Source organism: Vibrio sp. 070316B, assembly GCF_013114115.1.
Taxonomy (GTDB): domain Bacteria; phylum Pseudomonadota; class Gammaproteobacteria; order Enterobacterales; family Vibrionaceae; genus Vibrio; species Vibrio chagasii_B.
The window spans coordinates 1-57671 of the sequence record NZ_VTYC01000031.1; the positions used below are offsets into that span (position 1 = coordinate 1).

The 57671-nt window shown below is 43.8% G+C and carries 52 protein-coding genes (1 of these 52 running past the window's edge); 20 read left to right on the forward strand and 32 right to left on the reverse strand.

Going from position 1 to position 57671, the window contains the following annotated elements; translation table 11 throughout:
• The 3 genes from F0251_RS19255 to F0251_RS19265 all read left to right on the forward strand — a co-directional run.
• Nucleotides 1-120: transposase (locus F0251_RS19255; RefSeq protein WP_137408763.1), on the forward strand; the 120-nt coding region annotated here is incomplete at its 5' end.
• A gap of 287 nt (nt 121-407) precedes the next feature.
• The gene (locus F0251_RS19260; RefSeq protein WP_171731617.1) at nt 408-983 is read left to right on the forward strand and encodes a nucleoside 2-deoxyribosyltransferase; all 576 of its coding nucleotides are present in this window, start codon (nt 408-410) and stop codon (nt 981-983) included.
• A 125-nt stretch (nt 984-1108) separates the two neighbouring features.
• Nucleotides 1109-1462 (forward strand): hypothetical protein, encoded by a 354-nt coding sequence (locus tag F0251_RS19265; protein ID WP_239961572.1) that lies wholly within the window; start codon nt 1109-1111, stop codon nt 1460-1462.
• 201 nt (nt 1463-1663) lie between these two features.
• Here F0251_RS19265 and F0251_RS19270 read toward each other — a convergent pair whose 3' ends face one another.
• Together F0251_RS19270 and F0251_RS19275 are read right to left on the reverse strand one after the other, a co-directional pair.
• The gene (locus F0251_RS19270; RefSeq protein ID WP_061032766.1) at nt 1664-2521 is read right to left on the reverse strand and encodes an EAL domain-containing protein; all 858 of its coding nucleotides are present in this window, start codon (nt 2519-2521) and stop codon (nt 1664-1666) included.
• 9 nt (nt 2522-2530) lie between these two features.
• On the reverse strand, nt 2531-2821 hold the full coding sequence (locus F0251_RS19275; RefSeq protein WP_105057321.1) for a hypothetical protein: 291 nt from the start codon (nt 2819-2821) through the stop codon (nt 2531-2533).
• Nucleotides 2822-3081: 260 nt separating this feature from the next.
• Between F0251_RS19275 and F0251_RS19280 the strand changes: the two genes are divergently transcribed.
• From F0251_RS19280 to F0251_RS19290, 3 genes are all read left to right on the forward strand, one after another.
• On the forward strand, nt 3082-4005 hold the full coding sequence (locus F0251_RS19280; RefSeq protein ID WP_171731618.1) for a transcriptional regulator: 924 nt from the start codon (nt 3082-3084) through the stop codon (nt 4003-4005).
• Nucleotides 4006-4158: 153 nt separating this feature from the next.
• Nucleotides 4159-4776: a peroxiredoxin gene (locus F0251_RS19285; RefSeq protein ID WP_061032769.1), complete on the forward strand. Its 618-nt coding sequence runs from the start codon at nt 4159-4161 to the stop codon at nt 4774-4776.
• 197 nt (nt 4777-4973) lie between these two features.
• Complete coding sequence (locus F0251_RS19290; RefSeq protein ID WP_171731619.1) at nt 4974-6536, forward strand: hypothetical protein; 1563 nt, start codon at nt 4974-4976, stop codon at nt 6534-6536.
• 123 nt (nt 6537-6659) lie between these two features.
• On the opposite strand, the gene F0251_RS19295 is transcribed toward F0251_RS19290, so the two are convergent.
• From F0251_RS19295 to F0251_RS19335, 9 genes are all read right to left on the reverse strand, one after another.
• Nucleotides 6660-8543 (reverse strand): methyl-accepting chemotaxis protein, encoded by a 1884-nt coding sequence (locus tag F0251_RS19295; RefSeq protein WP_008224272.1) that lies wholly within the window; start codon nt 8541-8543, stop codon nt 6660-6662.
• A 345-nt stretch (nt 8544-8888) separates the two neighbouring features.
• Nucleotides 8889-10460 (reverse strand): BCCT family transporter, encoded by a 1572-nt coding sequence (locus F0251_RS19300; protein WP_008224276.1) that lies wholly within the window; start codon nt 10458-10460, stop codon nt 8889-8891.
• A gap of 256 nt (nt 10461-10716) precedes the next feature.
• Complete coding sequence (locus tag F0251_RS19305) at nt 10717-12315, reverse strand: BCCT family transporter (RefSeq protein ID WP_171731620.1); 1599 nt, start codon at nt 12313-12315, stop codon at nt 10717-10719.
• A 170-nt stretch (nt 12316-12485) separates the two neighbouring features.
• The gene (locus F0251_RS19310; protein WP_116871889.1) at nt 12486-13124 is read right to left on the reverse strand and encodes a response regulator transcription factor; all 639 of its coding nucleotides are present in this window, start codon (nt 13122-13124) and stop codon (nt 12486-12488) included.
• Nucleotides 13117-14472, reverse strand: coding sequence for a cache domain-containing protein (locus F0251_RS19315; protein ID WP_061032773.1), 1356 nt, complete (start codon nt 14470-14472; stop codon nt 13117-13119). The genes F0251_RS19310 and F0251_RS19315 overlap by 8 nt, the downstream gene beginning before the upstream one ends.
• 104 nt (nt 14473-14576) lie before the next feature.
• Nucleotides 14577-15860: a TRAP transporter large permease subunit gene (locus F0251_RS19320; protein ID WP_008224281.1), complete on the reverse strand. Its 1284-nt coding sequence runs from the start codon at nt 15858-15860 to the stop codon at nt 14577-14579.
• 9 nt (nt 15861-15869) lie between these two features.
• A complete protein-coding gene (locus F0251_RS19325) occupies nt 15870-16400 on the reverse strand; it encodes a TRAP transporter small permease subunit (protein WP_008224282.1) in 531 nt (176 codons plus the stop codon).
• A gap of 177 nt (nt 16401-16577) precedes the next feature.
• Nucleotides 16578-17672 carry a TRAP transporter substrate-binding protein gene (locus F0251_RS19330; protein WP_050052955.1) on the reverse strand — a complete coding sequence of 365 codons (1095 nt, stop codon included), beginning with the start codon at nt 17670-17672 and terminating at the stop codon, nt 16578-16580.
• Between the two features lie 508 nt (nt 17673-18180).
• Complete coding sequence (locus tag F0251_RS19335; RefSeq protein ID WP_004740184.1) at nt 18181-18573, reverse strand: hypothetical protein; 393 nt, start codon at nt 18571-18573, stop codon at nt 18181-18183.
• A 220-nt stretch (nt 18574-18793) separates the two neighbouring features.
• Here F0251_RS19335 and F0251_RS19340 point away from each other — a divergent pair, with 220 nt between their 5' ends.
• Nucleotides 18794-19594 carry a DUF2982 domain-containing protein gene (locus F0251_RS19340; protein ID WP_171731621.1) on the forward strand — a complete coding sequence of 267 codons (801 nt, stop codon included), beginning with the start codon at nt 18794-18796 and terminating at the stop codon, nt 19592-19594.
• A 118-nt stretch (nt 19595-19712) separates the two neighbouring features.
• Here F0251_RS19340 and F0251_RS19345 read toward each other — a convergent pair whose 3' ends face one another.
• The 15 genes from F0251_RS19345 to nrfB all read right to left on the reverse strand — a co-directional run bounded on the left by F0251_RS19345 (nt 19713) and on the right by nrfB (nt 34501).
• A complete protein-coding gene (locus tag F0251_RS19345; protein WP_105057328.1) occupies nt 19713-20366 on the reverse strand; it encodes an MBL fold metallo-hydrolase in 654 nt (217 codons plus the stop codon).
• A gap of 100 nt (nt 20367-20466) precedes the next feature.
• Entirely contained in the window at nt 20467-21015 is a 549-nt protein-coding gene (locus F0251_RS19350) for a YcbK family protein (RefSeq protein WP_171731622.1), read from the reverse strand.
• Between the two features lie 198 nt (nt 21016-21213).
• The gene (locus F0251_RS19355) at nt 21214-22752 is read right to left on the reverse strand and encodes a murein L,D-transpeptidase (protein WP_061032776.1); all 1539 of its coding nucleotides are present in this window, start codon (nt 22750-22752) and stop codon (nt 21214-21216) included.
• Nucleotides 22753-22833: 81 nt separating this feature from the next.
• Nucleotides 22834-23919, reverse strand: a complete 1086-nt coding sequence (locus F0251_RS19360) for a DUF1513 domain-containing protein (protein ID WP_029405353.1) — start codon at nt 23917-23919, stop codon at nt 22834-22836.
• Complete coding sequence (locus F0251_RS19365) at nt 23909-24970, reverse strand: imelysin family protein (RefSeq protein WP_171731623.1); 1062 nt, start codon at nt 24968-24970, stop codon at nt 23909-23911. The genes F0251_RS19360 and F0251_RS19365 overlap by 11 nt, the downstream gene beginning before the upstream one ends.
• A 160-nt stretch (nt 24971-25130) precedes the next feature.
• Nucleotides 25131-26519, reverse strand: coding sequence for a di-heme oxidoredictase family protein (locus F0251_RS19370; protein ID WP_171731624.1), 1389 nt, complete (start codon nt 26517-26519; stop codon nt 25131-25133).
• Nucleotides 26520-26630: 111 nt separating this feature from the next.
• Nucleotides 26631-27890, reverse strand: a complete 1260-nt coding sequence (locus F0251_RS19375) for an imelysin family protein (protein WP_171731625.1) — start codon at nt 27888-27890, stop codon at nt 26631-26633.
• A gap of 175 nt (nt 27891-28065) precedes the next feature.
• On the reverse strand, nt 28066-28701 hold the full coding sequence (gene ribA, locus F0251_RS19380) for a GTP cyclohydrolase II (RefSeq protein ID WP_345775983.1): 636 nt from the start codon (nt 28699-28701) through the stop codon (nt 28066-28068).
• A gap of 209 nt (nt 28702-28910) precedes the next feature.
• Entirely contained in the window at nt 28911-29087 is a 177-nt protein-coding gene (locus F0251_RS19385; RefSeq protein ID WP_008222025.1) for a hypothetical protein, read from the reverse strand.
• Nucleotides 29088-29175: 88 nt separating this feature from the next.
• Nucleotides 29176-29616: a cytochrome c-type biogenesis protein CcmH gene (locus tag F0251_RS19390; RefSeq protein WP_061032782.1), complete on the reverse strand. Its 441-nt coding sequence runs from the start codon at nt 29614-29616 to the stop codon at nt 29176-29178.
• Nucleotides 29613-30167: a DsbE family thiol:disulfide interchange protein gene (locus tag F0251_RS19395; RefSeq protein ID WP_171731627.1), complete on the reverse strand. Its 555-nt coding sequence runs from the start codon at nt 30165-30167 to the stop codon at nt 29613-29615. The genes F0251_RS19390 and F0251_RS19395 overlap by 4 nt, the downstream gene beginning before the upstream one ends.
• Nucleotides 30148-32064 (reverse strand): heme lyase CcmF/NrfE family subunit, encoded by a 1917-nt coding sequence (locus tag F0251_RS19400; protein ID WP_171731628.1) that lies wholly within the window; start codon nt 32062-32064, stop codon nt 30148-30150. Before F0251_RS19400 ends, F0251_RS19395 begins: the two co-directional genes overlap by 20 nt.
• 185 nt (nt 32065-32249) lie before the next feature.
• Nucleotides 32250-33224, reverse strand: coding sequence for a cytochrome c nitrite reductase subunit NrfD (nrfD, locus tag F0251_RS19405; protein ID WP_171731629.1), 975 nt, complete (start codon nt 33222-33224; stop codon nt 32250-32252).
• A gap of 2 nt (nt 33225-33226) precedes the next feature.
• A complete protein-coding gene (nrfC, locus tag F0251_RS19410; RefSeq protein ID WP_061032786.1) occupies nt 33227-33913 on the reverse strand; it encodes a cytochrome c nitrite reductase Fe-S protein in 687 nt (228 codons plus the stop codon).
• A 3-nt stretch (nt 33914-33916) separates the two neighbouring features.
• Nucleotides 33917-34501: a cytochrome c nitrite reductase pentaheme subunit gene (gene nrfB / locus F0251_RS19415; protein ID WP_171731630.1), complete on the reverse strand. Its 585-nt coding sequence runs from the start codon at nt 34499-34501 to the stop codon at nt 33917-33919.
• 482 nt (nt 34502-34983) lie between these two features.
• Between nrfB and nrfA the strand changes: the two genes are divergently transcribed.
• Together nrfA and F0251_RS19425 are read left to right on the forward strand one after the other, a co-directional pair.
• Complete coding sequence (gene nrfA, locus F0251_RS19420) at nt 34984-36414, forward strand: ammonia-forming nitrite reductase cytochrome c552 subunit (RefSeq protein WP_171731631.1); 1431 nt, start codon at nt 34984-34986, stop codon at nt 36412-36414.
• A 125-nt stretch (nt 36415-36539) separates the two neighbouring features.
• The gene (locus tag F0251_RS19425) at nt 36540-36884 is read left to right on the forward strand and encodes a rhodanese-like domain-containing protein (RefSeq protein WP_061032788.1); all 345 of its coding nucleotides are present in this window, start codon (nt 36540-36542) and stop codon (nt 36882-36884) included.
• A 25-nt stretch (nt 36885-36909) separates the two neighbouring features.
• Here F0251_RS19425 and F0251_RS19430 read toward each other — a convergent pair whose 3' ends face one another.
• Both F0251_RS19430 and gyrA read right to left on the reverse strand, forming a co-directional pair.
• Nucleotides 36910-37539: a tetratricopeptide repeat protein gene (locus F0251_RS19430; RefSeq protein WP_061032789.1), complete on the reverse strand. Its 630-nt coding sequence runs from the start codon at nt 37537-37539 to the stop codon at nt 36910-36912.
• Between the two features lie 169 nt (nt 37540-37708).
• The gene (gene gyrA / locus F0251_RS19435) at nt 37709-40351 is read right to left on the reverse strand and encodes a DNA topoisomerase (ATP-hydrolyzing) subunit A (RefSeq protein ID WP_061032790.1); all 2643 of its coding nucleotides are present in this window, start codon (nt 40349-40351) and stop codon (nt 37709-37711) included.
• Between the two features lie 258 nt (nt 40352-40609).
• Between gyrA and ubiG the strand changes: the two genes are divergently transcribed.
• The 4 genes from ubiG (at nt 40610) to yfaE (ending at nt 45659) form a co-directional block, all read left to right on the forward strand.
• Nucleotides 40610-41353 carry a bifunctional 2-polyprenyl-6-hydroxyphenol methylase/3-demethylubiquinol 3-O-methyltransferase UbiG gene (gene ubiG / locus F0251_RS19440; RefSeq protein ID WP_171731632.1) on the forward strand — a complete coding sequence of 248 codons (744 nt, stop codon included), beginning with the start codon at nt 40610-40612 and terminating at the stop codon, nt 41351-41353.
• A 509-nt stretch (nt 41354-41862) separates the two neighbouring features.
• Nucleotides 41863-44145, forward strand: coding sequence for a class 1a ribonucleoside-diphosphate reductase subunit alpha (gene nrdA, locus F0251_RS19445; RefSeq protein ID WP_008222047.1), 2283 nt, complete (start codon nt 41863-41865; stop codon nt 44143-44145).
• Nucleotides 44146-44247: 102 nt separating this feature from the next.
• Nucleotides 44248-45381 (forward strand): class Ia ribonucleoside-diphosphate reductase subunit beta, encoded by a 1134-nt coding sequence (nrdB, locus tag F0251_RS19450; protein WP_061032791.1) that lies wholly within the window; start codon nt 44248-44250, stop codon nt 45379-45381.
• Nucleotides 45381-45659: a class I ribonucleotide reductase maintenance protein YfaE gene (gene yfaE / locus F0251_RS19455; RefSeq protein WP_008222053.1), complete on the forward strand. Its 279-nt coding sequence runs from the start codon at nt 45381-45383 to the stop codon at nt 45657-45659. Before nrdB ends, yfaE begins: the two co-directional genes overlap by 1 nt.
• 155 nt (nt 45660-45814) lie before the next feature.
• Here yfaE and napF read toward each other — a convergent pair whose 3' ends face one another.
• Both napF and F0251_RS19465 read right to left on the reverse strand, forming a co-directional pair.
• Nucleotides 45815-46330, reverse strand: coding sequence for a ferredoxin-type protein NapF (gene napF, locus F0251_RS19460; protein ID WP_171731633.1), 516 nt, complete (start codon nt 46328-46330; stop codon nt 45815-45817).
• Nucleotides 46330-46896 carry a molecular chaperone gene (locus tag F0251_RS19465; RefSeq protein WP_061032793.1) on the reverse strand — a complete coding sequence of 189 codons (567 nt, stop codon included), beginning with the start codon at nt 46894-46896 and terminating at the stop codon, nt 46330-46332. The genes napF and F0251_RS19465 overlap by 1 nt, the downstream gene beginning before the upstream one ends.
• A gap of 198 nt (nt 46897-47094) precedes the next feature.
• Here F0251_RS19465 and F0251_RS19470 point away from each other — a divergent pair, with 198 nt between their 5' ends.
• From F0251_RS19470 to F0251_RS19480, 3 genes are read left to right on the forward strand one after another with little or no spacing between them, the layout of a single operon-like run.
• Entirely contained in the window at nt 47095-49533 is a 2439-nt protein-coding gene (locus F0251_RS19470; protein ID WP_061032794.1) for a DmsA/YnfE/YnfF family dimethyl sulfoxide reductase, read from the forward strand.
• An 11-nt stretch (nt 49534-49544) separates the two neighbouring features.
• The gene (locus F0251_RS19475) at nt 49545-50165 is read left to right on the forward strand and encodes a DMSO/selenate family reductase complex B subunit (protein WP_061032795.1); all 621 of its coding nucleotides are present in this window, start codon (nt 49545-49547) and stop codon (nt 50163-50165) included.
• 1 nt (nt 50166) lies between these two features.
• Nucleotides 50167-51012: a DmsC/YnfH family molybdoenzyme membrane anchor subunit gene (locus F0251_RS19480; protein ID WP_061032796.1), complete on the forward strand. Its 846-nt coding sequence runs from the start codon at nt 50167-50169 to the stop codon at nt 51010-51012.
• Between the two features lie 179 nt (nt 51013-51191).
• Here F0251_RS19480 and F0251_RS19485 read toward each other — a convergent pair whose 3' ends face one another.
• Nucleotides 51192-52430, reverse strand: coding sequence for a CinA family nicotinamide mononucleotide deamidase-related protein (locus F0251_RS19485; RefSeq protein WP_061032797.1), 1239 nt, complete (start codon nt 52428-52430; stop codon nt 51192-51194).
• Nucleotides 52431-52640: 210 nt separating this feature from the next.
• Between F0251_RS19485 and F0251_RS19490 the strand changes: the two genes are divergently transcribed.
• The 4 genes from F0251_RS19490 (at nt 52641) to F0251_RS19505 (ending at nt 56649) form a co-directional block, all read left to right on the forward strand.
• Nucleotides 52641-53549 (forward strand): DUF3943 domain-containing protein, encoded by a 909-nt coding sequence (locus F0251_RS19490; RefSeq protein WP_171731634.1) that lies wholly within the window; start codon nt 52641-52643, stop codon nt 53547-53549.
• Between the two features lie 234 nt (nt 53550-53783).
• Nucleotides 53784-54296 carry a glycine cleavage system protein R gene (locus F0251_RS19495; protein ID WP_061032798.1) on the forward strand — a complete coding sequence of 171 codons (513 nt, stop codon included), beginning with the start codon at nt 53784-53786 and terminating at the stop codon, nt 54294-54296.
• Nucleotides 54297-54478: 182 nt separating this feature from the next.
• A complete protein-coding gene (locus tag F0251_RS19500) occupies nt 54479-56107 on the forward strand; it encodes a DUF1566 domain-containing protein (RefSeq protein WP_061032799.1) in 1629 nt (542 codons plus the stop codon).
• Entirely contained in the window at nt 56107-56649 is a 543-nt protein-coding gene (locus tag F0251_RS19505; protein WP_061032800.1) for a DUF1566 domain-containing protein, read from the forward strand. Before F0251_RS19500 ends, F0251_RS19505 begins: the two co-directional genes overlap by 1 nt.
• 73 nt (nt 56650-56722) lie before the next feature.
• Here the strand turns inward: F0251_RS19505 and nspC are convergent, their stop codons facing one another.
• Nucleotides 56723-57671, reverse strand: the 3' portion of a protein-coding gene (gene nspC / locus F0251_RS19510; RefSeq protein WP_061032801.1) for a carboxynorspermidine decarboxylase. The gene runs 185 nt beyond the window's last position; 949 of the gene's 1134 nt are visible here — the last part of the coding sequence; its start codon lies beyond the right edge, outside the window; it ends in the stop codon at nt 56723-56725.

Genomic DNA, 57671 nt, shown 5'->3' on the forward strand with positions numbered 1-57671 from the left:
TGCACATTGGAAGGGATAAACAACAAGATAAAGCTAATCAAGCGAATGGGATATGGGTATCGAGATACAGATTACTTCTTCTTGAAGATAAAAGCGGCTTTCCCTGGAAAGCCGCGATGAACCTTTTTTATTGCCTATCGATTTTTCTGCATCTCAAGCAGGTCACCTTCCCTTTAGACTCTCAGCCATATTCTCGCCTTAAACGAACACAAAGCATCCTCAAAGTGATATTCAAATCATGAGCTTAAGCAAAACAGCACTAATGATTCACTTTTTAAACCATAAAGCTAAAAACACACCAAATCCACACGTTAGCAAACCGTGTAGTTTCGGTTATTACTTAAACAATCCAATAGATAAAAATATCAGCACAAACACAAGCACTGTTGCTAATCAGGAGTTAACCGTTGAAACGTATTTATCTAGCAGGACCAGAAGTATTTCTAAGTGACGCTGTCTCTATCGGTGATCAAAAGAAGAAGATTTGTGAAGCTTATGGCTTCGAGGGTATTTTCCCACTCGACAATATTCTAGAGTTGAATGAACCTAGCCCTCAGCAAAATGGCTTGAAGATTGGCCGTGCTAATGAAGAGCTGATTGAGAGCTGTGATATCGTCATCGCCAACATGACGCCTTTCAGAGGCGCGAGCTGCGATGTGGGTACAGCCTATGAAATGGGCTTTGGTAAAGCGCTAGGTAAAACGGTACTTGCCTACAGCAATAACTCGGATCTTTTCTTAAAACGAAACCTAGACCAACTGCCGAATGCTAAGCAAGTAGACGATCAAACCTATGTGGATGGCATTGGTATGACGCTAGAAAACTTTGGCTTGATTGATAACCTAATGCTAGATAACGCGGTATCAGGCCCGATAGAGTTAGAAAACGTTGCCGTGTTTTATGACCAAACTGATGTATATCGAAACCTACGTGCTTTCATACGCTGTCTAGAACAGCTAAAGAGCGACGCTAAGGCTGCGTAAATCGCTATCTAAACTGAATGACATTGATTCTCCCAGCATCCTCACAATGCTGGGAGACTTTCTATTGACGATAAGGTATTAACGATAAGGCATAAATAGAGAGGAAAACTATGAGCGAGATTTGCATGATGTCTCTTACCAGAGACGAAGTAGCGGAACGTAAAGACTATGATGCAATCAAAGCATCATTTGATGATTTATGGTCTTCGATTAACTCAAACGAAAACGCCAACGTTAGTATTTGTACCAGTGAAGGGACTTGTCTTTTTGTGGATAGAGAGCAGCAGCTTTACAACATTAAGCTTGGTGTTGATCAGAAGGAAGGGTATGTATCGTGCAGAGTGAATCAAGTTGAAATTGAAGAGGTTGAGAGATTTCTTCATGCCTATTGCACTTACAGTAAAAGCGGATTGATTCAGTTAATCCAAGAAAGTAATTCAAAAAGTAATCCAGAAAGAAATTCAGAAAACGAACTGTAATCCTCATTAGAATACTGATAGCCCTCCCCAGCGTCTAAACCGTTCAATCCAAAGTAATTCAAATTCAACTCACTCATATCGATGTCACTAGCCAAAAAGCTAACCTCCCACACGAGAGGTTAGTGAACCGAAGAGTAGTAGTTCAGATAAGGGAAATCGACAAATTGATTATTTGGAGCGCGGGTTCAGTCACTTGGTGAGTTAAGCGCTTTTACTCGTTATTCTGGTTTTCTTATTGAGATAAGTGTTTAGCCTGAATTTTTCATCTGGCGTGGCAACACCTTGGTCTAGCATGTTTACAGGATAAGATTTAGGGAAATCTATGTGGTAACCCTGATAATAATCAGCCCCATACTGGGCAGCAGAACGTAAGTTATCCACGTTCTCAATCCCCTCAAAAATCACCTTAATACCTTGTATCGTCGTAATGGTGTTCAGTTCTTCCAAAAGGTTGTCGTCTTGAGAACCACTCATAGCAAACTCGATCAACATATCACGGCTCACTTTGAGGTAGTCAGGCTTCACGACTGCCATGCGGCTATAACCCGCCCAACCAGAGCCAAAGTCATCCAGTGCGAAGGAAATACCTATGTTTCTGAGGTACTCAGTACCTCGATGTAAACTCTCTATGTCAGCTAAAGGGCAATAGTCCTCGACAATTTCGACGACGATTTGACTCAAGTCTACCCGCTCCTCCTTGATTAACGGGAGATATAAGCTGTTTAAGTCGTTCCCGTATGAAAAGTACTTAAAAAAGCATGGGGTAACATTGAGAAACAGCTTTAGATCACGACCGTAGATGCTCGAGTTCCGAAAGTTTCTCAAGTGCATAATGTTCAAGAAAAACTTAAATCTAAACTCAGACTTCTCACCGAAGTCCTCAAGAATTTTATAGAAGCGTTTAACGTTTACCTTTGCACCTTGCATCTCTACTCGGCATATCGCCTCATAGCCAAACACATTTTGGTCTGCGTCATTAATCGACTGAAACACACTATGCACTTTAAATCCAAGAACCGACATCTCATATCGACGGTGTTCAGAGTTCCACTCAAGCATCAGTTAGCCTCACTTGGATTGTGCTAGATTGCATAGCGGGCTAACAGAGTCCATTAATATCGCTTCAGCTTCTTCCAGCTCCATTTTTTGGGCAAAGACTAGCTCTTCGGATATCAAATCTTTGATGTGGTCCACTAAAACTTGGCGATCGTCTTCTGAGATCTTCTTGCTCTGAAGGTGACATAAGCGAATCAGTAAACTAATGACGTCTAAGCCTTTGGATTCAACACAAGCTACCTGTTTATATTCTTCAATGCTGCCTAAAACGCGTGTAACACTTTCTTTTGATACAACTTTCATCTTCACTCCCAAAAACAAACAACCTTATTAATAATCCCTATATCTGTTGATGTTCTATCCGTGAATTATGCGTCTATCGTACTTGCGCACAACCTAAACCACATCATTCAAAACTAACTAAAAACACACCAAATATACATTCCACACATTTTTCAAACGAACTTGATTTTTGATAGCCAAAGCGATGAAAAAAAATAGAATCGACGACAAGTTGGTCTAGGCGTAATAACAATAAAAATAATTAATTTGAGAGAAGTAGAATGATTAATGATAATTCACTTGTAATTAATGATGAGTTACATATAAACCTGAGCGATCGTTCGATAATGAATATCGAAAATAAAACCTTAATCAAACTAAGGCCAAAACCATTCCGTGTTTTACTCTATTTGCATAACCATAATGGTCGATGTGTGAGTAAAGATGAGCTTTTTAGTGAATGTTGGAACGGTGCCATTGTCTCTGATCAATCTCTAACCAATACGATCAGTACGTTAAGAAAGTCGCTCAAAACGATTGGTATTAAAAATACAAAGCTCACCACTGTGAGTAAAGCTGGCTATTTGCTTGAGAAAATATCCAATGAAGAGTCATCAGAAGCCCATCTACCTACTGAAAGCCATTCACCTACTGAAAGCCATTCACCTACTGAAACCAGTCTAACTTCCGAAACCCAGGAGGACGACACAGTAGCCGCTGCTGCCATAGATGGAGCAACAAGCGAAGTCTCAGTACCTGTCGAAGTAATCGACAACCAAGAGCCGTCGAATAAACCTCGCGAAACTCTGGTTTATCTTAAAAAGCTATTCATGTTAATGCTGGCTATTTCCTCCTTGTCACTCATTAGAGGTTGCTATAACACAAATAATATCAACAAAAATATGACCCAGCGTTTGGTGTCCACAGAAAACATCTCATATAACCTTGTTGATCATACGGGGATGCTAGACCTTGATAGTATGGAGGGAATAATCCGAGTAAGCTCATATAAGGACTGTAGAGCTAGGCATATTGATATAACAGTAACTAAAAATGGCGAAGGTGTTTTTGAGACCGATTTTTCGATAGTTTATAAGAATAAAGCCCATAACTACTTGCATTCATACAAAATAAAAAATGACAGTTCTGAAGTTAGAATAATACAGATTTCTAAGATACTCAGTTTATGTAAACTCTCACTTTAAATAGGGTCTTATTCTATTAGTCATTGATATTTTATAATAAAGTTGAACGATGTGATTTTCATTATCTGTTGGTTTGAACAAACCCCATGTTGTTTAGCTAGAGTTTGCCCCGCTTGAAACTGAGCTTAACTAATATAATTCAAGAGACTCAACATGAAAAAAACGTTAATCACGCTGGCGGCACTGATTTTAACCACAACGGCAGGTGCTGCGGACTACTTAACAACCAGTGAAACGGCTCCAACAGGAAAAGACAATACGCTGACTTTATACTACGAGACAACGTTCAACCTTGTCGGTAATAGCTTGGCTGTTGGTGATTACCTGCCTTCAGTAACATTGATGACAAACAAAAACCAGCCGTACGATACCACAGCAAAAACAGACAAAGTGCGTATCTTTAGTGTACTGGCTTCGATTGACACACCAGTATGTAACCAACAAGCTCAGGATCTTTCTAACTTTGTAAAAGCAAACCCTGAACTGACAGATAACATTGAATTCATCGGCCTAAGTGCAGACACAACTTTCGCACTGGATCGATTCAAGAATGAGAAAGGTATTACAGACAACCTAACTTTGCTTTCAGATGCCAAAGACCACGTTTTTGGTTTTGAATCAGGCACACAAATCAACGAACTTGGTTTACTGGCTCGTAGCACATTCGTTGTCGATAAAGACAACAAAATCGTTCATATTCAGCGAGTTCCAGAGCTGACTATGATTCCAGATTTGGACAAAGCTGTTGAGGTAGCGAAAAAATACTTCTAAGCAAAGTAAACCAGTGGGCAAGTTAGGCTTGCCCACTTTGATTACCCTTCTTACTTCCCGCAAATTGATAGCTCAAATACATAACTTAAAGGTCATTTGTAAGCCCTATCAATACATAACTTACAAAAGCTTACCAAGAGAAAATACCATTTCTTGTAACATGCGAGCTTTATTGCTTGCAGATAATTTGGTTCTCTATGATAAATAAACTCATTATTCCTTCTCTTGTTGTTACAACAATGCTTACTGCATGTGGCGGCGGAAGCGGTGGCGGTAACAATAACAGTACTAATGTTACGAATTCTGGATTTACCTTGCCGCGTGAATCGAACGTGATTACAAATTACAATATCGATGGCGCTTTTAATACGGTCTTCCCACGTAACTATCAGATCGCAAAGGATGCGGGCTTTGATTACTTTATTAAAATACCGTTGCGTTCAGATCCAAGTATTAGTATTACCATTCTTGCGACAAAAGGTAGTGATGAGGACCTTCGTCAAGCGATAGGTGTATGGACCTCTCTTTTGTCTAATAATGGAGCGAACACGGAACTAAGCAAAGTAGATATCTTTAAAACGATAAGTCAACGACAAGGTACTCTACTTATGGCTTCGTCGGAGGGTGACCTTGGGACAATTCAACAGGAATTGCTTAGGTTGTTGAAAGTTCGTGAGCCTAAAATGGCTTCTGCAACTGAAGACAATTTCCTCCAAAAAATAGCTTCAGATAATTATTTGTTCAAAAAGTATGGCTGGTTTGTTCACAGCCAAGCTCTTGGTTATAACGAAACGACATACGTTGGTGAACCAGAGTATTTTTCCGGCTATAACTCAAAAACTGGGGCTGGCTCAAGAGACGCTTCGATTGAAGAGATTCTTCATATCACTCAGGCCCAAGGAATCGCGCCTTTAACTGGAGAGGGCGATAAAGGTGGTCTACAGAAGAGAATAACCGAACATAGCCTGAGTATCTTTAAAGATTATAAGTATGACAACGTATCAGGCCTATATGTTTACGATGACAAAGATACGACTAAAGACTACGTTGCTGGGAGCTCAATCTGGAGCCCACAAGCTGATGGTGCGACCCTTGATGAAAAACGTGAAGAACAATGGGATGGAGATTGGGGCGGAGACGATATAGGTAAAAACCTAGGGCTTCCAGAACAGTATAAAATGGGACAAACCTTTTCTCACGAATACTTTGCTGCATTAGCAGACACGTATTATGGAATGTATGGTGGGTTTAATACTGAGTTTGGAGGAATGGATAACTACCGATATGTTACACGCGAAACTTTGCCTAGTGATGGAGAAGGCTTTGCTATGGTCAAAGAATTCTTACCTGAATATCATCAATATACTGCAAGGATTGACAGTGAAAAGATTAATCAATATTTAAAGGGACACCCAAGCTTAAATAATACATTTAAAATACAGTTTTCTTCTAATAGTGATGAAAAGTACACCTTTAAATCTCAGTATATTAAAAACTTGAAAGTTATAGGCTCTGAGCCTTTGATTGTACTTGGGAATGCTCAGGATAACTATTTTGAAGGGAATTCGTCTAACAACAGTTTTGATGGCTCCGATGGTATCGATGTCTTGAAGGTAGATGGTAATAAAGGCGATTATTTAATTGAGAAGCTAGCTGGGGGTGTAACACAAATCTCTGGCAATTCGAATGGAACAGATAAAATTACCAACGTGGAATACATTAAATTTAACGACGATATTGTTAAGGTTGACAATATATAGCTTGGTTTAACTAATTACTGAACCTAAAAAGCAACTAGCACTCAGTGCCTAAGCCTCCAACTAAGAGGCAAAAAAAAGCCGAATGTGATAATCACATTCGGCTTTAAATTTACGCTTTAGTGCTTACAGCTTGAAGCGACTGATTTCGCTCTCTAGCTCATGAGACAGTTCAGACAGCTGAGCTGCTTGCTCTGCCGCTTGGTGTGCTTCGTCTGCTAGCTCGTTAGACACGTCACGGATTCCCTCAGTGTTACGAGTAATCTCAGACGTTACAGAAGCTTGCTCTTCTGCCGCAGAAGCAATCTGTGTCGCCATGTCGCTGATACGTTCAACAGCAGCATGAATTTGCGTTAGGCTTGCAGCCGCTGAGTTTGCGTCATCAACACTGGTTTCAGCCAGAGTACGGCTGTCATTCATGATGCTAACCGCTTTGCCTGTTGTACCTTGTAGCAATTCGATAGTCTGTTGAATCTCTTGTGTTGAACCGTGTGTACGTTGGCTCAGAACACGAACTTCATCAGCAACAACCGCAAAGCCACGACCTTGCTCACCAGCACGAGCTGCTTCAATCGCTGCGTTAAGTGCAAGTAGGTTTGTCTGTTCAGCGATGCCTTGAATGTTAGACAAGATAGCGTTGATGCTATTACCGTGCTCTTCAAGTTCTAGGATTACGTTCGTCGCAATCTGAACTTCTTGAGCAAGATTTTGGATTGAGCTTTGAGTCTGTGTTACTTGACCAGTACCGTGCTCACACGCACCAACCGCTTCAGATGAATTCTGTGCCGTGTGGTCTGCGTTACCCGCGATCTCTTGTGTTGCCGCAGCCATTTCGTTAACAGCGGTTGCAACCATGTTGATTTCGTCTTGTTGCATCTGGATGCGAGCGCTACGCTCTTCCGCTTGTGATGCAGTTTGGCGCGCTTGGTTACCCAATGCAGCAGACACTTCACTTAACTTGATCACCATTGTGTGCATGTTGCCCACGAAACGGTTGAAGTTTTGCGCCAGCTGGCCGATTTCGTCGTCGCTCTTAGGCTCAAGACGCTGAGTAAGGTCACCTTCACCTGAAGCAATCTCTTCTAGTGCTGCAGATACACGGTTTAGGTCGCGGAATAGGAAGCTCACCAACCAAGAAACCAGTACGATCACGATAAGCGTGATCACTACAGCCGTCATAATAAGCTGAGTAAGTAGTGTTGAGTGGTTTGCTTCTTCAGTCGCTCGGTCCATCTGAACCGCGAAGATCCAGTTAGTGTTTGGTACTTTCGTGAAGTAAAGCAGCTTCTCAGCGCCACGTTCTTTAATGATCTCGATGCTACCAGTACGCACTGCATTCTCGATGATAGGCATAGAGATGTCATTAGAAAGCTGGCTTACTGGCTTCAGGCTTAGTGCTGAATCTGGGTGCGCTAGGAATGTGCCGTCAGACGCATCGATTAGCATTGCGTGAGCGTTGTCACCCACATCTAGGCTGATAACGTCATTAACCAATTGGTCGATAAGTACGTCAGCACCTACCACACCAACAAGTTGACCATTGTGGCGAACTGGCTCTGCAATCGTTACTAGAAGTGCTTTGGTGATTGCATCTTGGTAAGCCGTAGTAATGATCTGCTTACCTGCAGCGTTTGCTTCTTGGTACCAAGGACGTTGACGAGGATCGTAACCGGCACGGTTACGTTCAGGGTGTGAGCGGTACATGCCACCTTCTGGAGTACCTAAAAAGATATCGTCAAAGCCACCCGCTACACGAGCTTGCTTAAGGAAAGGAACAACATCATCCTCTCGTGAAAAGTCGTTGAATGCTGAAGCGATATCCGTACGAATATCAATCCAGTTTTTAATACCTTCAGATGCTGCTTCTGATACGCTTTCAGCTCGTAGGTATACGCCATTACGAGTCTGTTCAAATAACTGGTTTGCTGATAACCAAGTCAGTGCTGTAGCCATAACGACAACAGCAGATAGGCTCGCACCTATTAACTTCTGTTTTAGTGTTAGTTTCATGTCAAAGTTTCACGAGTGGTGGGAAATCCCGCGCATACTACCCAATATCAGTATTAAATTCGAGCGATTTCACAATTTAATATTGGAATATATTTTTATGTAAACCATAGCCTTAGCTTATGCCAATTAGTTGGCATATCGCCAAATTCAAGGCGCTATTAACGATATGGTTATTACAAAACATTTCAGCTCCAATACGATGAAGTATGTATAGAAACTGTCATGAAAATAGATAGAAATGGGCATGAAAATAGATAGAAAAAAGGCAGGTGAGTCTCCTCACCTGCCTTCGTATTATTTATCGTTCGACTGTATTTATAACACGGTCGATTCACGCTTTATGAGCTAGCGTTTTTCTGTACGCATACCCATTAGCAAGCTCACACACATCAATAACAGAATGATGGTGAAAGGCAGCGCCGTCGAGATAGCACCAGCTTGAAGAGCTTGTACTGCTTCAGTACCACCAACCCACAATAGTGCCACTGCAATCGCACCTTCAAGGAACGCCCAGAAAACACGTTGAGGTACCGGCGTGTCTACTTTACCACCAGCGGTAATGCTGTCGATAACCAGAGAGCCTGAGTCAGACGATGTAATAAAGAATACTAGAACCAATACTACTGCAATGATTGATAGCAACGTACCAAACGGTAACGCATCGAACATTTGGAACATCGCTAGTGATACGTCGGTTAAACCTTCACTACCAAGTGTGCCGATGTTATTCACGATTTGATCAATCGCCATACCGCCAAATACTGACATCCAAATGATAGTTACAGTAGTTGGAACAATCAGAACCGCTGTGATGAACTCACGAACCGTACGACCTTTAGATACACGTGCGATGAACATACCTACGAATGGTGACCATGAAATCCACCAAGCCCAGTAGAATACCGTCCAACCGTGCAACCATGCTTGGTCTTCACGACCGTGAGGGTTACTAAGTGGAATGATGTTCTCGATGTACGCCATTAGGGTTGTTGGGATAGAGCCTAGTGTCACTGCATAACCGATTAGTGCCACTAAGATAAGCAGTAAGAACGCTACCAGCATGTTTATGTTACTGATAACTTTTACACCGCCATCTATACCACGAAGTACTGAGACTACGGCCAGCAAAGTTACAGCCGTAATAACGATAACTTGTAAGCCCAAACCAGCTTCAAGGCCAAATACGTGTTGAATACCACTTGCTGCTTGCTGTGCGCCTAAACCTAGCGAGGTCGCCAGACCAAATAGAGTCGCAAGTACCGCTAGAATATCAACAACGTGACCAGCCCAGCCCCATGCTCTATCACCTAAAATTGGGTAGAAGATAGAACGAATCGAAAGCGGAAGTCCCTTGTTGTAAGAGAAGAATGCTAACGAAAGAGCAACCACGCCATAAATAGCCCAAGGGTGCAGACCCCAGTGATACATGGTTGCGCCCAGCGCCAGTTTTGCCGCCTCTGGTGTGTTCGGCTCTACGCCAAGTGGCGTCTCAAACCAACCAGTGTAGTAAGCCGCTGGCTCTGCCACACTCCAGAACATCAATCCGATACCCATACCTGCTGCGAACAACATGGATAACCAAGACATGAACGAGTAATCTGCCGTTGCATCAACACCACCAAGGCGGATTTTACCAAACGGAGAAACGATCAAGCCTAAGCAGAAGATTACAAAAATATTGCCTGACCAGATGAACAGCCAATCGAATGAATTGATGATTTGCCCTTTAACGCCATCCAGTGCGGCCTTCGCTGATGCAGTATCAGTAACCAGAACACCAATCAAAAACAGAGCAATCAAACCTGCACTAATGCCAAATACTGGGTTATGTACGTCGAAACCCCATTTTTGGACGTTATCCTGACCAACAGTGTAATCGGTACTGTCGATACTGTATTTATCTATACCTTTAGTCATTATCCCTCTCTACGGAATACTACTAATATCCCTTACTTACCTGTGACCTAATCACAAACTCGAACCTACAATCCAAGTAGCACAAGCTGTTGTCACATTAATTCAAATACTTGGATGTCTGAAGTTTAGCAGGTTAACTTATTGTTTTCAGTAAACCTGAAGCGGTTCGTTTGGTTTTCATCCAATATTCACGTAAATACTCAAATTAATGTCGAAAAAAAAGCCGAACATGTCAGCCTTTAATTCAATATTACTTTCAACTCAAAGCATTTCGGTGTTTCACCAATTGATTTTCTGTCCGTAAACCGAGTAATAAGCTTAGGCACATAAGCAATAATATGAACGCAAATGGAAGTGCCATAGAAACGGTACCGGCTTGCAATGCTTGGATAGATTCTGTGCCACCAACCCACAATAGAACCGCAGCAATCGCACCACCAATTACCGCCCAAAAAACACGTTGAGGAACAGGTGAATCCACTTTACCACCAGAGGTAATACTATCAATCACTAGTGAACCCGAGTCTGAAGAGGTGATAAAGAACACCATAATCAAGCCAATCGACACCACAGATAAAACAGAGCTCATTGGCAGCGCATCGTAAGTGTGGAACAGCGAAAGTGTAATATCTTGTAGACCATTCATGCCTATCTCACCGACTTTGTTCGCAACTTGGTCTATCGCAATGCCGCCAAAAATCGCCATCCAGATAATGATCACTGTCGTTGGGATGAACAGTACCGCGACGATGAATTCACGAATCGTACGACCTTTAGAAATACGAGCGATAAACATGCCTACGAATGGTGACCAAGACATCCACCACGCCCAGTAGAATACCGTCCAACCTTGCATCCAAGTTTCATCACCACGACCATGGGGATTACTTAGAGGAATAAAGTTTTCGACGTAACCCATCAGCGCCGTTGGGATAGCTTTAATACCAGCAATGCCACCAGCAATCGTCACGAAAATCAGCAAGCCTAAAGCGACCAACATATTCACATTACTTAGCACCTTTACGCCACCGTTGATGCCACGCACAACCGACATCGTTGCCAGAAAAGTGACCACAGCAATTACAACCAACTGCATGCCAATACCGCCATCAGTACCAAACACATGGTTGATGCCACTTGTCGCTTGCTGCGCGCCTAAACCTAATGAGGTTGCTAAACCAAACAGCGTTGCTAGTACCGCCACGATATCAACAATGTGACCAAACCAACCCCAAGTTCTATCCCCTAGAATCGGGTAGAAAATCGAGCGGATTGAAAGAGGTAAACCTTTATTGAAAGTAAAGAAAGCGAGTGCAAGAGCAACAACAGCGTAGATAGCCCAGCCGTGTAAGCCCCAGTTATAGATGGTTGCACCCAGTGCAAGCTTAGCCGCTTCAGGTGAGTATGCTTCGACACCAAGTGGCGTTTCATACCATCCAGTGAAGTAAGCGACTGGCTCTGCAACACCCCAGAACATCAAACCAATACCCATTCCTGCAGCGAATAACATCGACATCCAAGAAAGGTTAGAGTGCTCTGCTTTGGCATCATTGCCACCAATACGTATCTTGCCATACGGGGAGACAATGAGGGCAAAACAGAAAATTACAAAGATGTTGGCTGCCCACATAAAGAACCCATCGAAGTTACCGATGACTTTCCATTTTATACCATCAAGTGCAGATTTCGCGGTCTCTGGCTCTGCCACCAAAAGTGCCAACAGGAAGATGATGATCGACCCAGCACTAATACCAAATACAGGGTTATGTACATCAAAACCCCATTTCTGAACGTTATCTTGTCCTACGGTATAATCAGTATTATCAATACTATACCTATCCTTAACAGACTCCATGTTTCCTCTCTAACTTTGCAGCGCTCGGTTTGCAACATTGCATCCGGCACTTAAATTTCGAAAGGAAGAATATCAACCTGTCGCAAAAATACTAAAAAAACCTCCATAATGGAGGCCTTAATTACACATTTAGTAATTAAATTACACATTTGGTGTAATTTAGCGTAAGATCAATCCACAAGCCCACAATTGACAGCGTACTTGGCAAGCTCTGCAGTAGAGTGAATGTCGAGCTTATGCTTAATGTTTTGTCGATGGGTTTCGACAGTTCGATAGCTAATATTCAGCGCCTTCGCCACCTCTTTACTGCTCTCGCCTTTCGCCACTAATTTCAGTACAGCTTCCTCACGTCGACTCAGTGGATTCTTCACCGATGGCGTCGGAGTAATTGGCTGGGTGAACAAGTTTTGAGTCACTTTTTCGCAGAAATACGTCGAACCTTGATTGACCGTTTTGATTGCTTGAACCATTTTTTCAGCGGAAATCTCCTTCAACATATAGCCCACTGCACCCGACTGCATCACCTTCATAATATATTCACGGTTGTTATGCATGGTCAGCATCAGTACCTTAGCGTCCGGGTCTTCTTCTTTGATCAGGTGTGTGGCATCAATCCCATTCATAATGGGCATACTGATATCCATCAACACCACATCCGGGCGTAGGTCTTTGACAATCTCGACTGCCTCTAAGCCATTGCTTGCGGTACCTATCACGCTAATATCAGGCTCGAGTTCCAATCTCGCCATAAAGCCATCCAGTACCACTTGGTGATCGTCAGCAATCACAACTCGAATAACTTCACTCATTCATTAATCCCTCTAGTGTCAGTAACACTGTAATTTCCGTTCCGAAGCCAATCTCGCTCATCAGTTCAAAATCGCCACCGATAAACTCCACCCGCTCTCGCATATTTCGCAGACCGATCCCTCGTTTTTCCATCGCTTTGTAAGTATTAAAACCGACACCGTTATCCTGAATAAGCAGTTGCAACACATTGCCAATTTGCTGCGCGATAACCGTTACTTTGGTCGCTTGTGCATGTTTCTCTATGTTGGTTAACGACTCCTGAACCACTCGATACAAGGTGGTCGCCGCCTCTGACTTTAACTTCCCCGGTTGAGTTGCGAACAGGGTTTCAACCTCAATGCCCGAGTGCGCTTTAAAGTCTAAAAGCAGTGATGACAAAGCGGCTTCTAGACCAATATCATCTAATGAACTTGGACGCAGCTGGTGCGAGATATGCCTCACTTCCTCAATGGCGCGCATCAGTGAGTGCTGCGATTTATTGAGGTGAGCCTTAAGCTCTTCACTCTGTAACTTATTACCAAGCAGCTCCAAATGGCAACGACTCGACACTAATAATTGGTTAATACCATCATGCAGCTCGCGCGCGAGGTGCTTTTTCTCATCCTCTTGAAACATCACAGTCTTGTGAGCCAGCTCTTTCAAGTTGTTATCCGCAATGCGATGTTCGTGCATATTGATGGCTAAAGTCAGCACGATGATCACTGCTACCGTTACGCTCAAAATCACCACGATAGAGAAAAAAGTGGTTTCAATATTCTTGTTGATCGCAGCCTGCATTGAAGCGACTTCTTGATGTACATCTTCAATGTACAAACCCGTGCCAATCATCCAGTCCCAGCGTTCCAACCAGGCGGCATAACTCAGCTTGGATACCACTTCCCCTGTCGAAGGCTTTTGCCACAAGTACTGATGAAAGCCTCCACCGGTTTGTGCTTCTCGTAACAAGGCTTCAATCAGGAAATCACCATCTTCATCTTGAAGTTGCAGTAAATTCTGGCCGATCAATTCCGGCTGTATTGGATGCACGAGATTGGTTCCGTGGCGATCATAAGCGAAAAAATAGCCATCTGCGCCATATCTAAGTTTAGACAATATGGCTCGAACTTCCGTTTTAGCTTGGGCTTCTTGAATATCGGGATCGTTGTAGATGTGTTCAATGGCGTCGAAAGCGAGATCGACAGTGTCCTTGAGTGCATTTTCACGGGACTTAATCAGGCTGTCTCTGAAGATCTCGACCTCTTTATCACCCAAAGTTTTAGTCTGGTGTAACGAGATCCAACTAATGCTCGCCGTAACCAGCAGCAACGGGAGTAGCGTCAGCAGAATCAGCTTGGCTTTTAGAGGCATTCCTTTTCCTCACTAAAAACGGCTTATTGAACATCAATAAGCCGTTTTATTTTAGCAATTTATAGATAGCCGTTGAAACATATCGTTCACATTCTTGGCGTCACTCACATTCCATAAAACGCGGGGAACGCGAGAAGTGACCCAAGTACGAGTATCTGAATCACAATGAAAGGCATCACACCTCGGTAGATGTCTTTGGTCGTTACGCCTTTTGGTGCCACACCTTTTAGGTAGAACAAGCTAAAACCAAACGGTGGCGTCAAGAAGGAGGTTTGTAGGTTCATTGCAATCAAGATAGCGAACCACGTCATGTTGATACCCATTAACTCAGCAACCGGCGCTAAGATTGGCACGATGATGAAACAGATCTCTACGAAATCGATGAAGAAACCCAGAATCAAAATCACCAACATAGTAATAATCAGGAAGCCCCACTTCTCACCAGGAAGCTGTAGCATCCACTCTTCAACCAGATAGTCACCGCCAGTATAAGTAAACGCCATCGAGAAAGCGGTCGCACCCAGCAAGATTGCAAACACCATTGCCGTTACTTTTACGGTTTCTTTAGAAGCGTCATACACCATCGACCAGCTAAACTGCCCGTACAGTAGTGCAAGTATCATCGCACCCGCGCCACCTAATGCGGCAGACTCTGTTGGCGTCGCCACGCCCGCAAAGATAGAACCCAGTACCACTATGATTAACGCGAGCGGCGGAAGAATCGCTTTAAGCGCATCAATCACTTCTTGTTTACGGCTGATTGAATCGTCACGCTCAATTGGCTGAGCCGCTTCAGGGTGAAGTTTTGCGTATATCAAAATATAAACAATGTACGCGCCCACCAGCATTACACCCGGCCAAATCGCCGCTTGAAACAAGTCACCAACCGGAACACCAAGCACATCACCGAGTAGAATCAATACGATCGATGGTGGGATGATTTGACCTAAAGTACCAGAAGCACAGATGGTGCCGCAGGCTAAGCCTTTGTCGTAATTGTACTTAAGCATTACAGGCAATGAGATAAGGCCCATCGCAACAACAGAAGCACCAACCACGCCGGTTGAAGCAGCAAGTAACGAACCTACCAGTACTGTAGAAATCGCGATACCACCACGCACACCACCAAACAAGCGGCCCATAGACTCAAGTAGCTGCTCAGCAAGCTTGGTCTTTTGCAGAACAAGCCCCATGAAAACGAATAATGGAACGGCCATTAACACCGTATTTTCCATGATCGATTGAATTCGATATGGCATGAAAGCAAACATCTCGATGCCTTCAGCCCAAACACCAAAGATTAAGGCGATACCACCAAAGGTAAACGCAACTGGGAAGCCAAGTAACAGTGCAAACAAGGCTACAAAAAACATTACTATTCCAATCATGTTTAGCCTCTACTTATGATTTGCATGGATAAGGTGCGGATTAAAAATCTTGTTGAGTGAGTGCAGGATCAAACCTACGCCACTCAGTGCCATCAAGAAGAATGACAGCGGGATCATGGCTTTGATGATCCATCGATATGGCAAGCCACCGGGATCGCCTGAGGTCTCACCCAGTTCATAGCTCTCTTTGGCTACATCGATACCAAACCAAGCCACCAGCAGGCAAAACGGAAGTAGAAAGATCAGCGTGCCTAGCAGGTCAATGATGGCTTGCGCTTTAAAGCTCAGCTGCTCGTAGAATACGTCTACTCGAACGTGGCCACCTGCTTTGATGGCATATGGCACACCTAGTAGGAAAACGGCAGAGAAAAGGTGCCATTCCATCTCTTGAAAGGCGATTGAGACATCGTTGAACGCATATCTCATGACAACGTCATAGACGACGTTGGCGATAAGTAAAATAAACAACATACTGGAAAGCCATCCCAGTGCGTCACCAATACGATTAAACAGGCGTTCAATATAAATTAGACTTCGCATTCCCGACTCCATGGAATTTGAAAAGACATCGTGCAGCGGGGTAACAAGCTGTTCGATGTAGAAAGGGTTCTTGGGCATTTAATTATTATGTTTAAAATGAACCCTCAGCGTATTCACTCTTAAATACTCAATAAGAAAAGCTTTGGGTTCATTTAACTTCAGTTCAACAACCGTCGATTATTTCGCTTGGCTATTTAGATAAGCTCTATGTGAAATATCCGTCCATGAACGTACTTGCTCTAGGTAAGCTGCTTGTGAAGCTTGAATCTCTTTTGCCAATGCATCTTTCTCAGCGTGCTCAGCAAGTAGGCGATCGTTCGCTTCTTTCAGTGCAGACATAACCTCTGGCGGGAAATCTTTTACTTGTACATCTGGGTACTCAGTCTTCATTGAAACCCAGTTCTTACCACTTTCATGCGTTGCTTGTGTGTACATGTCGTAAGCCGCTGTACGCATTGCAACACGCAGGATTTCTTGTAGATCTTCAGGAAGCTTGTTCCATGTACGCTTGTTCACTAGGAACTGAAGCTCTGAACCCGGCTCGTGCCAACCTGTGTAGTAGTAAGGCGCGATTTTGTGGAAACCCATACGTAAATCCAGTGATGGACCTACCCACTCTAGCGCATCAATCGTGCGACGCTCTAGAGACGTGTAAAGCTCACCTGGGGCAATGTTGGTCGGTTTAGCACCTAGCTCAGCAAGAATCTCGCCTGCAAAGCCTGGGATTCGCATTTTCAGACCTTGTAGATCTTCAACGCTGTTGATCTCTTTCTGAAACCAACCACCCATCTGGATATCGGTGTTACCACCTGGGAATGACATCAAGTTGTGTGGAGAATAAACCTGCTCCATCAACTCCATACCACCACCGTGATAGAACCATGCGTATTGTTCTGCAGGCGTCATACCGAAAGGCATAGAAGTGAAGTAAAGAGTGTTTGGAACTTTACCTTTCCAGTAGTAAGAGCCTGAGTGACCCATGTCGTATTGACCAGACTTAACCATGTCAAAAACGCCTAGAGGGGCTTTGTGTTTGTTCGCTGAATCGATTCTGATTTGCAGTCGACCATTCGACATCTTCTCAGCCATCGCTGCCATGTTTTTCGTTGCATCACCGAAAACAGGGAAATTCGGTCCCCATGTTTCAGCAAGTTTCAAACGATAAACCTTATCCGCAGCTGTTGCACCGGTTGCGACCAAAGCTAAACAAGCCGCAGCAGTTACCGCTACGTTTTTAAAAACTCGTGTAAGGGAGTTAGAAATGAGACTCATGTTCACGTCCTTTGTTGGGTTAACACTCTTTCTTTGAGCATTTTTTATGATTCAACCTAAGAGTGCACCGCGATGAAGCAACAAGATATCAGGGAGAGCACGCACCCTGAGCTTGTGTAAAGGTACGTATTAGACCAAAGGATTAAGTAGAACTACGTAGGAGATAAAAGAATGGTAACGATTTTAAAGGACTTGAAGAATTCACCCCGAAAATGCGTATTGATAAATACCTAAGTAGTTACAATGAACCCGTATTAACAATTGATTCCCATTTCGTGATGAAGCTCTAGTCGTTGCTGCATTTTAGGGAGAGTCATCCGCATTTATCGGTTGATCCGCCCTACTTTAGTGCTCGCTGATAAGAAACAAAATTGGAAGTTATCGTGAATAAGTTAAGAGGATATTTAGAATGGGAAAAGTAAAGGAGTTATTCAGTACCTTTCAGATACAAAAAAGCCTCGATAATCGAGGCTTAAAAACTTAACGAAGCGAATATCATCCCGTGGGATTAGATAGCTTTGTAGATAACCTTGTTACCTGCTAGCTGCTCTTTCGCTACTAGGTTTTCTTCAAGAAGTTTTTTCAATGCGCCTGTTGCCCATGAAGCTGCTTTCGCGTCTTCTTGACCAGCTGCTAGGCCGATACCTTTAGGGTTAATGCCTTCAGCATTGCTAACAACGATGTCTAGAACTTGTTGTTGCTTAGGAGTCAGTGCTACTGCAACTTCTTTAGTTGCTGCTACTGTTTTCTCTACCGCTGGTTTTGCTGCTACAGTTTTTTCTGCTACAACTTTCTCTGCGACAGGCTTCGCTTTTTTCGGCGTTGCCACTGCTTTAACTACAGCCGCTTTAGTGCGTTTCTGCAGTTTAGCCTGCACCTTACGCTTATGAGCAAGTCTCATTGAATATTTCTCCAGTTCACTGCTCTTTTCGCAGTGGTGAAAATTTGAAGCGCGATTTATACCAAAAAACAGGAGCTATTTGTAGAGTGAAGCGTCGAAAGTCGACGAAAAATACCGATATTGTCTACTAGCGTCTATTATTTAAACATCGACTTATCAATTCAGGGTCATATACACTGGTTATCCATCCAGACAAAAATATGAAAACTTGGTGTTGCCTATGGACACTCGTCATTTAACAAATTTCTCTTTGCCTTCGTTCACTCGCTCATACCGTATTCTAGCTGTTATTTTAGGCTTTATTTGCTTCATCATTGCACTCTATAGCAACAACCCAAAGTTACTGATCGTAGGCGCATTTTGCATTATTACTTTACTCGCCACTGGTTATTATTTAATGCTGCGTAGCAGAGTGATGTTCACACTCACACCAACACATTTTCAGCAGCATTTTTATAAGGGCGGGTGGGTTTTAAAATGGAGTAATATCCAAAAAATCGGCTTGTGTACTTATGAACAAGATGGATGGCATCAACCTCTTCCTTGGATCGGTATTAAGGTCAAAGATTACTCACCCTACTTGGATTCCATCTGCCCTAAAATCACCTGCGAATTACTGCTCAGCCAGCGCGCACTTTTATACTTGGGAGCCAAACAAGCGGGTAAGGAGTCGAACTTTGAAGACATGGTTCTCGACTCTTCGCATTACCACGCCCGCTGTACTGAAGCTGGCTGTGTAGAGCTAAGTAAATTTAAAGAATCAGAAAACACTGAAGAGAGCTATTTTAGTAACAGCCAAACACAAGCTGCATCTGAACCCTCTAAAACGTCAAATGACGAGAAAGCCGTCATCAAAAATTACTCTGGACTACAGGCGATGCTCGCTAACAGAATGAAATATCAAAGAGGTTTTCACGGCTACGATATTTTTATATCAACCAATGACCTAAATATTAGTGGGGAAGAGTTTGTGGGCCTTGCTAGGCGCTACCTAGCCGCTGCCGAACGTATTTCTAATTAACATTCAAAGCTATAGAAGTGAATGTTCACGCTAACCCGCGATGAACAATAAAAAAAGCTTAGCTTTCAGAAGAAAAGCTAAGCTTCATTTTCAATCGTTTTGGTATTCAATAACTGACTTAGTACAGAGGCATCTCATCTGCTACGAACGGGTTTGAAGCGCGCTCACGACCGAATGTCGATTCAGGTCCGTGACCCGGAACGAAAGTTACATCGCTGCCTAGTGGCCAAAGCTTGGTCTTGATTGATGTGATAAGCGTGTTGAAATCGCCTTGCGGGAAGTCAGTACGACCAATTGCACCGTTAAACAACACATCACCAACAAACGCTAAACGAGCTTGCTCGCTAAACAGTACCACGTGGCCTGGTGTGTGGCCCGGAGTATGAATCACATCGATAACTTGGTTACCAAACCTCACTTTATCACCCTCTTCTAACCAAGTATTTGGTTCAAACGCTTTACACAGAGGGAAACCAAACATTTGGCTTTGATTCTCAAGGCCTTGTAGCCAGAAGTTGTCTGCCTTATGTGGGCCAACAATTTCCACGTTCAACATCTCTGAAAGTGGCACCGTACCACCAACATGATCTAAGTGACCATGAGTCAGCACCAAGTTCACTACCTTCACACCTAGCTCTTCGATGATTGCAGCTAGCTGTTGGATGTCGCCACCTGGATCAACAACGATGCCTTCCATGGTTTCATCACACCACACAATCGAGCAGTTTTGAGCGAAAGAGGTAACAGGTACAACTTGATACTTAAGAGACATATACAAACCTTAAAGGGCAAACTAAAATTTGGGCAAACTATGACATTGGATGTCTACTTTGACAAGTGCCTACCGCTTCAGTTCACCACAGAGCCTAGAGCTACCAGCTTCGTACTGGACCAGTATCAATGTGGATGAAGTTACTACGAGAGTAATAACCAACACCACCTGCTTGCAGACTTTTAGCTACGTCTCTCAGCTCCTTTAAATCAACACCATCGATACGAAAATCGATCGCTTTTCCAAGCATGTGGTAGCTCTTTTTCGCAACCCCACTCGACTTAGATCGTAATGCTTCGTTTGTCGCCGGTGAACGGTAACCAGAGATGATCTGAACTTCTTTTTGAATACCCAAGATATTTTGGATCTGAGTGATCTGATCAAAGAGGTTCTTATCCATTGGGTGGATTTCATTGCGGCGGAAGTCTCGACATAACTTACTAAGGCGAGCCATTTCATCACCAATATAGTTAGTCCCATCGAAATAACAGGTCTCTAATCTTTCACCAGTATGAAGGTTGTTCATGCTAATCGTTCTTGGTTGATCAGGGTATGAAGCAAAAGCAATAGAAGGAGTAAGTGAGGCAACAACAGCAGTACCACCAGCGTAAGTCAGAAACTGACGGCGTGAAAATAAACTTTGAGACATACAGCAAGAAAACCAATTAGATCGAACAAAAAACGCACGATACATAATGGAATTTGCTGCGTCAACGTACAAAAACCGCGCAAAACGTTAGTATTTGTAACCTTTGCACGGTTAGTTATTGATACTCATTATAATTTTATCAATAGAAGGCGAGTTGTCATTTTTTGGTCAAGATAACCATTCTATGCATATCTGCCATTAACCACCCTGTTTATCGTATTGATAGATGTCGCCACGATATTGAATCCCCTCTTCCTCAAATAACACGGTTTGATAAATGATATGTACAGGGATTCTTTTCTTGAGTCGAACTTTAGTATTGGGTGCTAGGTCATCACTCTGATTCGGCACTTTCTTTACCTTAGTCGCAAATAACAACTCCGCGAGTTCCTCGGCATGCTCAACACGAATACAACCAGAGCTATAGGCGCGGAAGTCATCGTTAAACAAGCTTTTACTTGGGGTATCATGGAGATAGATAGCTCGCTTGTTGGGCGTATTGAACTTATACAAACCTAATGCATTGCTAGAGCCTGCTTGCTGACGCATTCGATATGGGAAAGAGTTGAAGTTGATTGTCTGCCAATCAATCTCGGTAGTATCGACAGTTTCCATCGAACGCCAACCATCAATCACTTGAAAATTGTGTGTTTCAAGATAACTTTCGTCGGCTTTTACTTTAGGCAAGATATCTTTAACCATGATTTTCCATGGCACGTTCCAAGTCGGGTTTAAGATCACCGAATCAAGTTTTATCTCTAAGAGTGGTGTTTTTCTCGATTTTCTCCCGACCACGACTTTAGATTCAAAAACCTCTTCTCCTCCTTCCCAATACTTCATATCAAAACTAGGTACATTCACCACTATCAGTGAGTCTCTATTTCTTGGCCATAAACGTGCACGCTCGGCGTTCAATGCTAGAGCAGTGAGTCGATCATCAAAGCCCATGTTGATCCACTTAATCGTGTCTGGTCCAATAATCCCATCCGCGGTAATCCCATGCATACTTTGAAAAGCTTTGGTCGCGATTTGTAAGTCTCGATCAAATCGAGGGGAATCGATAGCGATCATTGAAGTGTCTACGCCAACCAATGCAATGCGCTCAACCAGCGTCGCTTTGTCTGAAAGTTGATCCCCCAAGCGTTTCAAACCTTTTTGTCGGTAACGTTCAACACCAAGCTCTGATGCCGTGTTTAAAACAGAATAGGTTGCTTTGAATTGGTCAAAATCGCCAACCGGTGGCGCGTAAGACAGCACCATCTCCAACAAGTAATCATTGGCGACGCTGCTTTTTAGTCTCATAACAATATGAGGTGAAGGCGCGGGTAATTTAGAATGCAGCTGACCGGAGAAATACCACTCCTTACCTATGATTGGCGCATTCTCAACGTAGCTCAGATAATAGATGAAGGTGTCAGTCAGTAGTATGTCCAACTCTTGCCACTGCTGTCGAGATTGGTATTGGCGAATCTGTTTAAGCTGTCGCTCAAAAAGCGGGGCCATCTTCGCTTGTTCAATCAGCGATAACTGGAATTCAAACGCCTTGACCAGCTCGGGAGAGTCCCACAAGAATGGAAATGAGGTATCTTGGTAAATGCTCTGGGTAAGTTCAGGGTATATCAGCATGAAAGAGAGCTCTGAATCTGCCGGAATAAACCGACGCTCTTCAGAACTCGTATAGCTCCATGTACTCACGGAAACTAGTACTAATAAACCACAGAAGTATCTCGCTAACATGCCTTACTCCATCACCACTAATCCCATAAGTATGGCAAAGAAATTGGAGTAAGCATGTTAATTTTTAAGACAGTATATGCATCAAATTGACGACCAGTGATTATCCCACTGGACGGATGATTGCTGGCTTGATTTCTCATAAGGCTTGCGTTGGCTAACCACACTGCCCGCCCCAGAACTCAACCTAAATTCACCATCAAGTAGCACAGCACCAGAAGCATCAGATAATGCCGATAATTCCACTAACTCTTTGGTTTGTTTAGACCAAATACCGTAGCAATTGCCTCGTGGCGAGGTGGCGATAATCCAATCATCGGATGCGGCAATACTTGCAATGTAGTGATTAAATCGCGCCCATTGCTCTGGCTCTGCATTCAAGGATTCGAACTCACCGCCTTTCGTATGCATCGCTAAAAGTGAAGGATATTCATCAGGTTCGCCGCGATATTGCTGGCCACAAAGTACTGTCTCTGCCCCATCATGCGCTAAGTGTCGAATGCTTAACTTCTTATCCAGCAATTCAACCTGTTCAAGCAGCTCACCTTGCGATGAAACATAGCTCAAACTAGGCTGCATGGAATCCAAGTTTTTCGGTGTTCGACCATCAGTGTGTACACCGCCAACGCCGATAGCAAGATTACCATCAGGCATGATAATCACTTCGTGAGGGCCAATACCAAAACCGGTGAATTCTTCGACCTTACGGTATCCTTGCGCAACATCATAGACGCCAATCACGCCCTGGCTTGTGTCCGTTTTCCCTTCAGTAGCATACAGTAGAGTACCGTCTAACGAGTATACGCCGTGACCATAGAAGTGACGGTTGTTACCCTTCACTACCATTTTTATCTGCTCACCACTTTTGTAGTCAAACACCATAAAGTAGTCACCAGGGCGACGGGCAAACACCACCGCATGGGATGACGTTGGACAAATGGCGACACCATGACCGCGCTCAGGGATCGGTAGCTGGTTCAGTGGCATGCCATATTCATCAGCAACAACCGCTGAATACTGACCTCGACCATTAAGTGCGCAGCCAATCAACTGAGGTTTGCTCGATGCTTTTTCACCTGAACGGCTAGCACATCCGAACGGCAGCACTGGTACAGCAGCACAACCCAGTGCTGCTTTCAGTAAGGTTCTTCGTGTAGTATCAGTCACCATCGGTAGCATTAAATCCTATTACCACGCCAAGTTCTATCGCCACTTCTTCATGAATCAGGTACTTCAAACGCTCAAGTTTGTTGTACTGAGTCAGCACCTCGCGGTAACCCTCTTTACTCTGTAATAACTCAAACAAGCTTGAATCAGTAGGCCAAGTATCTAGCGTCAATGTGAACTGGTCAGCAACACGATCTGCAAGTGCGTTTAAGCCCTTATCTCTCAATAATCCGTCTAGGCCATTGCCATCAGCAATGTACAGATTCTGAAGTGCCGCTACATTGGCTTTGAGTTGAGTCATCGAGGTTTGTGCACGCCATGATTCTGAGAAATAAGGGCGCGGGTGACCAATTTTTGCCATCGGACGGCTCAGCTTTTTCATGCTGTAATCAAGTTGGTTGGTCAGTAGTGCGATGTATTCCGACTCCCAACGCATCTCGTCCAAGGCTAGCCATGGGTTAACTTGCCAAGCTTCAGCAATTGAAGCTGATTTCATTGCCAAGTTTTGTGCAATTGCTTGTGAAGACAAACAGCCCGATGCTTTATCTTTAATCAGTGGCGATTGCTCGTCATAAAGTGACCATTCCAACGCGCCTAAACCTTGAACTGTCACGCTTTGTTGCGCGATTTCGTCTTGTGTCCAGGCTTTGGTCTGTTGAGTCAATTGACGCATCTTAAGACCCGTCGTGTTCTTCTTGTCTGGCCAGAACTGAACATTCCAGCTCTCTTCTAGTGCCGCCGTTGGACCACGTTCTTGCCCTTGCAGCGCCATCCAACTGTTCATGGTGATCTGCCACTGATTTTTAACTGCATCTAACTCGACGTTATTTGTTTCACAGTAACCTTGCATCAAGGCTTCTAATTCGCTCGATTGCTTAGCGAATAGTACTGCTGAATCAAACTCCTGTTGATACACACTACGACTAATATGACTTGTCGTGTCGGCTTGATAAGACACACCGTTAACCTCAGACGAAGCAACTTGCTCCCCTGATGATTGACAGCCTGCCATGGCTAAAACCGACAAAGGCATTAACAATAATTTTTGAGCCATGCTGTTACCTTACTTCCTAATTTTTCTTTTAATTATATGAGTTCATCAAATATGAAAACGACCGCTGAGCTCGTATTTCTACAAGTTCAGCGGCAGTCATTCATTTATTCGCTACTTGTTTCGCTCATCAAGCCTCTGGCTCAAATGAGTTCAAGTTAGCTTATAGTGAATCTAAGAACGCCAGCAGTGCTTCACGTTCGCTACGACTTAGTGACAACACTTTCTGTTTCGCCATCTCAGCTTCACCACCGTGCCATAGCACAGCTTCCATCACGTTTCTTGCTCGACCATCATGCAGCAAGAAGGTGTGGCCATTCACTTCTTTTGTATAACCTAAACCCCACAATGGTGTGGTTCGCCACTCACGTCCATTCGCTAGATACTCTGGACGATTATCCGCTAGACCTTCACCCATATCATGCAGCAGCATATCGGTATAAGGGCTGATTAACTGGTTAGAGAGTGCAGGTAAACCGTCTCGCTTAGCGGTACGAATCTCAGCTTGGTGACAGCTTTGGCACCCAATCTCTTTGAACCGTTTCTTGCCTTGAACAACAGCAGGGTCATCAACATTTCGACGAATTGGAACCGCTAAGTGCTGAGAGTAGAACTCAACAAAGTCGAGAATATTATCGCTGACTTCTGGCTCACCACCATTAGGGAAATCATCACATGTTGACTGTGCTGATGTGCAGTTTTCGTTCGGGAACAAGCTACTTGTTAAACCTAAATCACCATTAAATGCCGCAGCGTTTTGCTGCATTAGGTTTGGTTGCCCTGCTTTCCAACCAAATCGACCCAACGCCATCTCGTTAGTTTGAACGTCAAGAACGTAATTGGCTTTGCCTGTTACACCTTGATTGTCCGCAGCTTGCTGCTTCGCGAAGCCAAGAATCGTTTCTTGTGGAATGCTCTCGAGCAAACCTAGGCCGATCATTGGTGGCGCAACACGAGCTGAGAATTCAGTTTTAGGATTCATCTCACCGAACGCAAGCTCAGTGATTTTTAAAATCGGTTTACGCAGAGTAACGACCGTGCCGTCTTTGAAGGTAACAGGTACATCCGTGTAGCTAATGTTTACTTTACCCTCTGGTTTTACCCCTTGAAGCGCAAAGTCTTGTAGCTGACCACCGTAAGTTGGCTCTGGTATGCCGCCATCTCGGATAAAGGCTTGTCTTTGCTCTGGTGTTTCGGCCGGAATGCTTAAGCGAACTAGCATAGATACTGCGTTCTCATCGCCTTTTTCTGGCGCGTGGCCTCGCCCATCTTTGATGTGACAGTTTTGACAACCGTTCGTGTTAAACAACGGACCTAAACCATCACGAGCGTCAGTTGATGATGGCGCGGGTACCCACGGGTTTCTAAAGAAGCTATTACCAACGCTGAAATCTAAGCGCTTGCTCATTGGTAAATTAGCAGCAGGAAGAGAAAAAGCATTTGCTCCCTCTTTCTTTACGGTCGTTTTACCACCGGAGTAGGTTTCATGGGCGTGTAATGGAGATAAGAAAAACAGTGCAGTTAAGAGTGAGGCTGATAGATACGACTTCATACAGTGCCTTGCTGAATTTTTGATTTTAGTTTTTATAAGGAAGTGGCTTTTTTCTTAGCAAACAATTAAGGGCTCAATCAGAGCCCTTACATTGGTGTTTGACTCAGGTTCTTAGAACTCGTGATCAGCCGTGTCTGGGTTTAGGCTATCAATGCCAATCACACCAGCAGCACGCTCAATTGCAGCTGTTTGAGATACTAGAGCAACAATTGTTTTATTTACTAGTGCGTTACCTGCAGCGTTGTCAGCAGCAATTAGCTGGTCAAAGTGCTGGTTGTTTTTCTCAGCAGACGTTACCAGTTGGCCTACTTGTGCACGTGCTAGGTCAAACTGCTTTTGAATCTCTTTCGCAGCTTGCTCATCTTTTTGCTCAACTAGGTCAAACAGGCTTGGACCTGAAAGTAGAGTACCGTCTTCACGCTTGTATAGACCCGTGTAAACGTTGTAGATACCTTGCTCGTTGTAGTAATGAGAGTTATGCGTGTTATCAGAGAAGCAATCGTGCTCATCTTCGGTAGAGTTCGCTTCTAATGCTACCTTCATACGCTCACCAGCAAGCTCACCAAGAGACAGTGAACCCATGCCGAATAGCATTTTACGTAGGCCGTTTTCACTTGATTCAGAAAGAAGCTCTTGACGGTAGTTACCTTTCTCGCCTTCAGCCCATTGCTTTTCCATCCACTCTAGGTCTTGAATTAGTAGCTCAGCTGATGCTTTTAGGTATGCGCCACGACGGTCACAGTTGCCATTTGTACACTCAGCACCAACAACGAAGTCAGTGTAAGCACGCTCACCTGCACCTGAGTTTGTGCCATTCAGATCTTGACCCCAAAGTAGGAATTCAATCGCGTGGTAACCCGATGCTACGTTTGCTTCAGAACCACCGATCTCGTTTAGCTCTGCGATTAACTCAGGAGTAATGTTCGTCGCATCTACTGTCGTCTGACCAATTTGGAACGTTTTGTTTGCAACGATGTTAGCGCTTGCGCCTTCGTTACCTAGTTCGTATTGGTAATCAGAAGAAACGTAATCGATCAGACCTTCATCTAGTGGCCATGCGTTTAGTTGACCTTCCCAATCATCAACAACCACGTTACCGAAGCGGAATACTTCAGACTGCTGGTATGGTACGCGAGATTCAAGCCAAGCTAGTTTTACTTTTTCGAAGTTGCCAGCAGAAGGAGAAGCTAAGAAGGTATCGATAGAAGAGTTCAACGCTTTTGCTGTGATTACTGAATCAGCAAATACCGCGTGTGCAATATCTGCGTAATGTTCTACTACTTGATCTTGAGTTACTGCAGCGAAAGAAGAAGCAGAGGCAAAAATGAGTGACGAAGTTACGGCTTTTGTCACTAAAGATTTGATAGTCATGAAGCATCCTTGTTGAGCTTTAAATTATTATTCGTAGTAATAGTGCAAACCATTATCATTTGCACTACGGATTGGAATAATACAAACTTACAATTTTATTGCAAGATAAATACAAAAAAACCTCACATATGTGAGGTCTTTAAACGTTTCTGTGTTAAGCGCAACAAGCTGCGGATTAGATATCCAAGTTATGCTTGCCGTGTGAAACTTTCGCTTTTAGGTAGCTTTCATTACCTGATTTGATATGAGCAGAGGTATTCACCACTTCTTCAATCTCAATACCAAAGGATTTTAGCTCATTGATCTTCTTAGGGTTGTTGGTGACTAAGCGGATTTTTGTGGTACCTAAAGCGCGTAGCATTTCAGCAGCTTCAGTAAAATCGCGTAGGTCATCGCCAAAACCTAGGTGGTTGTTGGCTTCATAGGTGTTCATGCCTTCGCTTTGAAGGCGGTACGCATCGATCTTGTTATATAAGCCAATACCACGACCTTCTTGACGTAAATAAAGAATCACGCCGCCAGTTTCACCCATAATTCTGATGGTTTCATCTAGCTGCTCACCGCAATCACAACGAGAAGAGTGGAAAACATCACCAGTAAGGCACTCAGAGTGCATACGAACAAGAGGTACATCTTGCGTCTTATCTGCTGATTTGAATATCACAGCAACATGCTCTTTATCTGTTTTCAATCCATGAAAAGAGAGCAATTCAGCATCAATACTGCTTGTTACTCCTACTTTGAAATCTATTCTGGCACGCACTTCCGCCATAGCTATACTCACTTGAAAATTCGATGTATTTAACAACACTACATTATATGTCTAGGCAATATTTTGTAGCTAACTATCTAATGATAGACACTATGAGGCTCTTAACAATTTTTTTCAAGGTCGATAGAGCATAAATTGTTATAATATAACAATTAATCTTCAGGTAACAAAAAACCCCACATTGGTTTGACCAACATGGGGTTATAAATGAATCAGTTGCAGCGGAACCTGCTATTTTTACCGAACACTCAACTGACTTGGGTCTGTTTCCAAATCACAAGTTGTACCCAAGCGTTCTCCAATTCAGCTAGCTCTTCTTGCGTCAGCGTAGAGATGCTCGACTTCGCACTGTATCTTTCTGCCCATTTGTCGGAACGAACATGGGTATGGAACTCTTTTTTTAAATTTGAGATAACGTTATCCACAGACACATCCTTATATACAGTGCTTAGCCTTTATAATCCGTTAATGTTACAAAATACAGGTCAATTGGTAAACAGTAATACACAATTTTTATGAGCGCTTTCTAACACTTTTTACTGATAAATATATAAATAACAGAAATAATAGGCTCGGTATCAACCAAAGTAATAAGTTTGCCGTGCTCAATGACGGTTTATAAAGCACAAATTCTCCAAACCTCTCCGTCATATATTGAGTAATTTCATGATTACTCTTCCCTGCTTTCACCATATTAAATACAACTAGACGTAAGTCCTTTGCAATTGGAGAGTTTGATTCAATCAGGTTTTGGTTTTGACATTGAGGGCAGCGCAGTGTCTTTGCTAAAGCAATGGCACGCTGTTGTTGGTCAGGACTTTCAAATTCAAAAAGTTCTACTTGAATGCTGGTGCTCTTATCGCTGGGTGTAAACAAGTCTTCCGCCACCGCAGGCAAACTCGTCACGATAATCATAGAGGCAAATAATATTATTTGGGCTAAAGATCTCATCATCCATCCACACCATCAAAATATAAGGCGAGCTCATCTTGCCATGCAGATTCATTAATAACGCCCATTAACTTCTTCACAATATTTCCTTTGGCATCAACCAAATATGTCTCTGGGGTCCCTATTACACCTAATTCTAAAGCCAACTTACCATGAGGATCGCTAATCACTTTTGTATAGGGGTTGCCATCGCTTGATAACACATTCATTGCAGCCGCGGGGTTATCTCTATAGTTGAGCCCAACAATAGGAATCCCTTTATCGCGAAGTGCTAATAAATAGGTATGTTCCGATTTGCAGATACCACACCATGAAGCCCATACATTCACTAACTGGTATGGGTGCTCAGTAATGTCTTTTAACGTCAGTTTTTGTTTACTGCTGATGCCTTCTCTATCCGTTAAAGCCATAGAAGTAAATTCAGGAAACGCTCTTTGTTGTATCGATACGGTGGTGGTTTGCTGTTTGTTATCAAGAGCAAACAAAAATACCAACACCAACACCAGTGCCAATACAATAAGCGTAATAAGTTTGTTACGAACGCTGATATGCATACTGTGACGCCTTAACGGTTTTCTTTTTACGATGAGTTAACGAAAGCAGTGCCCCCAGTATGGATATCAAACCACCGAACCAAATCCAGCGCGCATACGCTTTGTATTGAACACGGAATGCATAAGCGGTTGAATCCACTTTTTCACCCATGGTGATATACACGTCGCCATGCCAGAACCACTTCATTGCTGGCTCACTCATGTTCATTACTCTGACTTGGTAATGTCTTCTCTCTGGTGCGATAGAAAATGCTTGTTCGTCGGCATGGAGGTTGAGCAAGGCTCTTTCTGCCGTAAAATTCGAAGCGACATAGAGCTCTGTATCGCGATGAGAGAGCGTCCAGTCCATAAACTCAACCTCTTCACCTGGGCTCAATTTGTAACTACGCTCAAATGAATGGTAACTGTTCATCGCGGCACCTATCGCTAATACTGCGACACCCACATGCGCCAACGTCATCACCCATACTTTGCGTTGAAACTTAGAGTTGCGCGTTACCGCCAAGCCGTAAACATGAGTCAGAGCTACCCAAAACGCAAGTGCCCATGTCAGTAGAACCATCACTTGAATCGCTTCAACTTGCGAAGCATAAGTTACAAAGCCAATACAGAGAGACAATAAGGCAATAATTCCAATCACACCTTTCGACGCTTGAGGTTTGATACTGAGCAATGGCGCTAACCCTATCACTCCCATCGCCAGCAGAGCCAACGGCGCAATGAGTAAATTAAAATAAGGTGCACCTACGGATATGTTTCCAAGGCCAAGTAATTCAAAAACCATTGGGTAGAAGGTACCAAACACCACCACCGCCGTAGCCAGAACAAATATAAGTACCGCCACTAAACTCAAAAAACTTTTACTCGCAAAGCTAGTGATTGGATTCGACTCGAAAGATTCACCACGAACAATAAGAAGAGAAAACGAACTCACTAACACCAAAACCAGTATCAGCAACAGCGCGATACCTTTGGTTGGGTCAACAGCAAAAGCATGAACGGAAGTGAGGACGCCAGATCGAACAATAAAGGTACCGAGGATACTTAAACAAAACGTAATGAAAGCAAGGCTAAGTGACCACTTCAGCAACTGTTGCTTGCCTTTAGCAACACCCAAACTGTGCAATAGAGCGGTTGATGTTAGCCAAGGTAATAGGCTGGCATTTTCTACCGGGTCCCAGAACCACCAACCACCCCACCCTAACTCGTAGTATGCCCACCAAGAACCAAGAATGATCCCCGCGGTTAAAAAGATCCAAGCGACCAAACACCAACTGCGACAATGAGCGACCCAATCGAACTCAATCGGATCCACTAGCAAAGCGGCCACAGCAAATGCCAAGACCACAGAGAAACCAACATAACCCAAATACAACAGAGGCGGATGGAATATCAAACCAACGTCTTGCAGCATTGGGTTAAGATCGCGCCCTTCAAGTGGCAAGGTCGAATTCAATTCAAATGGGTTCGAAGCAAATAAGGTAAACCATGCAAATATCGCGAGTAACACATTCATCACCCACAATACGCGGCTCTGATACTCAGAAGAATATTGCTTTTGTAGGGCAATCACACCCGACCAACAGCTAATGGTTAAGACCCAAAATAGCAATGAGCCTTCATGTCCAGCCCACACAGCGGCCATTTTGAAGAAGGTGGGTAATTGAGTATTGGAGTGTTCTGCAACATAGAGGATGGAAAAGTCGTCACCGACAAAGGCATAGCCAAGTAAAACGATAGCGCCAATGGAAAACAAAGCGCTAGAGAGGGAGAAACTGCGAATTAAAGCCACATTTTGTGCTTGTTTAGTTAGCATTTGATACATCGAATGCACAGCAATAATGCTGCTGAGAACAGCGACTAAAATTAAACTAAACAGCCCCAAAGAACCGACCATATCACCTCAATCAGGATCTACCTAAGCAGAACCAAGTTAAACCATTATTGGCATTGATTGCTCAACTAGCTGATGTAACTCAACTAGCTATTATTACTCAACTAGCTACTGTTACTCAGCGAAAAGAAATTTAGTGAGCAGATGTTTAATATCCAACATCCACTCACTTATAACCTTGAGCGAAATTAAGCTAACGTTAATTGTCCTGCATAAAGGACAAAGGTTCTTAGCATTAATACGCCCATCAGGCTCAATGAAGTAACAGAGAAAATATACACAGTACTATGGCGAACCGATGCTGGTGTCACGGCGTTAAGCAACAAGGGTAAAACCATACCCACACCAATTACGCCATACCAGAACCAACTTGCCCAGAAACCACCGCCAATCGCGTTCCATACTGCCTGCTCACTTTGACCACCAGCAAATATCAACCCAGTGAAGAAAGTAACAAGGACAAACAGTTCAAACATAACAACAGGACGTTCGAAGCCGTGGATCCAAGAAATACTGGCACTATGCGGAGACTCCTTAAAGACCAACACACCAAATAAAATACATGCCGCCGCTCCCGAGGATAAACTCGAGAATAAGAACAATATCGGCAACACTGGGTTATTCAGCATTGGGAAGGTATTTAGCGCAGAGAGTAAGAAGCCAGTGTAAGCCGCAAGTAATAGCGCAAGCACAGCCAAGAATATTTCAAAAACATTCTCAAAAGATTCTAATTTGCCAATCCAGTTACTGACAAAATCGAGTCGCCCTTTTAACCATGCTTGATCACTCAAGAATACGGCAATCTGATTTCGGAATATAATGCCGATCCAAACAAATAGGATCACCATATACACTTGGAATAAGATCACACCCATCGACATCACTGACGTCGGATTATAAAAGATCATGATCTTCCAAAATGATAGTGGTTTCGTCAGGTGGAAAACCAAGATCAATAAACCTGTGATGATCCCGAATGGTGCTAGAAAAGCCGTTGCCTTTAATACACCATTATTCGCTGGATCCCCATCAATCACCTTTCTCTTGAGATAGATCGAGATCATCACTGCACCCGCTGACATACCCGCCAAAAACAGATAGATAGCAATGATCCAGTCCCAAACCACGGTACCTGATTGAAACGCTGTATCCCATGCACTCATAATCAAATCTCCCCTTTTTGGTGTGGTACTTTATAGAGTTTTGGCTGAGTACCTAGATAAGCCTTATCTCTGTAAACCACTTCAGATTTAAGTACCTGGTTTATCTCGCTCTTAGGGTCATTTAAGTCGCCAAATATCAGCGCATTGGTCGGGCAAGATTCAACACAAGCAGGTAATTTACCTTGTGCAAGATTGGTATCACGGCAGAAGTTACATTTGTCGGCCGACTTATTTTCAGGATGGAAGAAGCGCACTTGATATGGACAAGCTAGCAGGCAATAACCACAGCCGACACACTTCTCTTTATGTACATCGACAATTCCTGTCTTCTCATCTTTATAGGCGGCGCCTGTTGGGCAAACCATCACACAAGGTGCATTATCACAATGTTGACAAGAGTTACGAGTGAAACGGTAATCAACATTTGGATATTCACCTTGAGGTTCACTCTTTACGATTTCTAAGCGCGATACGCCTTCAGGCACTTTGTTTACTTCACGACACGCCTCAGTACAAGCAGTACAGCCAATACAAGCAGTTTCGTCATGAACCATTCCGTAACGCTTGGTGCCATCTTCCTGAACGTTAGCCAGCGTTTTGCGGCTTGTAACCGCTGCAGTACCTGCAACACCAGTTGTGAAAATAACGGCACCCGCGCCAGCTAAAAAGTTTCTTCTTGAGCAGCTCATAGATTACTCCCCTTCTTTCTTCTGGTTGAAGTCTGAATGGCAATCCACACACAGCTTGATGGTTTGCTTTTTATCTAAGCCAAGCACCTTCGCTTCACTCGCATGCACATCGTGACAGTTTGAACACGTTAAGTTTTGTGCGTGTACGTCATGAGTCCAACTCGCTTCGCGCAGATCATCAGGCTTGTGACAATCTATACATTGGCTGTTGGCGTCTAGGATTAAGCTAGGATCGAGGAAAACCTTTTCGGTTCCGGGTTGTGATTGAGCCGCGCGATACTTCACCACCTCAGGTGCACCATCACGGTGATCGGGGCCAATAGAACTATGACAATCTGTGCAATTCACTTCACGGCCAAGCAAAGCGTGCGCACTCTCATCATGTGAACCAAATACCGTTTCTTTAGAATCTTTATGGCATTGGACACACTTGTAATCTTTGTCACGTATTAATTCGACTTCATGTCTTGTTGACTCTCCTACTGGCGTAACAGCAGGCTCTGCAACAGCATGAATGGAGTAACCATAGAGGCAGAATGCTAGAAGGGATTTAAGCATTATGACTATGGCCAATTTAATATTGCCCATTTTATCCTTTCCTTATACCGGCATTATTTAACTCTCAACTAAATAATATTCCGGTTAAACAAAAGTACCCTTAAACGATATTATTACCGCTTAAATGATATCAATTCTTATTTTGGATAAGCCACAACGCTTTCTATATTTAGAATATACCCCTAATTAGGTAAAGCGAAATATACAAAGGGTAATATGTGAACACAATCACCCTATTTACAGCAAGGATATGCAGGGTAATTGTTTGTTATATATGATAATAATTCTCAATAAGACCAGTCTAACTTGATGTCCACATACCCCTTTAGGGTTATATAAACTTCAACGTGATTGAAGTCACTGTCATTAATTGATCTAAAACAAGCAAACATCCGACACGTAACAAAATGTGTTTATTTATGAATTAATATAAACAGCAATTCTCCAGTTCTTAATTTGAATAGCAAACTCACAACGCTTGGTATAAAAATCAGTATATTGGAGATATCACTGTGAAAAAGCATTGGATACGTAATTCCGTCACAGCATTATTAATGGTTAGCGCATCACTAGTAAGCGCGACCAGCTTTGCTGCGTCTGAACAAAAAGAAATTGGTGATCCTCGTAACGACCAGTTCGAGCAAAACCACCCAGATCAATACCATTCATGGAGACAAACGTCAGAGAGCGAAGCCATTGAAGACGCACTAAAAGAAGATCCAAACATGGTTATTCTATGGGCGGGCTACGGTTTCGCGAAAGATTACAACAAAGCCCGCGGCCACTTTTATGCGGTTGATGATGTAAGACAAACCCTGCGTACTGGTGGACCAACCGACGAAAACTCAGGCCCAATGCCAATGGCGTGTTGGAGCTGTAAAAGCCCAGACGTAGCACGCGTTATTGAAGAACGTGGTGAAGACGGCTACTTTGAAGGTAAATGGGCTCGTCTTGGCAGTGAGATAGTCAATCCAATTGGTTGCGCCGACTGTCACGATACTCAAAGTGAAGGCTTTAAAAATGGCGAACCTGCACTAAAGATCACTCGTCCTTATGTTGAACGTGCGTTCGATGCGATTGGGAAGAACTTCGAAGAGCAAGGTCGCTTTGATCAGCAAGCCTCTGTGTGTGCTCAATGTCACGTGGAATACTACTTCACAGGTCCAACAAAAGGTGTGAAGTTCCCTTGGGATAAAGGGACGCGTGTCGAACAGATGGAAGAGTACTACGATGACATTGGTTTTAAAGATTGGACACATAAAGTCTCTAAAGCACCAATGCTAAAGGCTCAACACCCAGGTTACGAAACTTGGCGTGAAGGTATTCACGGTAAGAACAACGTTGCTTGTGTTGACTGCCACATGCCTAAAGTGACGAAAGAAGACGGTACCGTTTACACCGACCATAAAGTAGGTAACCCGTTTGACCGCTTCGAAGACACTTGTGCTAACTGCCATACTCAATCTAAAGAGACCATGCGTAACATCGTTTCAAGCCGCAAAGCTCAAGTACTAAACATGAAGCTGACCGCTGAGAAACAAATCGTAGCCGCTCACTTTGAAGCAGGCGCAGCATGGGAAGCAGGCGCAACAGAACAAGAGATGGCACCTATCTTACAAGATATTCGTCATGCGCAATGGCGTTGGGACTACGCTATCGCATCTCATGGTGTTCACATGCACGCACCTGAAGTAGCCCTAGAGGTTCTTGGAACGGCGGTTGACCGCGCAGCAGACGCGCGAACTAAGATTGTTCGTCTACTTGCGAAGAAAGGCATTACCGATCCAATCGAGATTCCAGATATCTCAACCAAAGAAGCCGCTCAGAAAGCGCTAGGAATGGACATGGATAAGATGAATGCTGAGAAGCAACACTTCTTAGACACCGTGGTTCCTAAGTGGGAAGAGCAAGCTGAAAAGCGTGAAGCTAACTACGAATACTAGTTCCTTCAAATAGACCAATAAGAGAAAACCAGTCACACTGTAAAGGTGTGGCTGGTTTTTTAGATTTGGGCGCACTCAACCGTCCCAATTTCACATTACCTTTTAGCTAATTCAAGGAACAAAGAATGAAGCACTTACTTTCGCTTTCGGCATTATGCATCGCATTAATAAGTTCTGGACTTCACGCCTCTGAACGAGCAGAAACAGGGTGGGAAATGATTGAGGAAGGTGCGCTTGTGGTTGATGTCAGGACACCAGGAGAGTTCAAGCAAGGTCATCTGGACAATGCGCTTAACTACCCTCTTTCTGAAGTCGCTACGCACTTTGCCAGAATAGACAAAGCTCAACCTATCGTTTTGTATTGCCGCAGTGGTAACCGCTCAGGACAAGCTTACCAATATTTGAAAGCTCAAGGGTTTACACAGATCCACAACGCTGGCGGCTTAATTGAGATGCAAGAAAGCAAATAATCTAGAAATTAAAGATAGTGCCCGTTTAACGGATCATTTGCTTAGCTTGGTTGATCGAATGGATGATAGAGACACGATCAATGCCTTTCTGGTTAGAATCGAGAATTTGAGTCCAAGCATCGATCGCTTGTTGATAGCGCATACTGATGAAGTGATCGGTCGCTATCAACATCAATGCCGTACGATCGTTGGGATCAAGCTCCATGGATTGATTTAAGAGCACTTTCACATCATCACTCATCGCCTGTGAACTTAGGTAATACAAGGCGCTCGCTTTAGCTGCATAAAGCCCTGAAGGCGCCTGTGGGTCTAAACGAATCGCATAGTCGTAACAGGTAAATGCAGCATCAAACTCCCCTTTCTGCATATAAACACCACCAAGCTTAAACCAAAGGTCTGATTGATTAGGGTCTTGCTCCAAGCTCTGCTGAAGTTCATTTTGGAAATCTGTTGCTGTATAGCTGCTGTCGTCACTTGAAGCAAGTTGAGGGGCTTCTTGTTTCATCTGAGACCAAACCAGAATGCTGGCTAATATCGCCACACATGAAATAAGGAGGTTGCCTTTAAGATGACTGGTTTTTCTGTTTGACGCGATCACGACTGCCACTAGAAATAGGCTCATTAGCAGCAAAGCAATCAGTAACCAGATATCCATTCCACTCTCCTTTCATTGACGCTTTACTGTACCTTTTTCTCACTAAAACAATATTGATCGAGGTTTAGCTATTGGCTTTTAAACAAGTCACAGCCAAATTCTAGGTAATAAAAAACCGAGCACAATGGCTCGGCTTTTTGTCTCAACTTCTATTTATAGAAGTGAAAGATTACTCAGTGTCTTGCTCGCTATCAGAAGCGTCTGATGCTTGCTCTTCACTTGATTCAGAAACGACTGCTGCTTCAGCGTTTGCTACTTCAGCTTCGCCTTCAACAACCTCAGCTTCTTCTACTTCGTCGATACGTTGTAGACCTACAACATTCTCGTCGTCAGAAGTACGAATCAGTGTTACACCTTGAGTGTTACGACCAACTTGGCTCACTTCCGCAACGCGAGTACGTACTAGCGTACCTGCGTCGGTGATCATCATCATTTCGTCGCCTTCTTCAACTTGAACAGCGCCAACAACTGGGCCATTACGTTCAGAGACTTTGATAGAAACCACACCCTGCGTTGCACGGCCTTTCGTTGGGTATTCAGCTAGTTCAGTACGCTTACCGTAACCGTTTTGAGTCACAGTTAGGATATCGCCTTCGTTAGAAGGAACAATCAACGATACTACTTGATCGTCTTCTGGAAGCTTCATACCACGAACACCAGAGGCAGTACGGCCCATTGCACGTACTTTGTCCTCGTTAAAGCGAACAACTTTGCCCGATTTAGAGAACAGCATGATGTCGCTATCACCGTTAGTGATGTCAACGCCAATCAGTGAATCATCGTCACGTAGGTTAACTGCAATTAGGCCGTTAGCACGTACGTTTGCGAACTGATCCAGTGATGTCTTCTTAACAGTACCGTCACCCGTTGCCATGAAGATGAATTTCTCATTAGAGAACTCAGAAACAGGCAGGATAGCCGTGATACGCTCACCTTCTTCTAGAGGAAGAATGTTAACGATAGGCTTACCACGAGCAGTACGACTTGCTAATGGCAGTTGGTAAACTTTCAGACGGTATGTCTTACCACGAGTAGAGAAACATAGGATGTTATCGTGAGTATTAGCAACAAGCAGACGCTCAATGTAATCCTCATCTTTCATCTTAGTTGCACTCTTACCTTTACCACCACGACGCTGAGCTTCGTAGTCGCTTAGGATTTGGTACTTAACGTAACCTGCGTTAGAAAGCGTTACTACAACATCTTCTTGAGCAATCAGCTCTTCCATGTCGATGTCATGAACTGCCGCTGTGATTTCTGTACGACGCTCGTCGCCATAGATTTCACGTACCGCTTCAAGTTCTTCACGGATAACTTCCATCAAACGCTCAGTGCTTGCAAGAATGTGCATTAGCTCAGCGATTTCTTCTAGAAGTGCTTTGTACTCGTCTAGAATCTTCTCGTGCTCAAGGCCAGTTAGGCGGTGAAGACGAAGTTCTAGAATTGCTTGTGCTTGTGTTTCCGTTAGGAAGTATTGACCATCGCGGATGCCGTATTGGTCTTCCAACCAATCAGGACGAGCTGCGTCAGTACCTGCACGCTCAAGCATTGAAGCTACGTTACCAAGGTCCCAGCCGCGAGCAACTAAGCCAGCTTTTGCGTCAGCTGGTGTTGGAGCGTTACGGATAAGTTCAATGATTTCGTCAATGTTAGCCAATGCTAGAGACAGAGCTTCAAGAATGTGTGCACGGTCGCGCGCTTTCTTCAGTTCGAAGATAGTACGACGTGTCACCACTTCGCGACGGTGGTCAACGAAGCACTTAAGCATGTCTTTTAGGTTAAACAACTGTGGTTGACCATTGTTTAGAGCAACCATGTTGATACCGAAAGTCGTTTGCAGCTGAGTTTGTGCGTATAGGTTGTTCAGAACAACTTCACCCACAGCGTCACGCTTACATTCAATAACAATACGCATACCATCTTTATCAGATTCGTCACGTAGAGCACTGATGCCTTCTACTTTCTTATCTTTAACCAGTTCAGCAATTTTCTCGATCAAACGAGCTTTGTTTACTTGGTAAGGGATCTCAGTAACGATAATGGTTTCTTTACCATTCTTGTCAGCTTCGATATCCGCTTTTGAACGCATGTAAACCTTACCGCGGCCAGTCTTGTATGCATCTACGATGCCTTTACGACCACTGATAAGTGCTGCTGTCGGGAAGTCAGGACCAGGAATGTAGTCCATTAGCTCATCAATAGTGATCTCTTCATTATTGATAAGTGCTAAACAGCCATCAACAACTTCACCTAGGTTATGAGGTGGGATGTTGGTAGCCATACCTACTGCGATACCAGAAGCACCGTTCACCAATAGGTTAGGAATTTTTGTCGGAAGAACTGCTGGGATTTGTTCAGTACCATCGTAGTTCGGTACGTAATCCACAGTTTCCTTATCAAGGTCAGCCAAAAGCTCGTGAGCAATTTTCGCCATACGAACTTCGGTATAACGCATTGCAGCCGCGGAGTCGCCATCGATAGAACCAAAGTTACCTTGGCCATCAACTAGCATGTAACGCAGTGAGAACGGTTGAGCCATACGAACAATTGTGTCGTATACAGCACTATCACCATGCGGGTGGTATTTACCGATTACATCACCTACTACACGAGCAGACTTTTTATATGGTTTGTTCCAATCATTACCTAGTACATTCATCGCGAACAAAACGCGGCGGTGTACTGGTTTTAGGCCATCACGCACATCTGGAAGGGCACGACCAACGATGACGGACATCGCATAGTCTAGGTATGAACCTCTAAGCTCATCTTCAATATTTACGGGCGTGATCTCTTTCGCTAGATCGCTCATAGAGCCATTTTCCCTCTATAGTCAGATCGTATATTTGAATACGTATAAGACCGAAAAATATAACACAAATTTACCTACGGAGGCATCACTTTCCCTATCCTTTTACCATCTTGTGACCCTTGTAGCCAATCAATTGATGAGAAATTGCACCTCAGCATCATATCTCGCTGAAACATGGTCACTTTACATCCAATAAATTCGCAAAATTGTAGATCTTCTGGTCAGCGAGAAAAGGCAAGTTATAATGCCTGCAATTTCATGGATGCATTATTTAACTTGGAAATGCCGATTATGACTAAATCACAAAACGTAGACCCAGCAGAAATTAAAAAATTCGAAGACATGGCGTCACGCTGGTGGGATCTCGAAGGCGAGTTTAAGCCGCTACACCAAATCAACCCACTTCGCCTAAATTACGTGCTAGAAAAAACCGAAGGCTTGTTTGGTAAGAAAGTACTCGACGTTGGCTGCGGCGGCGGTATTTTAGCGGAGAGCATGGCTGTTGAAGGTGCGGTAGTCACTGGCTTAGACATGGGCAAAGAGCCGCTCGAAGTGGCACGTCTTCATGCACTAGAAACCGGCACCAAGCTAGATTACATCCAAAGCACGATTGAAGATCATGCAGAGCAAAACCCGCAAACTTACGATGTGGTGACTTGTATGGAAATGCTTGAGCATGTACCAGACCCACAATCCGTGATTACCGCGTGTTCAAAATTGGTGAAACCAGGCGGACATGTGTTCTTCTCTACGTTGAACCGTAATTTCAAATCTTACCTGTTCGCGATTGTTGGCGCAGAAAAACTGCTTAGAATTGTTCCTGAAGGCACACATGAGCATGACAAGTTCATTCGCCCAGCTGAGCTAATCAAGATGATCGATAACACCCCACTTCAAGAATTAGGCATCACTGGACTGCACTATAATCCGTTAACAGACAGTTACCGTTTAGGGCAAAATGTAGATGTTAACTACATAGTTCATACGCAAAATTTCGCCTAACCAATATCAAAAAGCCAACCGTAAAATCTTTTATAAAAAAAGACTAATGAAAAGAGTTGCAATTAACATAAGTTTGCGACTTTTTTCAGTCTAAATTTCGTGCGCCAGCTTCCATTTTAACCACCTCGATTTAAATTTAATCGCCGAAAATCCATCGCTCATTTTGCCCAAAGATCAAGGTATTTTTTTTTATCAGCGTGCAAAAATAAAGCATCCTTAAAAGGCGAGTTTTATACAATCAAGTGACATCTAACCTCATCAGTTAGTGGTCACTTACAGTTTTTTTTCAATCCACCACTTATCCACAAGCAACCCAATTTCTTTACCTTGAAAAATGTCAGTTGTAGCACTATCTTGTAACCCAACAAACAAATGACCCCTATATGTTGTGTTTGAACTACAATATATGGGTAGACCAAGATCACAAAGCCGAAACGTAATTTACAAAAATTACACAGAAATAGACAAAAACACGGCCTTGTTCAGTTTTGTTAGGGAAATTAAGCAGAATGAACCAACAACTTACTGTTACTAAGCGTAACGGGCGCAAAGAAACGATCGATTTAGAAAAAATCCATCGCGTGATTACATGGGCAGCAGAAGGCTTGCACAATGTTTCAGTATCACAAGTAGAATTGAAAGCTCACATTCAGTTTTACGATGGCATTACCACTACTGATATCCATGAGACAATCATCAAGTCAGCAGCGGATCTAATCTCTGAAGAGACTCCAGATTACCAATATCTTGCTGCACGTCTGTCAGTATTCCACCTACGTAAGAAAGCGTACGGCGAATACGAGCCACCTGCACTTTACGACCACGTTGCAAAACTGGTTGATATGGGTAAATACGATAGCCACCTAATGGAAGACTACACGAAGGCTGAGTTCGACGAACTTGACTCGTACATCGACCATAAGCGTGACTTAGATTTTTCTTACGCAGCGGTTAAACAGCTTGAAGGTAAATACTTCGTACAAAACCGTGTAACGAAAGAAATCTACGAGAGTGCTCAGTTCCTTTACATTCTAGTTGCTGCATGTCTATTCGCTAAATACCCGAAATCGACTCGTCTTGACTACATCAAACGTTTCTACGACGCATCGTCTACGTTTAAGATTTCTCTACCTACACCGATCATGTCTGGTGTACGTACTCCTACTCGTCAATTCAGTTCTTGTGTACTGATCGAGTGTGGTGACAGCCTTGATTCTATCAACGCAACAGCAAGCTCAATTGTTCGTTACGTATCTCAACGTGCTGGTATTGGTATCAACGCAGGTCGTATCCGTGCGCTTGGTTCTGAAATCCGTAATGGTGAAGCGTTCCACACTGGCTGTATCCCTTTCTACAAATACTTCCAAACAGCAGTAAAATGTTGTTCTCAAGGTGGTGTTCGTGGTGGTGCGGCAACGGTATTCTACCCACTATGGCACGGCGAAGTTCAGTCTCTACTAGTACTGAAAAACAACCGTGGTGTTGAAGAGAACCGTGTTCGTCACATGGATTACGGCGTACAGCTGAACAAGCTTATGTACTCTCGTCTAGTTCAAGGTGGCAACATCAGCCTGTTCTCACCTTCTGACGTACCTGGCCTATACGACGCGTTCTTCGAAAACCAAGAACGCTTTGAAGAGCTGTACGTTAAGTACGAAAACGATCCGTCAATCAAGCGTGAAACAGTAAAAGCAGTAGAGCTATTCTCTCTACTAATGCAAGAGCGTGCTTCTACTGGTCGTATCTACATTCAGAACGTTGACCACTGTAATACACACAGCCCGTTCGACTCTGAAGTTGCTCCTGTTCGCCAGTCAAACCTATGTCTAGAAATTGCGCTGCCAACTAAGCCGCTTTCTAACGTAGAAGATGACGAAGGCGAAATTGCACTATGTACGCTTTCAGCATTTAACCTTGGCGCAATCAACGAACTGGATGACCTAGCAGAGCTTTCTGAACTGGTTGTTCGTGCTCTAGACGCACTTCTTGATTACCAAGACTACCCGCTTCCAGCAGCATACAAATCGACAATGAACCGTCGTACTCTAGGTGTAGGTGTTATCAACTACGCATACTACCTAGCGAAGAATGGTGTGAAGTACTCTGACGGCAGCGCAAATGGCCTGACTCACCGTACTTTTGAAGCGATTCAATACCACCTACTAAAAGCGTCTGTTGAACTAGCGAAAGAGCAAGGTCGTTGCCCATCTTTCCACGAGACTAACTACGCGAAAGGCCTACTGCCAATCGATACTTACAAGAAAGATATCGACTTAGTATGTGATGAGCCTCTGCACTACGATTGGGATGCGCTACGTGAAGAGATCATGGAGCACGGTCTGCGTAACTCTACGCTAACTGCGCTTATGCCTTCTGAGACTTCGTCTCAAATCTCGAACGCGACTAACGGTATCGAGCCACCACGTGGTTACGTATCAGTGAAAGCATCGAAAGACGGCATCCTGAAGCAAGTGGTTCCAGATTTCCTAAATCTTAAAGAGAACTACGAGCTACTTTGGAACATTGGTTCTAACGACGGTTACCTACACCTAGTGGGTATCATGCAAAAATTCGTTGACCAAGCTATCTCTGCAAACACTAACTATGATCCAAGTGTTTACGACAGCGGTAAAGTACCAATGAAGAAGCTGCTTCAAGACCTACTAACTGCATACAAGTTTGGTGTTAAGACGCTTTACTACCATAACACTCGTGATGGTGCAAAAGACGACCAAGGCGACGCAGTAACAGTGCCGGAAGAAGATTGTGAAGGCGGCGGTTGTAAGATCTAAACCGCAGTAAAACATTAAGACCCCAGAGAAGTTATCTTCTCTGGGTTTAAAGCATTAACAGGGTTCGTTTTATAACGAGTCTTTAAAGGATTTGAGGCATTTATGGCTTACAGTACTTTTTCTCAGAAAAAAAATGACCAGCTAAAAGAACCAATGTTCCTAGGTCAGTCGGTTAACGTTGCACGTTACGACCAACAAAAATTCGAAATCTTCGAAAAGCTTATCGAGAAGCAACTTTCTTTCTTCTGGCGTCCAGAAGAAGTAGACGTGTCTAGCGACCGTATCGACTACAACAAACTTCCTGAGCATGAAAAGCACATCTTCATCTCTAACCTGAAGTACCAAACACTGCTGGATTCTATCCAAGGCCGTAGCCCGAACGTTGCCCTACTTCCGCTAGTATCACTACCAGAAGTTGAAACTTGGATTGAGACTTGGTCTTTCTCTGAAACGATTCACTCTCGTTCTTACACGCACATCATTCGTAACATCGTTAACGATCCAGGTCTAGTATTTGACGACATCGTTGAAAACGAAGAGATCCTAAAGCGTGCTAAAGACATCGCGTTCTACTACGACGACCTAATTAAGCTAACCGCTGATTACCATCGTTACGGCGAAGGCAACCACAACATCAACGGCGAAGACGTTAAGGTTTCTCTTCACGACCTGAAGAAGAAACTTTACCTATGTCTAATGTCGGTAAACGCACTAGAAGCAATCCGTTTCTACGTGAGTTTCGCATGTTCATTTGCATTCGCTGAGCGTGAGCTAATGGAAGGTAACGCAAAAATCATCAAGCTGATCGCTCGTGATGAAGCGCTTCACCTGACTGGTACTCAGCACATGATCAACTTGCTACGTAACGGTCAAGACGACTTCGCATTCATGCAAATCGCTGAAGAGTGTAAGCAAGAGTGTTTCGACCTATTCAAGCAAGCAGCTGAGCAAGAAAAAGAGTGGGCAGAATACCTATTCAAAGACGGCTCTATGATTGGCCTGAACAAAGACATTCTTTGCCAATACGTTGAGTACATCACCAACATCCGTATGCAGGCCGTTGGTCTAGGTACCGCTTACCCAGAAGCAACATCAAACCCAATTCCATGGATCAACGCTTGGTTGTCTTCTGATAACGTACAAGTTGCTCCGCAAGAAGCAGAAATCAGTTCTTACCTAGTTGGTCAGATCGACAACGAAGTGAAAGCTGACGACTTTGAAGGATTTGAGCTGTAATGCCAACAATCAAAATCAACAAGCTAACTTCAATTGAATCTAACCCTTCTAATACGCTATTGGAAACAATGGAACAAGCTGGGTTAGAACCAGAATACAACTGCCGAGACGGTCACTGTGGCGCATGCCGCTGTACGTTGGATTCTGGTGAGGTTGAGTACGTTGGTTTTGCTATGGCTTACACGCAAGGCAACGAGATTTTGCCTTGTATCTGCAAAGCGAAATCCGATCTATCGCTGAGTAACGTGATTCATCGAAACAAGCAAAAGCGCGCTTAATCCAATCGGCTTAAGTACGCTATGTTCCGAAGAGAATGAGTTAAGCGAAGATTAGAGACTTCAAAGCAATACAGACTAAAAAGGGTCCGCCTCCTCTTGGAATGCGGACCCTTTTTCTATTCGTGTCTTTAGTTCTCAAGCATCAAACCAGATGTTTACTGTTGAGTCAGGTTCAATGTCACCGAACCGATGTAACAAGCGCTTCGACACTCTCCACAGCCATTGCACTTATCTTGAGTAACCGTAGGTAACTCCCCGGCTTCAATCTGTATTGCGCCCACTGAACACGCAGATTGGCAGGCATGACAATCCATTTGCATATAGTTATTGCAGCTATCAGCAAAGTTAGGTTTTAAATCAATGTAAGGCGTGACCGTTGGGTGAAGCGCACCAGTCGGACACACTTCACTGCACTTGTTGCACATAGAGCAGCTGTTGTAATCCAAATTGAGCAGCGCACTGCCCTCTTGTATCTCAATGACACTATTTGGGCATGCTTGCTCACACAAGCCACAACCGTCGCAGAGGCGCTCAAACAGCACCTCATCGACAGCTCGTGGCGGCCTAGCGTGCAAGCGCTGTGATTTCTCTTCATAACTTACCGCAGCTTTAACCGGCTTAGAGAGTCGAGTTAAGAAACCGCGTCTATTTGAATTTATTTGTTCAGACATTAGTCGATATATAACTTTTTAGTAGCAACGTTTAAATTATATTCAGATGTTAAGTACTTAAACCAATCTATTACATCAACCGATAGCTTTTTATAAAAAGATAGCTCTGATGCTTTATTTAGTTTTTCTAAATAAACAGAAGACCAAGTTAATAAGTGACCCTCAAGTAATTCACCAGCCGAATTGGTTTTATTATTTTCTAACAAATATGCATGAGCGAATAACATTAAACCAAATTGATCTTCCGGCTCTCTTAACCCAGTGTCTAATTCAATCTGATTCAATTCTAAAAACTGGCGATACTCTACAGTAGAAGCGCCGAACACAACGCGGTCTTTATCTAGGTACACTGAACCCCAAGGTGGCGCCGGCATGTCTCCCACGCCTTCAAACAGGCGGCTGAACTCTGCTGCAAGTGCATCTTCGTCTTCACTTCTCAATGCCTGCAAGCATTCTTCAGAGAGCACTTCGCTCTCAACCAAAGCTTCGACAATGGTGATTAACTGTTCTTTACTTGTCGCTTGATAAAATAGCGAACCCAATAATTTATGCGTATCGATAATCATTATTATTTATACCGTTATAGGTTTAAAGATAATTATATTAATTAATGCATTTCATTCTTTGATTTATTTTATACATTCGATTTAAATAATCTAAATTTCGATCTTATTTGATGTTAATCAATCAACATTTATATATTAAAAGACAAAAATAAAACTACCTATAAAGTGCTAGTCATCAATAACAATAGGCATCTTAGAATGACGAATAAGAAAGAATCTGGGGTAATGAATCTTACTCGAAGAGGCTTCATGAAAGCTTCTTCTGCGGTAGGTAGTGCAGCCGCGCTTGCGGGCGGTATCGCTTTACCTTTCAAATCCAAACCAGTAGCGGCTGCAGTTGCTGAGAATGTGGATGAGAAAATCGTATGGAGTGCGTGTACGGTAAACTGTGGCTCTCGCTGCCCATTACGTATGCATGTGCAAAACGGTGAAATCAAATACGTAGAAACCGACAACACGGGTACTGACGAATACGGTCATCACCAAGTTCGTGCGTGTCTACGTGGTCGCTCTATGCGTCGCCGTGTTTACAACCCAGATCGCCTGAAATACCCAATGAAACGTGTGGGCAAACGTGGTGAAGGTAAGTTTAAGCGTATTAGCTGGGAAGAGGCTTATGATGAAGTCGCTGGCACAATGCAACGCCTTATCAAAGATTACGGTAACGACACTATCTACCTAAACTACGGTACAGGTACGCTTGGTGGTACGGTCACTAAGTCTTGGCCACCAGCACAAACGCTGATTGCGCGTCTAATGAACCTAAGTGGTGGTTACCTAAACCATTACGGTGACTACTCAACAGCGCAAATCGCGAAAGGCTTGAGCTACACCTACGGTGGTTGGGCAAACAACAACTCTTTCTCTGACTTAGAGAACACCAAGCTTAACATCCAATTTGGTAACAACCCTGCCGAGACTCGTATGTCTGGCGGCGGTCTGATCCACCACTACGTAGAAAGCAAAAACAAATCAAACGCTAGAACGATCATCATCGATCCACGCTACACCGATACTGCCGGCGGTCGTGAAGATCAGTGGATCCCAATTCGTCCTTCTACGGATGCTGCATTGGTAGCGGGTCTTGCACACGTGATGATCACTGAAGACCTTGTCGACCAACCGTTCCTAGACAAATACTGTGTCGGTTACGATGAGAAGACCCTTCCTGCCTCAGCGCCTAAAAACAGTGACTACAAATCTTACATCCTAGGTTTAGGCGAAGATGGCGTAGAGAAGACACCAGAGTGGGCTTCGAAGATCACAGGCATTCCAGTTGATACAATCGTTAAGCTTGGCCGTGAAATGGGCACAGCGAAACCGTGTGCTATCCACCAAGGTTGGGGGCTACAACGTACTGCGAACGGTGAGCTAGCTTGTCGTGCAATCGCAATGCTGTCGCTACTCACAGGTTCTGTCGGTGTGTCTGGCGGTTCAACAGGTGCACGTGAAAGTGACATCAACATTCCGTTTGTTCGCTTCCCGACGGTGCCAAACCCAGTTGAAACATCAATTTCAATGTTCATGTGGACAGACGCGATTCACCGTCACCACGAGATGACAGACATCACTGACGGTGTTCGCGGAGCTGAGCGCCTTAAGAACCCAATCAAGATGATCTGGAACTACGCAGGTAACTGCATCATCAACCAACACTCAGACATCAACAAAACGCACGCGATTCTTCAAGATGAAAGCGCATGTGAAATGATTGTTGTGGTTGATAACCATATGACGTCTTCAGCGAAATACGCCGACATCATCCTGCCTGACTTAACCACATCAGAGCAAGACGACTGGTGTATGGATGGTAAAGCATCGAACATGCCTTACTTCATCTACGCACAGAAAGCGATTGAACCTCAGTTCGAAGCGAAATCGATCTACGAGATGTGTACTGAGCTTGCTAAACGCATGGGCGTTGAAAAAGAGTTCACTGAAGGTCGAACTCAAGAGCAATGGATTGAACACCTTTACGCAGAAACCCGTAAGAACGATCCAACACTGCCAACCTTCGAAGAGATGAAAGAGCTGGGTATCTACAAGCGTAGCTACGACCACCACTACATCGCTTACGAAGATTTCCGTAAAGATCCTGAAGCGAACCCACTAACCACACCAAGTGGCAAGATCGAGATCTACTCAGAGCAACTGGCTGAGATTGCTAAGACTTGGAAGCTGAAAGAAGACGAAGTGATTCACCCACTTCCGATTTACGCGGACTCTTTTGAAGGTCATAACGATCCACTAGCAGAGAAGTACCCACTTCAGCTAACCGGTTTCCACTACAAAGCTCGTACTCACTCAACTTACGGCAACGTTGCAGAAATCAAAGCAGCAGCACCGCAAGAGTTGTGGATCAACCCAATCGATGCGAAAGAGCGCGGTATTGAAAACGGCGACATGGTCAGTATTTTCAACGACCGTGGCGAAGTACACATTCCAGCGAAAGTGACACCTAGGATTCTTCCTCGAGTTGTCGCGCTAGGCGAAGGTGCATGGTACGCACCCGATGGTCAGAAGATTGACCATGCAGGCTCTATCAACGTGCTGACCACTCAGCGCCCGAGCCCACTTGCTAAGGGTAACCCTCAGCATACAAACCTAGTTCAAATCAAAGCGCTAAAGAAAGCATAAGGTAGGTTGGAATGAAACAATACGGCTTTTACATTGATTCAAGTAAATGCACGGGGTGTAAAACCTGTCAGCTTGCTTGTAAAGATTATAACGATCTAGACATCAAAACGAACTACCGTCGCGTGTACGAATACGCAGGTGGTGGCTTCACTCAAGATGGCGATACCTGGGTTCAGAAAGATGTTTTTTCTTACTACCTGTCTGTCGCTTGTAACCACTGTACTAACCCTGCGTGTGTGAAAGTGTGTCCTTCGGGCGCAATGCACAAACGTGATGAAGACGGCTTGGTTGTGGTTGATGAAAGTGTGTGTATCGGTTGTCAGCACTGTAGCAATGCATGCCCTTACGGCGCACCACAATACAATGCTAAGAAAGGTCATATGACCAAATGCGATGGTTGTTACCAACGTGTTTCTGAAGGCAAACAACCTATCTGTGTTGAGTCTTGTCCACTTCGTGCATTGGAGTTTGGCGAAATCAATACGCTTCGTGAGAAGTACGGCTCTGGTGCAGATGTGGCGCCACTGCCATCTTCAACCGAAACACTGCCAAACATCGTGATCAAGCTGAACAAAAACGCGAAGCCAACTGGCGATACCAGTGGTCACCTAGCAAACCCGAAGGAGGTGTAAGATGATTTTTCATGAGTGGTCTTTGATCTTCTTTACGGTACTGGCTCAAACCGCTGTCGGTGGCTACCTGCTTATTGGTGCTCGTGCACTGGTGCTTGGTTATGACGAAGAGAAACTAAACAGCTACAAAGTTCCAATGTTCATTCTGTGGGCATTAATGGGGCTTGGTTTTATGTTCTCGACAACGCACCTCGGCTCTCCACTGCGTGCGTTTAATGCCTTTAACCAACTAGGCTCGGCTTGGCTGTCTAACGAAGTGTTCTTCGGTGCGGCATTCTTCGCAGTTGGCGGTCTACAGTGGCTACTGTCTGTGGTTAAGAAAGGTGGCATGGCTATCCAGAAAGCACTGATGGTTGGCGCTATGGTGCTGGGTGTCATCTTCATGTACGCGATGATCAACGTATACATGATCAACACAGTACCAACATGGGACAACATCTACACACCACTGAGCTTCGTTATGACTATGGTTGTAGGTGGCTTGCTGCTGTCTCAGTTCGTGATTGTATTTGCTAACGACAGTCGCTTTACGGTTGACCGTAACATCACCATGCTGGCTGTGATTGCCATTGCGATCAGTTTGCTTGTGACAGTCGGTAAACTGAATCTAATCGGTGACATCCAAACGTCAGTAGCAAAAGCTTCAGAGTTGATTGACGGTTTAGGCAGCTATGTGACCCTTCAAGTTGCATTACTAATGGCAAGCTTACTGATTTGGATTCTACCTATGCTTAATAAAGCAAAAGTGAACCCAGTCAATCTAGGCCTAGCATTAGTACTATTCCTAGCGTCAGAACTAATCGGCCGTGGCTTGTTCTACAGCCTACATATGACAAGCGGTTTGTAATCACTTACTCAGTTTAAGTGCTAGCTACAAAGCTATTCGCCACTTGTTGGCTTATCTAGAAGGCTAGATAAACAAAAGGCCCCACAACCATATGGATGTGGGGCCTTTTTATTTGTTCTGTCTTAACCTTAGTTCAAGAGGTCTTGATTCAAGAGAACTTGGTGAGTGACAAGAGCTGCTTACTTGATGATAGCTGAAGGGATAAACATATCCTTCACGCGTTTTAGTGAAGAATAGTCACCAAACATAGGTTTGCTATCTAAGTGTCTTCTCAGCATATCTGCCGCTACGGTTTTGATAATGGTACGTGCATCTTCACGATTGTATTGGCGATAAAACTCTAGCACTTGTCCCCACTCACCCGCTTCGCTCGATAACGCGATACTGAATGTATTGCCGTCTAACTTGCCCGTCACCAAGGCCAATTCCGTGCCGCACTTTTCTCTTGTCGCGCCAGCCAGAGCAAACGTTGCTGCTAGTGGGTCGTTCTTTTCAAGCTCACTCTCTTTTGGCTCCGCCATCACCCAAGAGTGACCGAAGCAATCTTCAACCTGTTCATTCGATTGTAGCCAAGCCGAAAGCGCACCTTTGGTTGATACTTCCGATACCGACAAGGTCTTCTTTCTTTCCGCCATAATATGACCGATATGGTCGATCATAGGCTCATCAACACTGACAACGTTGCTCTCTAACAGCTTGTACACCATTTGCAGTAGCTTAACGCGAGTTTCTAAATCTGACTTAGGCCCAAACAGTTTCACTTCAATGAACGGCAGATAAGAGCGGTAACCCAGCTCATAACCTTCCGGCAGTTTCAGTTGGTCTAACACATCAGAAATGCCGGATTCAGACAAACCAAAGGTAAATAACCTGCTGCATTCAGAAGCGACTACTTGAGGATAAGTGCGAGCAAGATCAGGGATAATTTCAAAGCTCACCATGCGCTTAAACTCACTCGGTACGCCCGGAGTGAAATAGAAAGTCGCATCGTTAATCTTAAGTTTGAAGCCACATGCTGTTCCGACAGGGTTATCGACGATTTCTGAACTTGCTGGCAATAAGGCTTGTTTTAGGTTGCTGTCTGGCATCGGCATACCGCGTCCAGAAAACATCTCTTCCATACGCGATAGCCACTCAGGGAACATGACTAATTTCTGTTCTGACGCAGTCGCAGCTGCCGCAGCACTCATATCATCGGTTGTCGGGCCTAAGCCACCATTAACGATAACCACATCATAGTTAAAGCTTAGCATCAGCAACTCTTCAACCAAGGCATTCATTTGGTCACCGACTGTGGAGCGTTTAGCCAAAGCAAAACCGTGCTGGTAAAACTCAGCAGACATCCAAGCCGCGTTCGTGTCTACAATGTCTCCGTGAAGAACTTCTTCACCTGTACTTAACATTGCGATTTTCGTCATGTTTCTATCCCTTGTAGTCATAAAAAGACGCTGCATTATCTACAAACTGGTCTATGTTTGAGTTTGAGCTATTTGGCTTTTTAACAAATATTAATAATGTTAAATCTAAGGTTTTCTTAGGAAAAGCGATAAATTATTAGTTCCCTAAATCAGGCATTTAATGGATAATTGTGACCCTGATCAATTCTAAACTTTCTCATGGAGACCCTTGTGGCCAAATCACCGTTACTAGCAAAGGTTACTGCTGCATTTACAATACTAATGTCAGTTAACTCGGTTGCAAGCCAATACGACTTCGACCAGCCAATCAACCTTTCTTATTCGGATGAATGTGCTCAAGATTACTGTGTTAATGATAGCTTGTACACCTACAAGCCTAGTACCAATTACGCACTGAGCGAATCAAGCGAAGAGTACGATTTCTCAATCCAACAACCAAAGCACCTTTTGGTTAGCGAAGAGAAAGATTGGGATTACCTAATGGGTCAAACTTACACGATTCTTGGCTTAAGTGTTGCAACCGTTGGTTTAATGACCTTCTTACCAGAAAGTATCACTAAATGGGACGACGACCAACGCGACTTAAGTAAGTTAGGTCAAAAGTGGAAAGATAACGTTTCTGAAGGCCCAGTGTGGGACCGTGATGAACACTTCCTAAACTATGTGATGCACCCGTATTTTGGTGGTGTTTACTACACAGCTGCACGTCACGCGGGTTACAACGAGTTTGAATCGTTTATGTACTCTTGGACGATGTCGACCTTCTTCTGGGAATACGGCGTAGAAGCATTTGCTGAAGTACCTTCATGGCAAGACCTTTTCATCACACCTTTCTTCGGTGCGGTTGTGGGTGAAATAATGCTAGAAACCGAGCAAGACATCATTGCTTCAGGCGGTGAAGTGATGGGTTCTCAAACCATGGGTGACGTGTCTCTATTTTTCCTAAACCCTGTCGGTCATATCCACTATTGGGTAAGTGATGCTTGGGGTGGTGACGCAGAAGTTAACCTGAATACTAACCCTTGGTGGGATAATCAAGACGCAGCTCGCTTCGCTTACGATGCTGGCGCGCCATACGATTCTCAGTTTGTTGGTATGAACTTTAAAGTAACCTTCTAATACAGCGACCTGATTACTTTCGGCAATAACCAAAACTTTTCTAAAAAGCGGCTCTCTAGCCGCTTTTTTTGTGCCCTACTCTTCATTCTCTTTTTTTGCATCACAGCTTAGTTTCAAAAATTGACACAGGTCAAACATTGTTCGATATAAACTTCTACACTGAAATTAACGAACTTTATCGCTTAATATCAAACATTTAATTAGCAATGATTAATTGAAACTTTGGGGGCTGATATGAACAGTACATTTATCGTAAACTTTATCGGAAAAGCGTCGCCTGCGACCATTAAACAACTCGCTGCAGTGACTCATGAGAACGACGGCAAATGGCTCATCAGTAAAGTGAACTTTATTGAAGACCAAGTTGCAGGCGTACTTAAGGTTCAACTTCCAGCCATCAATGAATCGATTGTTAAAGAGGCATTCAGCGCTAACCCGGACCTGATTGTCCAGTTCGTTGATTCAGACCATGCACATAATGTTCAAGATACCATTCACCATCTGAGACTCGATTCTAACGATCGCGCCGGTATCGTCAATGAAGTGACACATGTACTCGATAGACAAGGTATCAATATTCTCGACATGGATTGCCAGCGCGTATTTATTGCCGGTGGTGGCGGTGTCAGTTCAAGCCTATTCACTTCTAAAATCGCGGTTAAGCTACCAATCGAAGTTCAAATCGATGATGTTATCAATGAACTAGAAACTCTCAGTGAAGATACTCGAGTGATGGTCGAGAGCTAGTTGAACTAACCTCCTAACGATACCCTATCGTTGGGAGGATACTTCCTCCCTCCTTACATGGCTTACAAAAAAAACGTATAAAACCTAAAAAATACATAAGCAAGACATATGAAACCAAGCATTGTTCTCATATTTTTGTTACCATAGATTATCTTTTATAATTTAGTCACTTAGGTTTATACATGGAAAGAAAAAGGTCGAGTTGGCAATTTAATGCCATCTCAGTAGTCCTTCTTGCGACACTGTTTAGCGGATGCAAAAGTGGTCATGAAAATAATGATGAAAATACAACCGACCCAGGTTCTACACCATCAGTAGTTGAAATCAGCGTACCTAACTCGATTTCATTTTCAGAGCCATCATCTGGCTCTAGTACACAATCAATTACTGTTTCTCTTTCCGAAGCCTTACCTGAAGATCTGACCTTAACAATCTCGACAAGCGATGTAACAACTCGCTCTGATGGTACCTTTAAAAACTACGATGCTATCTCCAGTCAAAACGTCAAAATTTCGGCAGGTGCAACCAGCGCTGATCTGCCGCTAAATCTGGTAAACAATAATTTGTACGAGGGTAACAAAACACTTCATTACTCTATTAGTGTTGACAACAATACAAATTACACACTGTCAAACGAGCGAACAGTAGTAACCATTGATGATAGCGATACACAGCCAACGGTTAGTTTTAGTAACGACTTAAGAACCGTTGTAGAGGGCGACAGTATTGTTCAACAAGCAGTTTTGAGTCATTATACATCTCAAGATGTAACCCTTACCCTAACTCAAAATGGTATTGCCGCACCCGAGGACTTCATTGTAGATATATCAGGTTTAGCTCTTAAACTGCCAGCAGAAACTCTATCAACGAATATCACATTTACTGCTCGTGATGATAGCTTCGATGAAGGTGGTGAGTCAGTAATCTACACGATAGCTTCCGTTGGTAACGCGACTATCAATTCAAATAAAAACACTCTCGCATTTTATATTCCTGGGCAGAAAAACTTCAATGATACTGGGTATGTCACTTATTTTGATGGTACAGACTACGACAGCGTTACTCCTCCAGCGTCACACCCAAATCAAGATGCAGATTTTGGTTTAGATGTAACAAATGGAGACGAACATTCGGATGGAGAGTATGGCTTCCGCTACACCAAGTTAGATGCTCACGGAAACCGTCTAACACCTAGTGCTACTGATTGGCGCTGCGTTAGAGACGAACATACCGGATTATATATTGAAGCGAAACAAGCTCCGATAGCACTACCCAGTCAATCAGAGGTAGATACCTGGGTCAAGAACCACAAAGACGCCCCTGACGCCAACCCTTACCCGTGGGATAGCCAGTCAAGCTCTTGGAGAAGCGCATCATACACATATACTTGGTACGACTCTGACAATACAACAAATGGTGGCTACGCTGGCGCACCCAATGATCTCTTGTATAGCGCAGGCCCGATATCTTCTCAATGCGCTTACATTAATGATGGTTCAGGGAGCAACTACTGTAATACAGCTAGCTATATTGATAGCCTAAACAGTCGCTCAATTTGCGGTATTACAGATTGGCGATTACCATCCCCTGTTGAAGCCCGCTCATTTATTAACTTCAATGTCGGCAGCGTTCCTGCTGGCGCCATTGATTTCTTTCCTAACCTAGGAGAGCGACTCTTCACACATTCAAGTTCTGTTAAGCAAGATGGTAGTGCTAGATGTATCGACTCTCAAAGTGGTGAACTTGAGCTATGTAACAAAAACATTGCAGGTTCGACAGGTATTGTGGCGGTAAGTGGGGGTATTGAATAATGAGACTAAAACTATTCTTAGGTGTAACTGCCTCTTTGCTAAGTGTAAATACCATCGCACAAACCTGCGTGCAAACTCAAACGCCCTCTCACCAAGACGGGCAATTTATTGATCGTAAAGATGGTACATTACTCGACGTAACGACTAATTTGCTTTGGTCAAAATGCAACCTAGGTGAAACCTACAATCAATCCAATGACACATGTGATGGTACCGCGATTAAATATCAGAATTGGCAGGATGCGCTCATCGCAACCAAAGATGCAGATTTGACCACTATTGCAGGCCAGGCTGGTTTTCGGTTACCTAACATCAAAGAGTTAAGTTCAATCGTTGACTATAGCTGTACTAGACCAGCAATAAACCTGACGTACTTCCCAACCACAACCAATGAACCATATTGGACTAACACACCTGACGCTCATAAGATAAACAGCAATTATGATGGTTTAATTATTGATTTTGAAGAAGCTTTAGAAGTCATTACCGACCCAGATGATATTCCACACCCTCTTGTTCGATTAGTGAAAACATTTAACTAGCTTCTACGGTACAAGTAATCAAAAAGAGCAGCTCACTAGCTGCTCTTTTTATTACGCTCGACTTGTCAGTCAGTTAGTTAATTGACCATTGAGACAATGAGCGTTTAAAGTCTTGATAGCCAAACTCATTCAGCTTTTGTACTTCGCCATTGCTGCGCTCACAATAGATTGATGGCATCTTCAGTCCGTTGAACCAGTTGAGCTTCACCATGGTGTAACCTGCGCTATCCAACAAGTGAAGTTTTTGACCAATCTGCAGTGGCTCATCAAAGCTTGTTTCGCAGAACTGATCGCCCGCAAGGCATGAACACGAACCAATCACGTAGTCATGGCTGCCGTTTTCAGACGCTTCTAATACCGATGCTGGTTCATTGTAAATAAGCGTATCAAGACGGTGGGCTTCAGTTGCTGAATCCACAATAGCCGTTTTCTTCACGTTCTCAACAATATCCACCACTGTCACAACCAAGTCTGTTGTTTTCGTGATGATCGCTTCACCCGGCTCAAGGTACATCTGCACACCGTGCTTTTCAGAGAAGGCTTTCAGCGCAAGCCCCAGTTTCTCGATGTCATAACCCGGCCATGTAAAGAACACACCGCCGCCCATGCTCACCCAATCTAGCTTATCTAGGTGCACGCCAAACTGTTCTGAGATTGAATCAAGCAATCCAATAAAGGCATCGACATCTTTGTTCTCACAGTTCATGTGGAACATCACGCCATTAATCTCATCAAAGATTTCAGGCTTGATATGGTCAGCTTGAACACCTAAACGCGAGAATTGACGCGCTGGGTTTGCCAAGTCTTGCCCTGCATAGCTCACACCCGGATTTAAACGTAAACCTAGTGACGCTTTACCTTCAACAATATGACGGTACGCTTCGAATTGGCTTTGCGAATTGAAGATCATCTTGTCGCAGATGTCAGCCACTTCTCTCACGTCGTCTTCGCTGTAACCCACACTGTAAGCATGCGTTTCACCGCCAAAGGTTTCGTAGCCAAGTTTCACCTCGTATGGGCCA

What these genes read in the sequence shown, in the direction of transcription:
- F0251_RS19285 (WP_061032769.1), top strand. Translation starts at nt 4,159, where the DNA reads ATGAAAAAAACGTTAATCACGCTGGCGGCACTGATTTTAACCACAACG.
- F0251_RS19400 (WP_171731628.1), bottom strand. Translation starts at nt 32,064, where the DNA reads ATGGTCGGTTCTTTGGGGCTGTTTAGTTTAATTTTAGTCGCTGTTCTC.
- ubiG (WP_171731632.1), top strand. Translation starts at nt 40,610, where the DNA reads ATGGATGCATTATTTAACTTGGAAATGCCGATTATGACTAAATCACAA.
- F0251_RS19325 (WP_008224282.1), bottom strand. Translation starts at nt 16,400, where the DNA reads ATGCGAAGTCTAATTTATATTGAACGCCTGTTTAATCGTATTGGTGAC.
- F0251_RS19495 (WP_061032798.1), top strand. Translation starts at nt 53,784, where the DNA reads ATGAACAGTACATTTATCGTAAACTTTATCGGAAAAGCGTCGCCTGCG.
- F0251_RS19370 (WP_171731624.1), bottom strand. Translation starts at nt 26,519, where the DNA reads ATGAAGTCGTATCTATCAGCCTCACTCTTAACTGCACTGTTTTTCTTA.
- F0251_RS19475 (WP_061032795.1), top strand. Translation starts at nt 49,545, where the DNA reads ATGAAACAATACGGCTTTTACATTGATTCAAGTAAATGCACGGGGTGT.
- F0251_RS19430 (WP_061032789.1), bottom strand. Translation starts at nt 37,539, where the DNA reads ATGGATATCTGGTTACTGATTGCTTTGCTGCTAATGAGCCTATTTCTA.
- F0251_RS19270 (WP_061032766.1), bottom strand. Translation starts at nt 2,521, where the DNA reads ATGCTTGAGTGGAACTCTGAACACCGTCGATATGAGATGTCGGTTCTT.
- F0251_RS19345 (WP_105057328.1), bottom strand. Translation starts at nt 20,366, where the DNA reads ATGTCTCTTAAGTATCAAGTTGTACCTGTTACCTCTTTCGCTCAAAAC.
- F0251_RS19320 (WP_008224281.1), bottom strand. Translation starts at nt 15,860, where the DNA reads ATGATTGGAATAGTAATGTTTTTTGTAGCCTTGTTTGCACTGTTACTT.
- F0251_RS19275 (WP_105057321.1), bottom strand. Translation starts at nt 2,821, where the DNA reads ATGAAAGTTGTATCAAAAGAAAGTGTTACACGCGTTTTAGGCAGCATT.
- F0251_RS19465 (WP_061032793.1), bottom strand. Translation starts at nt 46,896, where the DNA reads ATGATTATCGATACGCATAAATTATTGGGTTCGCTATTTTATCAAGCG.
- F0251_RS19265 (WP_239961572.1), top strand. Translation starts at nt 1,109, where the DNA reads ATGATGTCTCTTACCAGAGACGAAGTAGCGGAACGTAAAGACTATGAT.
- F0251_RS19390 (WP_061032782.1), bottom strand. Translation starts at nt 29,616, where the DNA reads ATGATGAGATCTTTAGCCCAAATAATATTATTTGCCTCTATGATTATC.
- F0251_RS19355 (WP_061032776.1), bottom strand. Translation starts at nt 22,752, where the DNA reads ATGTTAGCGAGATACTTCTGTGGTTTATTAGTACTAGTTTCCGTGAGT.
- F0251_RS19310 (WP_116871889.1), bottom strand. Translation starts at nt 13,124, where the DNA reads ATGAGTGAAGTTATTCGAGTTGTGATTGCTGACGATCACCAAGTGGTA.
- F0251_RS19425 (WP_061032788.1), top strand. Translation starts at nt 36,540, where the DNA reads ATGAAGCACTTACTTTCGCTTTCGGCATTATGCATCGCATTAATAAGT.
- F0251_RS19365 (WP_171731623.1), bottom strand. Translation starts at nt 24,970, where the DNA reads ATGGCTCAAAAATTATTGTTAATGCCTTTGTCGGTTTTAGCCATGGCA.
- F0251_RS19330 (WP_050052955.1), bottom strand. Translation starts at nt 17,672, where the DNA reads ATGAGTCTCATTTCTAACTCCCTTACACGAGTTTTTAAAAACGTAGCG.
- F0251_RS19480 (WP_061032796.1), top strand. Translation starts at nt 50,167, where the DNA reads ATGATTTTTCATGAGTGGTCTTTGATCTTCTTTACGGTACTGGCTCAA.
- F0251_RS19300 (WP_008224276.1), bottom strand. Translation starts at nt 10,460, where the DNA reads ATGACTAAAGGTATAGATAAATACAGTATCGACAGTACCGATTACACT.
- F0251_RS19290 (WP_171731619.1), top strand. Translation starts at nt 4,974, where the DNA reads ATGATAAATAAACTCATTATTCCTTCTCTTGTTGTTACAACAATGCTT.
- F0251_RS19350 (WP_171731622.1), bottom strand. Translation starts at nt 21,015, where the DNA reads ATGTCTCAAAGTTTATTTTCACGCCGTCAGTTTCTGACTTACGCTGGT.
- F0251_RS19500 (WP_061032799.1), top strand. Translation starts at nt 54,479, where the DNA reads ATGGAAAGAAAAAGGTCGAGTTGGCAATTTAATGCCATCTCAGTAGTC.
- nrfB (WP_171731630.1), bottom strand. Translation starts at nt 34,501, where the DNA reads ATGGGCAATATTAAATTGGCCATAGTCATAATGCTTAAATCCCTTCTA.
- gyrA (WP_061032790.1), bottom strand. Translation starts at nt 40,351, where the DNA reads ATGAGCGATCTAGCGAAAGAGATCACGCCCGTAAATATTGAAGATGAG.
- F0251_RS19360 (WP_029405353.1), bottom strand. Translation starts at nt 23,919, where the DNA reads ATGGTGACTGATACTACACGAAGAACCTTACTGAAAGCAGCACTGGGT.
- F0251_RS19375 (WP_171731625.1), bottom strand. Translation starts at nt 27,890, where the DNA reads ATGACTATCAAATCTTTAGTGACAAAAGCCGTAACTTCGTCACTCATT.
- F0251_RS19280 (WP_171731618.1), top strand. Translation starts at nt 3,082, where the DNA reads ATGATTAATGATAATTCACTTGTAATTAATGATGAGTTACATATAAAC.
- F0251_RS19485 (WP_061032797.1), bottom strand. Translation starts at nt 52,430, where the DNA reads ATGACGAAAATCGCAATGTTAAGTACAGGTGAAGAAGTTCTTCACGGA.
- F0251_RS19305 (WP_171731620.1), bottom strand. Translation starts at nt 12,315, where the DNA reads ATGGAGTCTGTTAAGGATAGGTATAGTATTGATAATACTGATTATACC.
- nrfC (WP_061032786.1), bottom strand. Translation starts at nt 33,913, where the DNA reads ATGAGCTGCTCAAGAAGAAACTTTTTAGCTGGCGCGGGTGCCGTTATT.
- F0251_RS19505 (WP_061032800.1), top strand. Translation starts at nt 56,107, where the DNA reads ATGAGACTAAAACTATTCTTAGGTGTAACTGCCTCTTTGCTAAGTGTA.
- F0251_RS19315 (WP_061032773.1), bottom strand. Translation starts at nt 14,472, where the DNA reads ATGCCTCTAAAAGCCAAGCTGATTCTGCTGACGCTACTCCCGTTGCTG.
- F0251_RS19335 (WP_004740184.1), bottom strand. Translation starts at nt 18,573, where the DNA reads ATGAGACTTGCTCATAAGCGTAAGGTGCAGGCTAAACTGCAGAAACGC.
- F0251_RS19395 (WP_171731627.1), bottom strand. Translation starts at nt 30,167, where the DNA reads ATGCATATCAGCGTTCGTAACAAACTTATTACGCTTATTGTATTGGCA.
- F0251_RS19295 (WP_008224272.1), bottom strand. Translation starts at nt 8,543, where the DNA reads ATGAAACTAACACTAAAACAGAAGTTAATAGGTGCGAGCCTATCTGCT.
- napF (WP_171731633.1), bottom strand. Translation starts at nt 46,330, where the DNA reads ATGTCTGAACAAATAAATTCAAATAGACGCGGTTTCTTAACTCGACTC.
- F0251_RS19340 (WP_171731621.1), top strand. Translation starts at nt 18,794, where the DNA reads ATGGACACTCGTCATTTAACAAATTTCTCTTTGCCTTCGTTCACTCGC.
- nrdB (WP_061032791.1), top strand. Translation starts at nt 44,248, where the DNA reads ATGGCTTACAGTACTTTTTCTCAGAAAAAAAATGACCAGCTAAAAGAA.
- yfaE (WP_008222053.1), top strand. Translation starts at nt 45,381, where the DNA reads ATGCCAACAATCAAAATCAACAAGCTAACTTCAATTGAATCTAACCCT.
- nrdA (WP_008222047.1), top strand. Translation starts at nt 41,863, where the DNA reads ATGAACCAACAACTTACTGTTACTAAGCGTAACGGGCGCAAAGAAACG.
- nrfD (WP_171731629.1), bottom strand. Translation starts at nt 33,224, where the DNA reads ATGAGTGCATGGGATACAGCGTTTCAATCAGGTACCGTGGTTTGGGAC.
- F0251_RS19470 (WP_061032794.1), top strand. Translation starts at nt 47,095, where the DNA reads ATGACGAATAAGAAAGAATCTGGGGTAATGAATCTTACTCGAAGAGGC.